General features: G+C 60.7%; 51 protein-coding genes and 1 pseudogene (2 of these 52 running past the window's edge). 34 read left to right on the forward strand and 18 right to left on the reverse strand.

The annotated features are described in order from the left end of the window. The 5 genes from B3N48_RS00525 to B3N48_RS00545 all read right to left on the reverse strand — a co-directional run. Nucleotides 1–874 carry the 5' portion of an SIS domain-containing protein gene (locus B3N48_RS00525; RefSeq protein WP_296178323.1) on the reverse strand. The gene continues 149 nt to the left of window position 1, outside the view, so 874 of the gene's 1,023 nt are visible here — the first part of the coding sequence; its start codon is at nucleotides 872–874; the stop codon falls past the left edge of the window. Next, on the reverse strand, nucleotides 855–1,961 hold the full coding sequence (gene nagA / locus B3N48_RS00530) for an N-acetylglucosamine-6-phosphate deacetylase (RefSeq protein WP_296178326.1): 1,107 nt from the start codon (nucleotides 1,959–1,961) through the stop codon (nucleotides 855–857). The genes B3N48_RS00525 and nagA overlap by 20 nt, the downstream gene beginning before the upstream one ends. 33 nt (nucleotides 1,962–1,994) lie before the next feature. Beyond that, entirely contained in the window at nucleotides 1,995–2,726 is a 732-nt protein-coding gene (locus B3N48_RS00535) for a GntR family transcriptional regulator (protein ID WP_296178328.1), read from the reverse strand. A gap of 519 nt (nucleotides 2,727–3,245) precedes the next feature. Continuing rightward, entirely contained in the window at nucleotides 3,246–3,809 is a 564-nt protein-coding gene (locus tag B3N48_RS00540; RefSeq protein ID WP_296178331.1) for a L,D-transpeptidase family protein, read from the reverse strand. 50 nt (nucleotides 3,810–3,859) lie between these two features. Further along, complete coding sequence (locus B3N48_RS00545; protein ID WP_296178333.1) at nucleotides 3,860–4,411, reverse strand: NUDIX hydrolase; 552 nt, start codon at nucleotides 4,409–4,411, stop codon at nucleotides 3,860–3,862. Between the two features lie 159 nt (nucleotides 4,412–4,570). Between B3N48_RS00545 and B3N48_RS00550 the strand changes: the two genes are divergently transcribed. The 4 genes from B3N48_RS00550 (at nucleotide 4,571) to purT (ending at nucleotide 7,649) form a co-directional block, all read left to right on the forward strand. Further along, nucleotides 4,571–5,182, forward strand: coding sequence for a CoA pyrophosphatase (locus B3N48_RS00550; protein ID WP_296178336.1), 612 nt, complete (start codon nucleotides 4,571–4,573; stop codon nucleotides 5,180–5,182). Between the two features lie 72 nt (nucleotides 5,183–5,254). Continuing rightward, a complete protein-coding gene (locus B3N48_RS00555; RefSeq protein ID WP_296178338.1) occupies nucleotides 5,255–5,779 on the forward strand; it encodes a gamma carbonic anhydrase family protein in 525 nt (174 codons plus the stop codon). After that, the gene (locus tag B3N48_RS00560) at nucleotides 5,779–5,997 is read left to right on the forward strand and encodes a DUF1289 domain-containing protein (protein ID WP_296178339.1); all 219 of its coding nucleotides are present in this window, start codon (nucleotides 5,779–5,781) and stop codon (nucleotides 5,995–5,997) included. The genes B3N48_RS00555 and B3N48_RS00560 overlap by 1 nt, the downstream gene beginning before the upstream one ends. Nucleotides 5,998–6,467: 470 nt before the next feature. Then, nucleotides 6,468–7,649, forward strand: coding sequence for a formate-dependent phosphoribosylglycinamide formyltransferase (gene purT / locus B3N48_RS00565; protein ID WP_296178341.1), 1,182 nt, complete (start codon nucleotides 6,468–6,470; stop codon nucleotides 7,647–7,649). 206 nt (nucleotides 7,650–7,855) lie between these two features. On the opposite strand, the gene B3N48_RS00570 is transcribed toward purT, so the two are convergent. From B3N48_RS00570 to B3N48_RS00580, 3 genes are all read right to left on the reverse strand, one after another. Continuing rightward, entirely contained in the window at nucleotides 7,856–9,178 is a 1,323-nt protein-coding gene (locus B3N48_RS00570; protein WP_296178344.1) for an MFS transporter, read from the reverse strand. Nucleotides 9,179–9,475: 297 nt separating this feature from the next. After that, nucleotides 9,476–10,717, reverse strand: coding sequence for a CNNM domain-containing protein (locus B3N48_RS00575; protein ID WP_296178346.1), 1,242 nt, complete (start codon nucleotides 10,715–10,717; stop codon nucleotides 9,476–9,478). A gap of 12 nt (nucleotides 10,718–10,729) precedes the next feature. Beyond that, nucleotides 10,730–11,542, reverse strand: a complete 813-nt coding sequence (locus B3N48_RS00580; RefSeq protein WP_296178348.1) for a cytochrome C assembly family protein — start codon at nucleotides 11,540–11,542, stop codon at nucleotides 10,730–10,732. A 249-nt stretch (nucleotides 11,543–11,791) separates the two neighbouring features. On the opposite strand from B3N48_RS00580, the gene ffh reads away from it, so the two are divergent. From ffh to B3N48_RS00635, 11 genes and pseudogenes are all read left to right on the forward strand, one after another. Beyond that, nucleotides 11,792–13,168, forward strand: coding sequence for a signal recognition particle protein (gene ffh / locus B3N48_RS00585; RefSeq protein WP_296178350.1), 1,377 nt, complete (start codon nucleotides 11,792–11,794; stop codon nucleotides 13,166–13,168). A 247-nt stretch (nucleotides 13,169–13,415) separates the two neighbouring features. After that, nucleotides 13,416–13,667: a 30S ribosomal protein S16 gene (gene rpsP, locus B3N48_RS00590; protein WP_110949946.1), complete on the forward strand. Its 252-nt coding sequence runs from the start codon at nucleotides 13,416–13,418 to the stop codon at nucleotides 13,665–13,667. Between the two features lie 5 nt (nucleotides 13,668–13,672). After that, nucleotides 13,673–14,209, forward strand: a complete 537-nt coding sequence (rimM, locus tag B3N48_RS00595) for a ribosome maturation factor RimM (protein ID WP_296178357.1) — start codon at nucleotides 13,673–13,675, stop codon at nucleotides 14,207–14,209. A 3-nt stretch (nucleotides 14,210–14,212) separates the two neighbouring features. Beyond that, the gene (gene trmD, locus B3N48_RS00600; RefSeq protein ID WP_296178360.1) at nucleotides 14,213–14,965 is read left to right on the forward strand and encodes a tRNA (guanosine(37)-N1)-methyltransferase TrmD; all 753 of its coding nucleotides are present in this window, start codon (nucleotides 14,213–14,215) and stop codon (nucleotides 14,963–14,965) included. Between the two features lie 43 nt (nucleotides 14,966–15,008). After that, the gene (gene rplS / locus B3N48_RS00605; RefSeq protein ID WP_008018567.1) at nucleotides 15,009–15,359 is read left to right on the forward strand and encodes a 50S ribosomal protein L19; all 351 of its coding nucleotides are present in this window, start codon (nucleotides 15,009–15,011) and stop codon (nucleotides 15,357–15,359) included. Nucleotides 15,360–15,614: 255 nt separating this feature from the next. Then, complete coding sequence (gene xerD, locus B3N48_RS00610) at nucleotides 15,615–16,511, forward strand: site-specific tyrosine recombinase XerD (RefSeq protein WP_296178368.1); 897 nt, start codon at nucleotides 15,615–15,617, stop codon at nucleotides 16,509–16,511. 168 nt (nucleotides 16,512–16,679) lie between these two features. Further along, entirely contained in the window at nucleotides 16,680–17,423 is a 744-nt protein-coding gene (gene dsbC, locus B3N48_RS00615) for a bifunctional protein-disulfide isomerase/oxidoreductase DsbC (RefSeq protein WP_296178371.1), read from the forward strand. 87 nt (nucleotides 17,424–17,510) lie between these two features. Continuing rightward, a complete protein-coding gene (locus B3N48_RS00620) occupies nucleotides 17,511–18,815 on the forward strand; it encodes a homoserine dehydrogenase (protein ID WP_296178374.1) in 1,305 nt (434 codons plus the stop codon). Between the two features lie 151 nt (nucleotides 18,816–18,966). Further along, on the forward strand, nucleotides 18,967–20,376 hold the full coding sequence (thrC, locus tag B3N48_RS00625) for a threonine synthase (RefSeq protein ID WP_296178377.1): 1,410 nt from the start codon (nucleotides 18,967–18,969) through the stop codon (nucleotides 20,374–20,376). Nucleotides 20,377–20,556: 180 nt separating this feature from the next. Beyond that, a pseudogene (locus B3N48_RS00630) lies at nucleotides 20,557–22,794 on the forward strand (transporter substrate-binding domain-containing protein); the annotation flags it as partial. 368 nt (nucleotides 22,795–23,162) lie between these two features. Next, nucleotides 23,163–23,459 (forward strand): DUF3509 domain-containing protein, encoded by a 297-nt coding sequence (locus tag B3N48_RS00635; RefSeq protein ID WP_296178378.1) that lies wholly within the window; start codon nucleotides 23,163–23,165, stop codon nucleotides 23,457–23,459. Between the two features lie 162 nt (nucleotides 23,460–23,621). Here B3N48_RS00635 and B3N48_RS00640 read toward each other — a convergent pair whose 3' ends face one another. Beyond that, nucleotides 23,622–24,470 (reverse strand): TIGR02285 family protein, encoded by an 849-nt coding sequence (locus B3N48_RS00640; RefSeq protein ID WP_296178380.1) that lies wholly within the window; start codon nucleotides 24,468–24,470, stop codon nucleotides 23,622–23,624. Between the two features lie 341 nt (nucleotides 24,471–24,811). Between B3N48_RS00640 and B3N48_RS00645 the strand changes: the two genes are divergently transcribed. From B3N48_RS00645 to B3N48_RS00655, 3 genes are all read left to right on the forward strand, one after another. Beyond that, the gene (locus B3N48_RS00645) at nucleotides 24,812–25,354 is read left to right on the forward strand and encodes a YaeQ family protein (protein ID WP_296178382.1); all 543 of its coding nucleotides are present in this window, start codon (nucleotides 24,812–24,814) and stop codon (nucleotides 25,352–25,354) included. A 60-nt stretch (nucleotides 25,355–25,414) separates the two neighbouring features. Then, nucleotides 25,415–27,130, forward strand: a complete 1,716-nt coding sequence (gene recJ, locus B3N48_RS00650; RefSeq protein ID WP_296178384.1) for a single-stranded-DNA-specific exonuclease RecJ — start codon at nucleotides 25,415–25,417, stop codon at nucleotides 27,128–27,130. Between the two features lie 99 nt (nucleotides 27,131–27,229). Continuing rightward, a complete protein-coding gene (locus tag B3N48_RS00655) occupies nucleotides 27,230–28,336 on the forward strand; it encodes an NADH:flavin oxidoreductase/NADH oxidase (RefSeq protein ID WP_296178386.1) in 1,107 nt (368 codons plus the stop codon). Nucleotides 28,337–28,953: 617 nt separating this feature from the next. Here the strand turns inward: B3N48_RS00655 and B3N48_RS00660 are convergent. The 6 genes from B3N48_RS00660 to ydcS form a co-directional block, all read right to left on the reverse strand. After that, the gene (locus tag B3N48_RS00660; protein ID WP_296178813.1) at nucleotides 28,954–30,960 is read right to left on the reverse strand and encodes a hybrid sensor histidine kinase/response regulator; all 2,007 of its coding nucleotides are present in this window, start codon (nucleotides 30,958–30,960) and stop codon (nucleotides 28,954–28,956) included. A 370-nt stretch (nucleotides 30,961–31,330) separates the two neighbouring features. Next, nucleotides 31,331–32,755: a gamma-aminobutyraldehyde dehydrogenase gene (locus B3N48_RS00665; protein WP_296178388.1), complete on the reverse strand. Its 1,425-nt coding sequence runs from the start codon at nucleotides 32,753–32,755 to the stop codon at nucleotides 31,331–31,333. Nucleotides 32,756–32,952: 197 nt separating this feature from the next. Then, nucleotides 32,953–33,783, reverse strand: coding sequence for an ABC transporter permease (locus tag B3N48_RS00670; protein ID WP_296178391.1), 831 nt, complete (start codon nucleotides 33,781–33,783; stop codon nucleotides 32,953–32,955). Next, the gene (locus B3N48_RS00675; RefSeq protein WP_296178396.1) at nucleotides 33,773–34,723 is read right to left on the reverse strand and encodes an ABC transporter permease; all 951 of its coding nucleotides are present in this window, start codon (nucleotides 34,721–34,723) and stop codon (nucleotides 33,773–33,775) included. The genes B3N48_RS00670 and B3N48_RS00675 overlap by 11 nt, the downstream gene beginning before the upstream one ends. Nucleotide 34,724: 1 nt before the next feature. Next, a complete protein-coding gene (locus B3N48_RS00680; RefSeq protein WP_296178399.1) occupies nucleotides 34,725–35,774 on the reverse strand; it encodes an ABC transporter ATP-binding protein in 1,050 nt (349 codons plus the stop codon). A gap of 109 nt (nucleotides 35,775–35,883) precedes the next feature. Further along, nucleotides 35,884–37,035 carry a putative ABC transporter substrate-binding protein YdcS gene (gene ydcS / locus B3N48_RS00685; protein ID WP_296178401.1) on the reverse strand — a complete coding sequence of 384 codons (1,152 nt, stop codon included), beginning with the start codon at nucleotides 37,033–37,035 and terminating at the stop codon, nucleotides 35,884–35,886. Nucleotides 37,036–37,479: 444 nt separating this feature from the next. Here ydcS and B3N48_RS00690 point away from each other — a divergent pair, with 444 nt between their 5' ends. The 15 genes from B3N48_RS00690 to B3N48_RS00760 all read left to right on the forward strand — a co-directional run bounded on the left by B3N48_RS00690 (nucleotide 37,480) and on the right by B3N48_RS00760 (nucleotide 54,890). After that, complete coding sequence (locus B3N48_RS00690) at nucleotides 37,480–38,214, forward strand: tellurite resistance TerB family protein (protein WP_296178403.1); 735 nt, start codon at nucleotides 37,480–37,482, stop codon at nucleotides 38,212–38,214. A gap of 885 nt (nucleotides 38,215–39,099) precedes the next feature. Beyond that, nucleotides 39,100–40,722, forward strand: a complete 1,623-nt coding sequence (locus B3N48_RS00695) for a methyl-accepting chemotaxis protein (RefSeq protein ID WP_296178406.1) — start codon at nucleotides 39,100–39,102, stop codon at nucleotides 40,720–40,722. A 9-nt stretch (nucleotides 40,723–40,731) separates the two neighbouring features. Next, entirely contained in the window at nucleotides 40,732–41,268 is a 537-nt protein-coding gene (locus B3N48_RS00700) for a chemotaxis protein CheW (protein ID WP_296178408.1), read from the forward strand. Then, a complete protein-coding gene (locus tag B3N48_RS00705) occupies nucleotides 41,265–42,572 on the forward strand; it encodes a CheR family methyltransferase (protein ID WP_296178411.1) in 1,308 nt (435 codons plus the stop codon). The genes B3N48_RS00700 and B3N48_RS00705 overlap by 4 nt, the downstream gene beginning before the upstream one ends. Next, nucleotides 42,569–43,252 carry a chemotaxis protein CheW gene (locus B3N48_RS00710; RefSeq protein WP_296178413.1) on the forward strand — a complete coding sequence of 228 codons (684 nt, stop codon included), beginning with the start codon at nucleotides 42,569–42,571 and terminating at the stop codon, nucleotides 43,250–43,252. The genes B3N48_RS00705 and B3N48_RS00710 overlap by 4 nt, the downstream gene beginning before the upstream one ends. Continuing rightward, on the forward strand, nucleotides 43,249–45,642 hold the full coding sequence (locus B3N48_RS00715) for a hybrid sensor histidine kinase/response regulator (RefSeq protein ID WP_296178415.1): 2,394 nt from the start codon (nucleotides 43,249–43,251) through the stop codon (nucleotides 45,640–45,642). The genes B3N48_RS00710 and B3N48_RS00715 overlap by 4 nt, the downstream gene beginning before the upstream one ends. Continuing rightward, nucleotides 45,639–46,649: a chemotaxis response regulator protein-glutamate methylesterase gene (locus tag B3N48_RS00720; RefSeq protein ID WP_296178417.1), complete on the forward strand. Its 1,011-nt coding sequence runs from the start codon at nucleotides 45,639–45,641 to the stop codon at nucleotides 46,647–46,649. The genes B3N48_RS00715 and B3N48_RS00720 overlap by 4 nt, the downstream gene beginning before the upstream one ends. Before the next feature lie 45 nt (nucleotides 46,650–46,694). Next, nucleotides 46,695–47,699: a response regulator gene (locus B3N48_RS00725; RefSeq protein ID WP_296178418.1), complete on the forward strand. Its 1,005-nt coding sequence runs from the start codon at nucleotides 46,695–46,697 to the stop codon at nucleotides 47,697–47,699. Between the two features lie 224 nt (nucleotides 47,700–47,923). Then, nucleotides 47,924–49,019, forward strand: a protein-coding gene (gene prfB, locus B3N48_RS00730) for a peptide chain release factor 2 (protein WP_296178420.1) whose coding sequence is annotated in 2 segments (ribosomal slippage) — nucleotides 47,924–47,995 and nucleotides 47,997–49,019 — 1,095 coding nt in all. Because the reading frame shifts where the segments join, the coding sequence is not laid out codon by codon here. Nucleotides 49,020–49,124: 105 nt separating this feature from the next. Beyond that, on the forward strand, nucleotides 49,125–50,627 hold the full coding sequence (lysS, locus tag B3N48_RS00735) for a lysine--tRNA ligase (protein ID WP_296178422.1): 1,503 nt from the start codon (nucleotides 49,125–49,127) through the stop codon (nucleotides 50,625–50,627). A gap of 242 nt (nucleotides 50,628–50,869) precedes the next feature. Next, nucleotides 50,870–51,601, forward strand: coding sequence for a TetR/AcrR family transcriptional regulator (locus B3N48_RS00740; protein WP_296178424.1), 732 nt, complete (start codon nucleotides 50,870–50,872; stop codon nucleotides 51,599–51,601). A 23-nt stretch (nucleotides 51,602–51,624) separates the two neighbouring features. After that, entirely contained in the window at nucleotides 51,625–52,182 is a 558-nt protein-coding gene (locus B3N48_RS00745) for a hypothetical protein (RefSeq protein WP_296178426.1), read from the forward strand. 28 nt (nucleotides 52,183–52,210) lie between these two features. Next, nucleotides 52,211–53,488, forward strand: coding sequence for a flavohemoglobin expression-modulating QEGLA motif protein (locus B3N48_RS00750; RefSeq protein WP_296178429.1), 1,278 nt, complete (start codon nucleotides 52,211–52,213; stop codon nucleotides 53,486–53,488). A gap of 128 nt (nucleotides 53,489–53,616) precedes the next feature. Further along, complete coding sequence (locus B3N48_RS00755; RefSeq protein WP_296178431.1) at nucleotides 53,617–54,567, forward strand: alpha/beta hydrolase; 951 nt, start codon at nucleotides 53,617–53,619, stop codon at nucleotides 54,565–54,567. Continuing rightward, entirely contained in the window at nucleotides 54,564–54,890 is a 327-nt protein-coding gene (locus tag B3N48_RS00760; protein ID WP_296178434.1) for a hypothetical protein, read from the forward strand. The genes B3N48_RS00755 and B3N48_RS00760 overlap by 4 nt, the downstream gene beginning before the upstream one ends. 422 nt (nucleotides 54,891–55,312) lie before the next feature. On the opposite strand, the gene B3N48_RS00765 is transcribed toward B3N48_RS00760, so the two are convergent. The 3 genes from B3N48_RS00765 to B3N48_RS00775 form a co-directional block, all read right to left on the reverse strand. Then, the gene (locus B3N48_RS00765; RefSeq protein WP_296178436.1) at nucleotides 55,313–56,095 is read right to left on the reverse strand and encodes an OmpA family protein; all 783 of its coding nucleotides are present in this window, start codon (nucleotides 56,093–56,095) and stop codon (nucleotides 55,313–55,315) included. Nucleotides 56,096–56,143: 48 nt separating this feature from the next. Then, nucleotides 56,144–56,569 carry a DUF4398 domain-containing protein gene (locus tag B3N48_RS00770; protein ID WP_296178439.1) on the reverse strand — a complete coding sequence of 142 codons (426 nt, stop codon included), beginning with the start codon at nucleotides 56,567–56,569 and terminating at the stop codon, nucleotides 56,144–56,146. Nucleotides 56,570–56,848: 279 nt separating this feature from the next. Continuing rightward, entirely contained in the window at nucleotides 56,849–57,193 is a 345-nt protein-coding gene (locus B3N48_RS00775; protein ID WP_296178442.1) for a pilin assembly protein, read from the reverse strand. A gap of 245 nt (nucleotides 57,194–57,438) precedes the next feature. Here B3N48_RS00775 and ppc point away from each other — a divergent pair, with 245 nt between their 5' ends. Continuing rightward, nucleotides 57,439–57,671, forward strand: partial view of a phosphoenolpyruvate carboxylase gene (ppc, locus tag B3N48_RS00780; protein ID WP_296178444.1) — the 5' portion only. 2,404 nt of this gene lie beyond the right edge of the window; the window shows 233 of its 2,637 coding nt (coding positions 1–233); its start codon is at nucleotides 57,439–57,441; its stop codon lies beyond the right edge, outside the window.

Below are 57,671 nucleotides of genomic sequence, written 5' to 3' on the forward strand. Positions count from 1 at the left end.
CGCGTTCGGGAACGTCGTCGGGGGCTGCCAGCAACACCTTCGCACCGCGTTCGCGCATGTCGGTGGCGAGGGCGAGCAGGCTGGCCTGTTCGGCGCCTCGGGTGGCAAAGATCAGCAGCGGATAGTGATCGCCCACCAGCGCCATCGGGCCATGGCGCACTTCCGCGCTGCTGAACGCTTCGGCCTGAATGCCCGACGTCTCTTTAAACTTGAGCGCCGCTTCCTGAGCGATGGCGAAACCGGTGCCGCGACCGATCACCATCAGCCGCTCACAGTCGCGCAGCGCATCGATGGCCACGGACCAGTCCTGGCGCGCGGCGTCATGTAAGCGTTCAGGGAGGGTTTCGCCGGCCAGTAGCAGTGCGGAATCATGCTGCCAGTGCGCGATCAGTCGGGCGCTGGCGCTGAGGGTGGCGATGAAGCTTTTGGTCGCTGCAACGCTCAGTTCAGGCCCCGCGCTCAGCGGCAGCACGTACTCACAGGCCTGTTCGAGAGGCGAGCCCGCGGCGTTGACCATGGCAATGGTCAAGGCGCCGCGTTCACGCAGTGTGCGCAGGCTGTCCACCAGATCCGGACTTTGGCCGGACTGCGAGAAGCCGATGGCAGGCTGGTTCTCAACACGCAAGGGCGAATCGTGCAGGGTCACCACCGACATCGGCAGCGACGCCACAGGGACGCCCACGTGCTGCATGGTCAGATAGGCAAAGTAGCTGGCGGCGTGATCGGAACTGCCCCGGGCCACGGAGAGCACGACGTGAGGCGCGGTCTGACGCAGACGCTGCGCAAGGTCGATCAGGCGCGGTTCGAGCACGGTCAACTGATGCCGCACGACGTCCGCTGAGGCGAGGGCCTCTTCAAGCATTTTCGAGTTCAAGGGTCTCTCCTTCGACCATCACGGCGGTGAGTGTCAGGTCGCGGTCCAGGTACACGGCGTCCGCCCAACTGCCGGGTTGCAGGCGGCCCCGATCTTCGATGCCCAGGTAGTCCGCAGGAAATTGCGACAGTCGCTGTGAGGCTTCCGCCAAGGGCAGGCCGATCTTCACCAGATTACGCAGCGCTTGATCCATGGTCAGCGTGCTGCCCGCGAGCGTGCCGTCGGGCAGGCGCACGCCGCCCAGGCATTTGGTGACGGTGTGGCTGCCTAGCTTGTATTCGCCGTCCGGCATGCCGGTGGCGGCGGTGGAATCGGTGACGCAATACAGGCAGGGGATCGAGCGCAGCGCGACGCGAATTGCGCCAGGGTGCACGTGCAGTAAATCGGGAATCAGCTCGGCGTAGCGCGCATGGGCCAGAGCGGCGCCGACGATGCCGGGCTCGCGATGGTGCAGCGGGCTCATGGCGTTATAGAGGTGGGTGAAGCTGGTCGCACCGGCGTCAAGGGCTTTGACGCCTTCCTCGTAGCTGCCCAGGGTGTGGCCGATTTGCAGGCGCACCCCTTGGGAGGCCAGCGCCTTGATCAGCTCGACATGCCCGGCGATTTCCGGGGCAATGGTGATGACCTTGATCGGCGCCAGGCTCAGATAATGTTCGACTTCGCTCAACAGCGCCGCGTGGGCGTGGTTGGGTTGTGCGCCGAGTTTTCCGGGATTGATGTAGGGGCCTTCCAGATGCACGCCTAACACTCGGGCTGTTTCTGACGCTCGGTGCTGACAATACCCGCCCAGTTGCTCCAGAATCTGACCGATCTCGGCGGCAGGGGCGGTCATGGTTGTGGCCAGCATCGACGTGGTGCCGAAGCGCAGGTGCGTGCGGGCGATGGTCGAGAACCCCTCGGTGCCTTCCATCACGTCGTTCCCGCCGCCACCGTGGACGTGCAGGTCGATGAAGCCCGGCAAGATGTAGGGCAGGTCGTTGTCCTGAGGGTTGCAGGGCGTGCCCTGAATGCTCGTCACCCGACCGTCGCGGTGCTGCAACTGGCCGCGAACCCAGCCGTCGGCGGTGAGGATGTTGAAGTCGGACATGCAGGCTCCGTTTGGGTGTATCTGCGCGGCGCGTTACCGGCGCAGTTCGGCGACGAAGTCGTAGTAATCGTCGCGGCAGTAGGTGTCGGTCAGTTCGATGGGGGTGTTGTCGGCGAGATAGCCGATCCGGGTCATCAGCAGCATGGCGGTGCCGGTTTCGATCCCGACCAGCGCAGCCATGTCTGCCGACGCGTTGATCGCGCGGATGTGTTGCAGGGCTCGAACCACCGGACGGCCAATGGACTCCAGGTGTGCATACAGCGAATCACCGATGGCCTCCGGTTCTGGCAGCAGGGCGGCGGGCAGGGCGCTGAGTTCAACCGCCATGACGATGCCATCGGCCTTGCGCAGACGCTTGAGCCGGGCGACTTTTTCGCTTGGCGACAGGCTCAGGCGGATCAGTTCTTCATGGGTCGGCAGGGTGATGTCGCGTTCCAGCCACTGCGAGCTGGGGGTAAAGCCTTTGAGCCGTAGCATCTCGCTGAAGCTGGAAAGGCGAGAAAGCGGCTGTTCGAGGCGCGGCGTGATGAACGTCCCCGAACCCTGACTGCGACGAATCAGCCCTTGCTCCAGCAGAACTTCCAGCGCTTTACGCGCCGTGACGCGGGAGATGCTTAAGGTTTCGCTGAGGCTGCGTTCAGACGGCAACGCCTGTTCGGCTTTCCACTGCCCCGCATGAATGGCCGCTTCCAGGTTGCGGGCCAATTGCAGGTACAGCGGCGTCGGCTGACGATCGTCGGGACGCAGGGAGAGAATCGAAATCATGAAGAAACGCCGACGTGATTGAAATTATGTCCGGAGATTGCGCCCGAAAGTAATACCACTTGCATACCACGTCAACGGGATTGGTATTCGAGGGTGAGGGTTTTTGGTCACAGAGTGGTGACGTTTGGTTGGGGGATGGGGGAGAGTCAGGCAAGCCAAGGTCGCCGGGTTTGCTGCCGCTGTGCGACAGATCGCTGCCGTCGTGCCTCCGGCGTCTCCCACGGCCTTCGGCCAGAGGCGGTGCGGTGCGTGCCTGACAACACGCAAGCTGCTTTTGATTCTGGCCGAAGGCCGTAGGAGCAAGCTTGCTCGCGATCTGGCGCGAAGCGGCAGCAAAACCTCTGCAACGCGGTACATCTGATACAACCGAGGCGTCCGGTTTTGCTGCCGCTTCGGTCGAGCGCGACCCTGGGCCGATCGTCGGCAACGTGGAGCGCCACCCCGGCGACTCCTACGCCCTCCGGGCAGAAGCCGTACGCGGCGAGAATGGCAGGGGGCGACAACTGGTATCCAAGTGGCCTATGGCCGGATCTCGATCATCGTGCCGTCTTTTACCAAGTCCCACACTTCGCGAATGTCGCTGTTTTTCATGGCGATGCAGCCGTTGGTCCAGTCCAGCGTGTGGAAGTACCACTCCGGGTATTCTTCGTTGATTGGCGTGCCATGAATCATGATCATGCTGCCCGGTTTGACGCCTTCACGGCGGGCGCGGGCGGCATCGGCGATGTTGGGGTAGGAAATGTGCATCGAGAGATTGAAGGCGTCGCTGGTCTTGCGCCAGTCGAGCCAGTAGAAACCTTCTGGCGTGCGTTGGTCACCCTCTTGCAGCTTCGGGCCTTTTGGCGCTTTGCCCAGCGAGATGCGGTAGGTTTTCAGCGCCTCGCCCTGGCTCATCAACTGCAACTGATGCGCCGACTTGAGGACCAGCACTTTATCGATGGTGCGGTGGCTGATGTCTTGCGTGTCCACCACCTTACCGTCGACGAATTTCTGCTCGCTGCCCTTGGGCACGATGGTTTGAGTGAACGCGGCCTGGGCAAGTGGAACGACCGACAGGCATAGAACAGCGAGCAACCAACGCATTTTCAACGGTAATCCCTGTACCCGGCGCCGCCATGGCGCGGGCCTTCTGGTCAAGTAGTTTTGAGAGGGGGCACGACAGTAAGACAATCGGTATGCACCGGGAATTCTTGATGCCGCCGGTCCGCAAAAAAGCATTCCAGGGTCCGTCGGACGGTGTTGAACGCCAGCTCCGACCACGGGATATCGGCCTCGTCGAACAGCTTCACCTCAAGGCTTTCGACCCCGGCTGCGAAGTCCGCGCTGGCCATGTTGGCCCGGTAGAAAACGTGCACCTGACTGATGTGTGGCACGTCGATCATGGCGTACAAGTGCAAGTCTTCCAGAGCCGCGCAAGCCTCTTCCACGGTCTCCCGCCGCGCCGCCTGCTCGACGCTTTCGCCGTTCTCCATGAAACCGGCCGGCAGCGTCCAGTACCCCAGCCGCGGCTCGATGGCGCGTCGGCACAGCAGCACCTTGCCCTCCCAGATCGGCAGCACCCCGGCAACGATGTTCGGGTTCTGATAATGAATGGTGTGGCAGTGGTCGCAGACGTAACGCAGGCGGGTATCGCCTTCGGGGATACGTTGGGTGACCTGTTCGCCGCAGTGGCTGCAGAATTTCATGATCGAATCGGGTTCCTGAAGTCAGCGGCTATCTTGGCGTGTGGCGCGGGTGGTCGGCAAGCGGTGTCTCGTTTCTGGCGCGCGGGTTGTCGCCCATGGGGTTGGGCGTGTCGGCGGTTTGGTGCATGATGCGGGTCAGGCCACCGACCGAGAATTTCCATGCTGGACGAGCTTGTTCGCCGTATGAGCAGTCACACGCCGCAGTCGCTGGAGACCAATGCCCGCTTCTCCGAGGCCGCGGTGCTCATGCCCATCACCCGCAGCGACGAGCCGGAACTGGTGTTGACCCTGCGCGCCAGCGGTCTCTCGACCCATGGCGGCGAGGTGGCGTTTCCCGGTGGGCGAAGGGACCCCGAAGACCCTGATCTGGTGTTCACCGCCCTGCGCGAAGCCGAGGAGGAGATCGGCTTGCCGCCGGGGCTCGTTGAAGTCGTCGGACCGCTGAGCCCGCTGATTTCGAAGCACGGGCTCAAAGTGACGCCTTATGTTGGAATCATCCCCGATTACGTCGAATACAAGCCCAATGATGGCGAGATCGCGGCCGTTTTCAGTGTGCCGCTGGAGTTTTTCCGCCAAGACGCCCGCGAACACACGCACCGCATCGATTATCAAGGCCGTAGTTGGTACGTGCCGAGCTATCGATTCGGCGAGTACAAGATTTGGGGCTTGAGCGCGATCATGATCGTGGAGCTGATGAATGTGCTGTTCGACAGCCAGATCAGCCTGCACCATCCGCCTCAGCGTTCGTCGAGGTTACCGCTGAAATCCTGAGTCACCCGTTTCGCCCACTGTGAGCCGCGCGCTCGACCCACGGCCGCAGAGCCGAGTCATGAGGAAGACACCATGAAATACCGCCTGGGCGATGCCCGCGTCGAAGCCCACCCGCAGAGCTGGATTGCGCCGACCGCTACCTTGATCGGCAACGTCCGTTTGCAGGCCAATGCCAGCGTCTGGTTCGGTGCGGTGCTGCGGGGCGACAACGAGTTGATCGACATCGGCGAGAACAGCAACGTACAGGATGGCACCGTGATGCACACCGACATGGGCTCGCCGCTGACCATCGGCAAAAACGTGACCATCGGCCATAACGTCATGCTCCACGGCTGCACGGTGGACGACAACACGCTGATCGGCATCAATTCGGTCATCCTCAACGGTGCGAAGATTGGCAAGCACTGCATCATCGGCGCCAATTCGTTGATCGGCGAAGGCAAGGTGATCCCCGACGGCTCGCTGGTCATGGGCTCTCCGGGCCGGGTCGTGCGGGAACTGACCGAGGCGCAGAAGAAAATGCTCGAAGCCAGCGCCGCGCACTACGTTCACAACGCCCAGCGTTACGCCCGTGACCTGGCGCCGCAGGAAGACTGATGAGCGCCGATCTGCCCCCTCATGAAAAACCGGTTCGCTCGCCATGTGTAAGCATCTGTGCGCTTGATGATGCAGATATCTGCGTCGGCTGCCAGCGCACGGTCCAGGAAATCACTGGCTGGAGCCGAATGAGCAACGACGAACGACGTGCCGTATTGGTGCTGTGCGACGAACGCGCGCGGGCGGGTGGGGCGATGTTTTCGGTAGGCCAGGCTTAGCATGTTCTTTTGTGAGAGCCGACTTGCTGGCGAATGCGATGGGTCACATATGAATAAGTCGTCTGACACCATGCCTTCGCCAGCAAGCCGGCTCCCACGGATACAACGTCGGTGCAGATTTTATGACCTAGGCATGACCCTTGTGAGAGCGGACTTGCTGGCGAATGCGATGGGTCAGATATGGAAGAAGTCGTCTTACACCATGCGTTCGCCAGCAAGCCGGCTCCCACGGATACAACGTCGGGGCAGATTTTATGACCTAGGCATGACCCTTGTGGGAGCCGGCTTGCTGGCGAATGCGGTTTGCCAGCGAGCATAGAATCTCCCACAACGATCATCTTCACCCTTGCATCATCCGTCACCCGCCGCACCCCATCCCCCGGCCTTCATGGTAAATTGCGCGCCTTTCTCCCCTGCGGTTGCTCGCACATGGCGGGCTGCCCTCGATATCTGCTCCACGAGGACCTGAGATGACTCAAATCGGAACTCCACTGTCGCCGACCGCGACCCGCGTTTTGCTCTGCGGTTGCGGCGAGCTTGGCAAGGAAGTGGTGATCGAACTGCAACGCTTGGGCGTTGAAGTGATTGCCGTCGACCGTTACGCCAACGCTCCGGCCATGCAGGTCGCGCACCGCAGCCATGTGATCAACATGCTCGACGGCGCCGCACTGCGGGCTGTGATCGAAGCGGAGAAACCGCATTACATCGTCCCGGAAATCGAGGCCATTGCGACCGCCACGCTGGTCGAGCTGGAAGCCGAAGGCTTCACCGTGATCCCCACCGCACGCGCCACGCAACTGACCATGAACCGCGAAGGCATCCGCCGTCTGGCTGCTGAAGAACTTGACCTGCCGACCTCGCCGTATCACTTTGCCGACACCTTCGAAGACTACAAAAAGGCTGTCGAAGACCTGGGCTTCCCGTGTGTCGTCAAGCCGGTCATGAGTTCGTCGGGCAAAGGCCAGAGCCTGCTGAAAACCGAGGCTGACGTGCAGAAGGCCTGGGACTACGCCCAGGAGGGCGGTCGCGCAGGCAAGGGTCGGGTGATCATCGAAGGCTTCATCGACTTCGATTACGAAATCACCCTGCTGACCGTGCGTCACGTTGGCGGCACCACCTTCTGTGCGCCGGTCGGCCATCGTCAGGAGAAGGGCGACTATCAGGAATCCTGGCAGCCCCAGGCCATGAGCCCGGCGGCATTGGCAGAGTCCGAGCGCGTGGCCAAGGCCGTGACAGAGGCGCTGGGCGGCCGCGGGCTGTTTGGCGTCGAGCTGTTCATCAAGGGCGATCAGGTGTGGTTCAGCGAAGTTTCCCCGCGCCCCCATGACACCGGTCTGGTCACGCTGATTTCTCAGGACCTGTCGCAATTCGCGCTGCACGCCCGCGCCATCCTCGGCCTGCCGATCCCGTTGATTCGTCAGTTCGGCCCTTCGGCCTCGGCCGTGATTCTGGTGGAAGGCCAATCGACCCAGACCGCATTCGCCAATCTGGAACAGGCACTGAGCGAGCCAGACACCGCGCTGCGCCTGTTCGGCAAGCCGGAAGTCAACGGCCAGCGCCGCATGGGCGTGGCGTTGGCACGTGACGAGTCCATCGAAGCCGCACGCCGCAAGGCGACCCGCGCGTCGATGGCAGTGAAGGTACAGCTGTAACATCCCCACAACCAAAAACGGCGCCCTCAGAGGCGCCGTTTTTGTTTGTGCTGCAACTGATTCAGGCCTACTGCGCACTCTTGTAGGAGTGAGCTTGCTCGCGATAGCGGCGTGTCTGAGAGGATGGAGATGTCTTAGCCAACGCCATCGCGAGCAAGCTCACCCCTACAGAGGGGTCGTGACCCGGCAGGGATACGCCCCAGGCACTACCTGACCGTATCCAGATCCGCATGCCGGGTTTCTTTCAAACACAACACCGCAATCAGACTCAACAGCGCCGCCGCCGACACATACCCGCCGACCCAACTCAGGCCGCCCATTTCCACCAATTGTTGCGCGAAGAACGGCGCCACCGAGGCGCCGACGATGCCGCCAATGTTGTAGGCCGCCGACGCGCCGGTGTAACGCACCCGTGTGGGAAAGAGCTCAGGCAGCATTGCCCCCATCGGGGCGAAGGTCACGCCCATCAGGAACAGCTCGATGGAGAGGAACAGCGTCACTGCCCACGTGGTGCCGTGGGTCAGCAACGGCTGCATCAGAAAGCCTGAGAGAATCGCCAGCACGCCGCCGATGATCAACACCGGTTTGCGCCCGAAACGGTCGCTGGCCCAGGCGGACAGCGGCGTGGCCAACGCCATGAACAGCACTGCGAAACACAGCATGGCCAGGAACGATTCGCGGCTGTAGCCCAAGGATTTGACCCCGTAGCTCAGCGAGAACACCGTCGAGATGTAGAACAGCGCGTAGCACACCACCATCGACGCCGCGCCCAGCAGCATCGGTGCCCAATATTGCGCGAACAGCTCGGCAATCGGCATTTTCAGGCGTTCGTGACGCGCAATGGCCTTGGCGAAAATCGGTGTTTCTTCAAGCTTCAAGCGCACATAGAGGCCGATCACCACCAGCACAGCGCTGAGCAGGAACGGGATGCGCCAGCCCCAGGAGCGGAATTGCTCGTCGTCCAAGGTCACGGCCAGCGTCAGAAACAGCCCGTTGGCGGCGAGGAAGCCAATTGAAGGCCCAAGTTGCGGGAACATGCCGAACCACGCCCGCTTGCCTTTCGGCGCATTCTCGGTGGCCAGCAACGCCGCGCCGCCCCATTCGCCACCCAGCCCAAGCCCCTGACCGAAGCGCAACACGCACAACAGAATCGGCGCCCATGAACCGATGGCCGCGTAACCCGGCAACACGCCGATCAGCGTGGTGCAGATGCCCATCAGCAGCAGCGAAGCGACCAGTGTGGACTTGCGACCGATGCGGTCGCCAAAGTGACCAAACAGTAGCGAACCCAACGGACGCGCGAGAAAGGCGATGCCGAAGGTCAGAAAGGCCGACAGCATCTGTGCGGTGCTGGACGTCTGCGGGAAGAACACCGGGCCGATCACCAGCGCAGCGGCGGTGGCGTACACGTAGAAATCGTAGAACTCGATGGCAGTGCCGATGAAGCTGGCCGTGGCCACGCGGGCCGCGGAATTGGCCGGAGGTGCGGCGGTTTCGTCGCTCGGCGGGTAAGTGGAGGTGCTGGTCATTGGGGTGTCCCTGGCAGTCATGTCACCTCTCAGCGGGGGACGAAGCGTCCTGCGCGCGCTGGGGCAAACGTTAATTGTTGTGGGTGCAGCGCTGAACAGACTAGCCCGGATCCGGGCAAGGGCGTTGACTCAGGGTGAGAGCGGGCGCCAGGGAGGTGCGTGATGAGGTCAGGCTGAGTGACTGGCCGACTCACGCATCGTGCGGGTAGCACGCGGGTCGGCGGGGCTGGGTAAGCGGCTCGATTATAGGAAGGGGTTCAGCGCGGAAACAAGTGTTTCAGAGATGCCGCGTGCGCTTCAAATGACGTCCTTGGTCCGGCTGTTCTGCCACATCAGCACGCGGGTGACGCGGTTGTCCTCGGTTTCGAGGGTTTCCAGTCGATACGGGCCGATCTTCAAACACACCGAGCTGTCGGGAATGCTTTCCAGTGCTTCGGTGATCAGGCCATTGAGGGTCTTGGGACCGTCAGCGGGCAGGTGCCAGCCAAGGGTCTTGTTCAGGTCGCGAATCGACGCCGCGCCTTCCACCACCAGGCGGCCGTCCGGCTGCGGGTGAATGTGTGGATTGTCGAGGGACTGCTCGCTTTCGAACTCGCCCACAATTTCTTCGAGGATGTCTTCCAGGCTGACGATGCCCTGAACTTCGCCGTATTCATCCACCACCACGCCCATGCGGCGCTGCTGCTTGTGAAAATTCAGCAATTGCAGTTGAAGCGGCGTGCTTTCGGGGACGAAGTAAGGCTCGTAGCACGCGGCTTTCAGCGCTTCTTTGGTCAACTGACCCCGTGGCAGCAGGTGGCTGATCATTCGGGTATTGAGCACGCCTTCGACCTGATTGATGTCGTTGTGGTAGACCGGCAGGCGCGTGTGTCGCGAGATGATCAGCTTGTCGGTGATCTCTTCAAGGGTGTCGTCCAGATTGATGCCATCCACTTCGCTGCGCGGGACCAGAATGTCGTTCACCGTCATGCTGTCCAGCGCATGAATCCCGGAGGCGACCCGCGAGCGCCCGTACTGGCTTTCGTTGTCCTGATAGATCGCAGGGCCCATCTCGTCGTCGTCATCGGTCGCGCTGTCCGGGCGGCGCTTGGACAGAAAAGGGCGCAACAGCACTTTGGCGATGTTCTTGTACAGCCAGGTCAAGGGTCGCAGAAGCCGCATCGGAATACGCAGCACGTTGTTACCCAGCAACAGAATGGCTTCGGGGCGACGCGCAGCGAGTTTGCGCGGGATGAATTCAGTGACGATCACCAGCACGCTGGCGACCCCCAGCCAAGCGATCACCGGGCCATGGTAGTACCACTCACCGATTGCAAGCAGCGTGGCCAGTACCGTGATCAGCACCTTGATCAGCGTGTTGCCCAGAATCAGGCTGTTCAGGTTGAACGCCAATACCGGCTTGGGCGGTTCGGTCGAGCGCGGGTTGATCTGCACCGCCCGTAGGTTGTAGTGCGCCGCTTCCACGGCAGTGAACAGGGCGGACCACAGCGTGAGCAGGACGAGAAGCGCGAGCATCGTGCCGTTGGGCAGGTTTTCCATGGTCGGCGCCTGTCAGATGTGCAGGATGTATTCGCGTACGAGCTTGCTGCCGAAGTAGGCCAGCATCAACAGCAGGAATCCGCCCAACGTCCAGCGAATCGCCTTGTGTCCGCGCCAGCCGAGGCGCGTACGGCCCCAGAGCAGCACGCTGAACACAATCCACGCCAGGATCGACAGCAGGGTCTTGTGCACCAGATGCTGAGCGAAAAGGTTCTCGACAAACAGCCAGCCGGAAACCAGCGACATCGACAGCAGCGTCCAGCCCGCCCAGAGGAAACCAAACAGCAGGCTTTCCATGGTTTGCAGCGGCGGAAAATTCTTGATCAGCCCCGCAGGGTGTTTGTTCTTGAGCTGACGGTTCTGCAACAGCAGCAACAGTGCCTGGAACGCGGCGATGGTGAACATGCCGTAGGCGAGGATGGACAGCAGAATATGGCCAATCAGACCCTGTTCGCCGAGGATGGGTTGGAGGGTACCGCTGGGGGCGAATTGCGCCATCAGGCTCGTCAACAGGCCAAGCGGGAACAGCAGGATCAGCAGGATTTCCACGGGGATGCGTATGCACGCCAGCATGGTCACGATGATCACCGCCACCGCGATCAGGCTGGCCGCACTGAAGAAGTCCAGCCCAAGGCCGATCGGGCGCACCAATTGACCAAATAGCGCACTGGCCTGACAGGCGACGGCAAGGGTGCCGATCAGGCACAGCAGCCATTTGTCGGCCTTCTTGCCTTGGCGCAGGCGGATACCTTGATAGAGGGTCGCAGCGGCGTACAGCACGGCGGCGACGAGGCTGAATAGCAAACTCGGTGACAAGGGGAACATAGATCCTGATGGGCGAGCCCGAAAGCCGCTGAGTTTGGCATAGAACCCACCACACACGAAAGACCACAGAAGCAGACGCCGTGGTGTCCGTGAGGCAGACTCTTCGCTATAATCCGCGACCTGCTCAAGCCACAGGCTCGCCGAGCGCCGTTCCCTCTATATATGTGTCGCGTTCGCGCGCCATATTCAGGAGTCATCACGGCGCGGCGCCGCATCAACTGGGGTTCGCACGAACTCAAAGGATCACGCATGTTTGAAAATCTGACAGATCGTCTCTCACAGACGCTGCGCCAGGTCACCGGCAAGGCCAAGCTGACCGAGGACAACATCAAGGACACTCTGCGTGAAGTGCGTATGGCGCTGCTCGAAGCCGACGTCGCCTTGCCGGTGGTCAAGGATTTCGTCAATCGCATCAAGGAGCGTGCGGTCGGCACCGAGGTGTCGCGCAGCCTGACACCGGGCCAGGCGTTCGTGAAGATCGTCCAGGCCGAGCTGGAAGAGATGATGGGGGCTGCCAATGAAGAGCTCACCCTCAACGTCGCGCCGCCAGCGGTGATCCTGATGGCGGGTCTGCAGGGCGCGGGTAAAACTACCACTGCGGGCAAGCTGGCCAAATTCCTCAAAGAACGCAAGAAGAAAACCGTGATGGTGGTCTCAGCCGACGTCTACCGTCCTGCGGCGATCAAACAGCTGGAAACCCTGGCTAACGACATTGGCGTGACGTTCTTCCCGTCTGACATCAGCCAGAAGCCAGTGGCTATCGCTGAAGCGGCTATTAAAGAAGCCAGGCTGAAATTCATCGACGTGGTGATCCTTGACACCGCCGGCCGTCTGCACATCGACGCCGAGATGATGGGTGAGATCCAGGCGCTGCACGCGGCAGTCAAACCGGCTGAAACCCTGTTCGTGGTCGACGCCATGACCGGTCAGGACGCCGCCAACACGGCCAAGGCCTTCGGCGACGCGCTGCCCCTGACCGGTGTGATCCTGACCAAGGTCGATGGCGACGCACGGGGTGGCGCCGCGCTGTCGGTGCGGGCGATCACCGGCAAGCCGATCAAATTCATCGGTATGGGCGAGAAAAGCGAGGCGCTGGAGCCGTTCCACCCCGATCGTATCGCCTCGCGCATTCTCGGCATGGGTGACGTGCTCAGCCTGATCGAACAGGCCGAACAGACCCTCGACAAGGAAAAGGCCGACAAACTGGCCAAGAAGCTGAAGAAGGGCAAGGGCTTCGACCTCGAAGACTTCCGCGATCAGCTGCAACAGATGAAAAACATGGGCGGCCTTGGCGGCCTCATGGACAAGTTGCCGAGCATTGGCGGCATGAACCTGTCGCAGATGGGCAATGCCCAGAATGTCGCCGAGAAGCAGTTCAAGCAGATGGAAGCCATCATCAACTCGATGACCCCGGCCGAGCGCCGCGACCCCGAGCTGATCAGCGGTTCGCGCAAGCGCCGTATCGCCATGGGGTCCGGTACTCAGGTGCAGGACATCGGGCGTCTGATCAAGCAGCACAAGCAGATGCAGAAGATGATGAAGAAGTTCTCGACCAAAGGCGGCATGGCCAAAATGATGCGCGGCATGGGCGGTATGCTCCCCGGCGGCGGCATGCCCAAGATGTGATTCGCACCGCGCGGGGCCTGATCCCGCGTGTCCTACTTTGGGAAAACCTTCCCATTGGCCTGCTTCGGCAGGCGCTTAATGGCCGTCGATGCTGACGGCTCCCTGGCAGATCTTGATGGCCTTGCGGTTCGCGCCGGAAAAAGTCATTTGCAAAAGTCCGGATATTCCTTAGAATATGCGGCCTTTCGGGCACCCATGCCCGCTGTGCATCTTAGATTTGCAGCACCGACTACAGGAATTTTGTTCAATGCTAACAATCCGTCTTGCCCTTGGCGGCTCCAAAAAGCGCCCGTTCTACCACCTGACTGTGACCGACAGCCGTAACCCACGCGACGGTTCGCACAAGGAACAAATCGGTTTCTTCAACCCGGTCGCCCGTGGTCAGGAAATCCGTCTGTCCGTGAACCAAGAGCGCGTTGCCTACTGGCTGAGCGTTGGTGCACAACCTTCTGAGCGTGTTGCTCAGTTGTTGAAGGAATCTGCCAAGGCTGCGGCCTGAGCAATATGAACGCGACGCCAGCTTCTGCCGACGATTTGATCGTCATCGGCAAGATTTATTCGGTACATGGCGTTCGTGGCGAAGTGAAGGTGTATTCCTTTACTGATCCGACTGAAAACCTGTTGCAGTACAAAACCTGGACGCTCAAGCGCGAAGGGAGTGTGAAGCAGGTTGAGCTGGTCAGCGGGCGCGGGAGCGACAAGTTCCTGGTCGCGAAGCTCAAGGGTCTCGATGACCGCGAAGAAGCTCGGCTTCTGGCGGGTTACGAGATCTGCGTGCAACGCAGCATGCTGCCTGATCTGACCGACGGCGAGTACTACTGGTACCAGCTCGTAGGTTTGAAGGTCATCGACCACCTTGGGCAATTGCTCGGGAAAATCGATCATCTTCTGGAAACCGGCTCGAACGATGTAATGGTGGTCAAGCCCTGCGCAGGCAGTCTGGATGATCGCGAGCGCTTGTTGCCCTACACAGAGCAATGCGTGTTGGCCGTCGATCTGGTTGCAGGCGAGATGAAGGTGGATTGGGACGCGGATTTCTAAGCAATGGCTAGCCTGCGCATAGAAGTCATCAGTTTGTTTCCCGAGATGTTCTCCGCCATCAGTGAATACGGCATTACCAGCCGTGCGGTGAAACAGGGGCTGTTGCAGCTCACCTGTTGGAATCCGCGGGACTACACCACGGATCGGCATCACACCGTGGACGATCGCCCGTTTGGCGGTGGACCTGGCATGGTGATGAAGATCAAGCCCCTGGAAGATGCTCTGGTTCAGGCCAGGCAAGCAGCGGGGGATGCGGCGAAGGTGATTTACCTGTCGCCACAAGGCCGCAAGCTGGATCAGTCTGCGGTACGCGAGTTGGCGCAGGAAGAAGTACTCATCCTGATTGCTGGTCGTTATGAAGGCATTGACGAGCGCTTTATTGAGGCTCATGTCGATGAAGAGTGGTCGATTGGAGACTATGTGTTGTCTGGCGGTGAGTTGCCGGCCATGGTCCTGATAGATGCGGTTACGCGACTGCTGCCTGGAGCTTTAGGGCATGTGGATTCCGCGGAGGAAGACTCCTTCACGGATGGTCTGCTGGATTGCCCGCACTACACCCGACCGGAGGTGTATGCGGATCAGCGTGTTCCCGACGTGTTGCTAAGTGGCAATCACGCACACATCCGGCGTTGGCGTTTACAGCAGTCCCTTGGGCGGACCTATGAACGACGCGCCGATCTTCTGGAAAGCCGCTCGCTTTCTGGAGAAGAGAAGAAGCTGCTGGCGGAATACCTCCGTGAGCGGGACGATAGTTAACGTATCGATGGTAGATCCGACTGATTTACCTTAGGAGCACAGCATGACTAACAAAATCATTCTTGCACTCGAAGCAGAGCAGATGACTAAAGAGATCCCTCCCTTTGCCCCGGGCGACACCATTGTCGTTCAGGTGAAAGTGAAGGAAGGCGACCGTTCGCGTCTGCAAGCGTTCGAAGGCGTTGTTATCGCCAAGCGTAACCGTGGTGTGAACAGTGCTTTCACTGTTCGTAAAATCTCCAACGGTGTTGGCGTTGAGCGTACTTTCCAGACCTACAGCCCGCAAATCGACAGCATGGCTGTGAAACGTCGCGGTGACGTTCGCAAGGCCAAGCTGTACTACCTGCGTGACCTGTCCGGTAAAGCAGCTCGCATCAAGGAAAAACTGGTTTAATCCCAGTCTTTCGATGCCAAAAGAAGCAGCCTACGGGCTGCTTTTTTTATGCCTGTTGAACATGTTCAGGCCGCACTCAATCTGTGGGAATGAGCTTGCTCACGAATGCGGTATCAGCTGCAAAAAACTGTCGGCTGGATAGCCCTTATCATCAGCAAGCGCACTCCCACAGATCATGTCTGTGCGGACGATTTTGTATCGTACTGACGGATATGAAAGACTCCCACCGTTCTCCCTTCGCTCAAGTCTGACTCCATGCCCGCTTTAGACCATCCCATGATCGACCGCTTCCTCGACGCCCTGTGGCTGGAGAGAGGGTTGTCTGACAATACCCGTGATGCGTATCGCAGCGATCTCGCGCTGTTCAACGGCTGGTTGCAGGAGCGAAGCATTGACCTGATGGGCGTAGGGCGCGGAGTGATTTTTGATCATCTCGCCTGGCGAGTGGACAACGGTTACAAAGCACGCTCTTCTGCACGATTCCTTTCCGGTGTGCGAGGGTTTTATCGTTATTTGCTGCGGGAAAAGCTGATTGCCGTCGATCCCACGCTGCAGGTCGACATGCCGCAGCTGGGCAGGCCTTTGCCTAAATCGTTGTCCGAAGCGGACGTCGAAGCCCTGCTGGGCGCACCTGACCTGAGTGAAGCCATCGGCCAGCGCGACCGCGCGATGCTGGAAGTGCTGTATGCCTGTGGGCTGCGGGTCACGGAACTGGTGAGCCTGACCCTTGAGCAGGTCAACTTGCGTCAGGGTGTATTGCGCATCATGGGCAAAGGCAGCAAAGAGCGTCTGGTGCCGATGGGGGAGGAGGCCATTGTCTGGGTCGAGCGCTATCTGCGCGACGGTCGACAGGAGTTGCTCAATGGCCGCCCCAGTGATGTTCTGTTTCCCAGCTTGCGCGGCGAACAGATGACTCGGCAGACGTTCTGGCATCGCATCAAACTCCAGGCCAAGGTCGCAGGCATTGGCAAATCCCTGTCGCCGCATACCTTGCGCCACGCCTTCGCCACGCATCTGCTCAACCATGGGGCTGATCTTCGCGTGGTTCAAATGCTGCTGGGGCACAGTGATTTGTCCACCACGCAGATCTACACCCACATCGCTCGCGCCCGCCTACAAGAGCTGCATGCAAAACACCACCCTCGCGGGTAATTTTGCTGCCGGAATTTACGACGAGTCTTACATCAGTCGGCGTCGGCCTCGCGGGCCTTATGTGATAGGCTTTGCCGGTTTCGCAGATTGGGGTTTGAAAACCTCCCCGACACGCCCGCGTTCGTCGTTTTCAATCCCATCCGTCTGCCCACCGCTCGAGGAGTTTTCATGCGCGTGACTCGTTTTATCGGTGCAGCCGCCGTAGCGCTCGCCAGTACGTTCAGCCTGTTCGCCCACGCCGATGACGCGTCCGACAAGGCCATTCGCAAGACCCTGGAATCACTGAACCTGGAAATCCCGGTCGAGAGCATCTCCAGCAGCCCGCTCAATGGTCTGTACGAGGTCAATCTCAAAGGCGGTCGCGTACTCTATGCCAGTGCTGACGGGCAGTTCGTGATGCAGGGCAACCTGTACCAGATTCAGGGCGGCAAGCCAGTCAATCTGACCGAGAAGGTCGAGCGTCAGGCGATCTCCAAGACTATCAACGGTATTCCGACCGGGGAGATGGTGGTCTACCCGGCGGTTGGTGAGACCAAGTCGCATATCACGGTCTTTACCGACACCACTTGCCCGTATTGCCACAAACTGCACGGTGAAGTGCCGGAGCTGAACAAGCGTGGTATCGAAGTCCGTTACGTCGCCTTCCCGCGTCAGGGCCTGGGTTCGCCGGGTGATGAACAACTGCAAGCCGTGTGGTGCTCCAAGGACCGCCGTGATGCCATGGACCGCATGGTCGATGGCAAGAACATCAAGGCGCCCAAGTGCGATAACCCGGTCACCAAGCAGTTCGAGATCGGCCAGGCGATCGGTGTGAACGGCACGCCGGCCATCGTGCTGGCAGACGGTCAAGTGATTCCGGGTTACCAGCCTGCGCCACAAGTGGCAAAATTGGCGTTGAGCGCCGCCAAGTAATCCATAAACCAGTTCAACAGCGAGCCGCCCTGTATGGCGGCTGTTTTCACGGTCGGCCCGCGCCGGTCGTTTTACGGGGAGTTCATAGTGAAACCGGTCAAAGTAGGCATCTGTGGGCTGGGTACTGTCGGTGGCGGTACCTTCAATGTGCTAAAGCGTAACGCCGAGGAAATTGCCCGCCGTGCCGGGCGTGGAATCGAAGTGGCGCAAATCGCCATGCGTTCGCCAAACCCCGATTGCCAGATTACCGGTACCCCGATCACGACCGACGTTTTCGACGTCGCCAGCAACCCCGACATCGACATCGTGATCGAGCTGATCGGCGGCTACACCGTGGCCCGCGAGCTGGTCCTCAAGGCCATCGAGAATGGCAAGCATGTGGTCACCGCCAACAAGGCGCTGATCGCTGTTCACGGCAACGAAATCTTCGCCAAGGCCCGTGAAAAAGGCGTCATTGTGGCCTTCGAAGCTGCGGTGGCTGGCGGCATCCCTGTGATCAAGGCCATCCGTGAAGGCCTTTCTGCCAACCGTATCAACTGGGTGGCGGGCATTATCAACGGCACCGGTAACTTCATCCTCACCGAAATGCGCGAGAAGGGCCGTACCTTTCCGGACGTGCTGGCTGAAGCCCAGGCATTAGGGTATGCCGAAGCCGACCCGACGTTCGACGTCGAGGGCATCGACGCCGCGCACAAGTTGACTATCCTGGCGTCCATCGCCTTCGGGATCCCGCTGCAATTCGATAAGGCCTACACCGAAGGCATCACCAAACTGACCACGGCGGATGTGAATTACGCCGAAGCGTTGGGTTACCGCATCAAGCACCTGGGCGTGGCCCGCAGCACGTCGGCCGGTATCGAGTTGCGCGTGCACCCGACGTTGATCCCGGCGGATCGCCTGATCGCCAACGTCAACGGCGTGATGAACGCGGTGATGGTCAACGGCGACGCCGCGGGTTCGACGCTGTTCTACGGTGCAGGCGCTGGCATGGAACCGACCGCTTCGTCCGTGGTTGCAGACCTTGTGGATGTGGTGCGTGCCCTGACCACCGACCCTGAAAATCGCGTACCGCACCTCGCCTTCCAGCCGGATTCGCTGTCTGCGCACCCGATCCTGCCGATCCAGGACTGTGAGAGCGCCTATTACCTGCGCATTCAGGCCAAGGACCATCCGGGCGTGCTGGCCCAGGTCGCCAGCATCCTGTCCGAGCGGGGCATCAATATCGAATCGATCATGCAGAAAGAGGCCGAGGAACAAGATGGCCTGGTGCCGATGATTCTGCTGACCCATCGCGTGGTCGAGCAGCGCATCAACGATGCCATTCAGGCGCTGGAGGCGCTGGAAGGCGTGGCCGGCCCGGTCGTTCGTATTCGCGTCGAACACCTAAATTAAAAGCAGCTGCGAGCTTTGAGCTGCAAGATTCAAGCAAGATCAAAATCACATTGCGGTGAGCTTCCTGACGCAGGCTGAAAGTGAAAACGGATTCGCTTTTACTTGTAGCTTGCAGCTCGAAGCTCGCCGCTCAAACCAAAGGTTTGCCCCAATGCGCTATATCAGTACTCGCGGCCAGGCGCCGGCCCTGAACTTTGAAGATGTGCTGCTCGCCGGTCTCGCCACCGATGGCGGTCTGTACGTTCCGGAAAACCTGCCACGCTTCACTCAGGAAGAAATCGCGTCGTGGGCCGGTCTGCCTTATCACGAACTGGCGTTCCGCGTGATGCGGCCGTTCGTCACCGGCAGCATTCCGGACGCCGACTTCAAGAAAATTCTCGAAGAAACCTACGGCGTTTTTGCTCACAGCTCCGTAGCCCCGCTGCGTCAATTGAACGGCAACGAATGGGTCATGGAGCTGTTCCACGGCCCGACGCTGGCGTTCAAGGACTTTGCCTTGCAGCTGCTGGGTCGCCTGCTGGATTACGTGTTGGAGAAACGCGGCGAGCGCGTGGTGATCATTGGCGCAACGTCCGGTGATACGGGGTCTGCCGCCATCGAAGGCTGCCGCCGTTGCGAAAACGTCGACATCTTTATCCTGCACCCGAACAAGCGTGTGTCGGACGTCCAGCGCCGCCAGATGACCACCATCTTTGGCGAAAACATCCACAACATCGCCATCGAAGGCAACTTCGACGACTGCCAGGAAATGGTGAAGAACAGTTTTGCCGACCAGGGCTTCCTGAAAGGCACGCGACTGGTGGCGGTGAACTCGATCAACTGGGCGCGGATCATGGCGCAGATCGTTTATTACTTCCATGCCGCGCTGCAACTGGGCGGGCCGGCGCGATCGGTGGCGTTCTCGGTGCCGACCGGCAACTTTGGTGACATCTTCGCCGGCTACCTGGCGCGCAACATGGGTCTGCCCATCAGTCAGTTGATCGTCGCGACCAACCGCAACGACATTCTGCACCGCTTCATGAGCGGCAATCAGTACGTCAAGGAAACCCTGCACGCCACGTTATCGCCTTCCATGGACATCATGGTGTCGTCGAACTTCGAACGTCTGTTGTTCGACATGCACGGCCGTAACGGCGCTGCGATTGCCGAGCTGATGTCGAGCTTCAAGCAGGGTGGCGGTTTCAGCGTCGCGGAAGATCGCTGGACCGAAACACGCAAGCTGTTCGACTCCCTGGCGGTCAGCGACGAGCAAACCTGCGAAACCATCGCAGAAGTCTTCGCCAGCACCGGCGAGGTGCTGGATCCGCACACCGCCATCGGCGTCAAGGCAGCCCGCGATTGCCGCCGCAGCCTCGACACCCCGATGGTGATCCTGGGCACTGCGCACCCGGTCAAGTTTCCGGAAGCCGTCCAAAAGGCAGGTGTAGGAAAAGCGCTCGAGCTGCCTGCACATTTGTCTGATTTGTTCGAGCGGGATGAGCGGTGCACCGTGCTGCCGAACGACCTGAAAGCCATGCAGGCGTTTGTCAGCCTGCACGGCAATCGCGGCAAACCGCTCTGACGGTATCGCCGTGTAACAACTAAGGCCCGCCCCTCGGCGGGCCTTCTTGTTCATGCGTGCCACACTTGCGCGAGATTTCTGATTTTTCGCGATCAACAAGTGGCGGTAGACAACATGAACATGGACACACAGGGAGTGCCCGTCCAGACCCCAATTCTTCGATATCTGCTGTGCGCAATGATGCTGCTGGCGGGTATCTGGAGCCGAGCAGGGCAGGGCGCCGAAAGCCTGCCCTTCGTAGTGGGCGCTCCATTCCTCGCACAACAGCCCATGGCGCTCGAAGCCTTCGAACGCAAGTGGCTGCAACAACACAAAACACTTCGCGTCGGCATCTCGATCGACGACTACGAACCTGTCGACATCACCAGCGACCGCAATCGCTATCAGGGCGTCAGTGCCGATTATCTGAGCCTGATCAGTGCCAAACTGGGCGTTCCTGTGCTCGTGACGGGGTTTGCCAAGCGGGACCAGGCTGTCGCGGCGCTGCTGGCCGGAAAGGTCGACGTCTTGACCAGCGCCAGCGGCTATGAGCGGGCGGTGGGTGGGTTGGCGTTCACCCAGGATTACTTGCCCGACCGGACGGTGGTGGTAGGGCGCCATAACGACCCTTCGCTGACGACTTCGCTGAGCGGCAAGCGCGTTGCGCTACTGGAGGGGTATGCCGATGCCAAACGCGTAGACCGACTGTACCCAGACAGCGAAATCATTTTGGCGCCTTCCATGTTCAGCGCGATGGAAGCGCTGGCCCAGGGCGACGTCGACGCGTTCATTGGAAATGAAGTGATCGCGCGTGCCTACACTGCCCTGCGGCCTTACCTGGGATTGAGCATCAAGTCTGAAAGCTTGCTGCCCGTGGGCGGCTTTGCGTTTGCGACTCGCAAAGATCGCGACACGTTATTAGCGTTGCTGAATCGGGCGCTGGGGGATCTGGATGAGTCGGTGACCCGGGAAATCCAGAGCCGCTGGATCGTAGGCCTTGGTGCCGATGTGGAAAAGCAGCGCATCCACCTCAGCGCCGCCGAGCGGCAATGGGTTCGCAAGCATCCCCAGGTCATGGTGGGGTCTACCCTGCATCCGCCGTATATCTATCAAGATGCCAACGGTCAGTGGGTCGGGCTGAACATCGACATTCTCAATCGCATTTCGCGCATGACGGGGCTCAATTTCGTTCATGAGGCGATGCCTTCCACCCAAACTGCACTGGATGCATTGGCATCGGGATCGGTCGACATGAATACGACCCTGGCTGAAACCTCCGAGCGGAGGATGTATCTGAATTTCAGCTATGCCTACGGCGGCAACAGTTGGGTTTACGTGGTCCGTGCGGATAACGACCGACCCGTGAGCCTGGCCGAGATGTCCGGAAAAGTCCTGGCGATGCCAGCCCGTCACGCACTGCTGGAGTTCATTCGCACCCGCTACCCCGACGTCCAATTGGCCTTGGTGCCGACCTACGCAGAAGCCCGGCGATGGGTGGAGACCGGGCAGGCTGAGGCGACGATTCAAAACGAGGCGGGGGCGTGGACGGGACTCTCCAGTCAGCTGAAAGTGGGTCGGAGCGTGGAGGGCTTATGGTCACCGGACCGTTTTGCCGTGATCAAGACCGAGCCCGAACTGTTGAGCATCCTGAACAAGGCGCTGGATGAGTTTCCAGTGGCCGAGATGCGGGCCATCCGAATGAAGTGGTTGGGCACAATCACGTCCCAGCCGACGCTTCCGGAGCGCGTACCGTACTGGGTGTATTGGCTGCTCGCGCTGGCCATGCTGCTGGGACTGGTGTCGCTGCTCTGGAGCAGCCGGTTGAAATTGCAGGTGCATCATCGATTGATGGCCGAAATGCACCTCAATGACCAATTGGCCTTCAAGCGCGCATTGTTCGATGGCATCCCGAACCCTATCTACGTGCGAGACCTTCAAGGACGATTGATCTCCTGTAACCGCAGCTACGAAGAAAGCTTCGGTATCAGTTATGAACAGATGAATGGTCGGCGTCTGATCGACGTCGATCTCATTCCGCAGGAGACGGCAGAGCAGATGCATGCCGACTACATGAATCTGTTGCAGACACAGCAACCGGTGTTCACGGAGCGCCGCATGCTGCTCTCAGGCCGCGTCATCGAGGCCTGGCAATGGACGGTTCCGTTCTATGACGCCGACGGACAGTTGCAAGGGCTGCTGGGAGGGTGGCTCGACATTAGCGAATGTAAACGGCTTGAACGCGACCTGCGCCAAGCGGAGCAGAGGAGCTGTGCGACGCGGGCGTCGTTGGCCAGCATTCGCCAGGACATTCGTGAGCCACTGGCAACCCTCTTGGGATTGCTTGAGGTCGAACGTGAGTACGCGTCGGGTCGCGATCAGGCGTCGTCTGCGCGGTTGGAGGCAGCCCAGCGTTCTGCGCATGAGGTGGCGACACTGGTAGATACCCTTCCGGCTCAGTGCGCTGGCGGGCCGTCAAAAGACTGAATTCTGTCTGTCACATTCGCTAGGCATGCTCCAGTGACAAGGGAGGGCGGAGTGGCCCGCCCCAAGGCAGTTCAAACCGCATCGCGAGCAAGCTCACGCCTACAGTCGACCGCGTTTCACCAGACAAAAGCCGGTTCATCTGTAGCAGTGCAGCTTGCCCCGCGATCTGCCGGGCACTGGCAGGAAGTCCGGCGAATGCCGTCTATCGGGTGCGATGCGCTTTCCAAGTTCACGACTGCTTTGCAGAGGCAAAAGAACTTTCCGCTTCTGCCGATGGTCATTGATAAGCACCTTTGCATTCAAACTGTTGAGTGGTGATCCAGATGGAAAATATCAGCTTATTGCTAAGCGAAGCACTGGCACCTTATCAGGCGAGCCTGGGGGCTGCCGGGGTTCAGGGCGAGCGTCTGGTGACGCTGAAAAATGCAGCCGGTGCGACCGTGATCGAGCGTGTCTATTCCGCTGCACAGCTGTGTGACAAGCGCCAATTGACCGATGTGGTCGATGGTCTGCACCGTGATTTGATGGTGGCTGAAGGCCGTATCGAGCCTTGCGTCATCGCCGCGATGCGAAATGCGACACAGGTCAACAATTTCGCAGCGCGTCAGGGTTTTGTCTGACGCCCGGGGAACCTTATCGATTACATAGGCTCCTATCCATTACGGCAGGCGCAGGCATTGTGCTCCGGTGTTTATGTTGCCTGCCGTACGGGTCCAAGATGGACCACGGTTGACCCCGAGCAGTCTCCCCGCTGCTCGGGGTTTCTTTTTGCCTGGGGTTTTTCAATGCTCCGCCTCATCGAAGAAGGTCTTGGCGTCCCGAAGGTACTGCTGCTTGTCGACCATCCATTCGGAATAGAACGAGACCAGTTCAGTAGTGCGCAGTGTGCGCATTTCGCGGTTGATGATCTCGATTGCCGCACGGCCTTTGTCGGTCTTCGAACAACCAAAGTGGGCGAACTGGTATTTGGGTGCACCCCTGACCGGGAAAAACTCCAGTTCCTCTAGCGGAATGCCCTGTTGCTGAGCGTGATACCGGGCTTCGGGCCAATAGCTGATCAGCGCCTGGAAACGGTCCAGTCGCTCCATTTGCAACATGCTGCCCACCGCCGCATTGCCGTAGTGCAGGATCAGATTGTCGGGTAATGAAGTGCTTCGCAGGATCTTGTCGATGGTCGGGCCGTAGCTGCGCTCTGCGACGATACCGGTCTTGACTGTGTCGCTCTCCAACAGTGCTGCCAGGTCAAGGTACCCTTCGTTGTCCACAAACGGCGCGAACCTAGCGTGATGCCTGCGCTCGATCGTCACGCCGTTGCCGGGCGTTGCGTAGGTGGGGATTGAGAACAGAATCGTTTTGGCCCGTTCCGGCGTCCAAAGCAGCGTCGGATCGCAGGCGAATACGTCCGGATCTTGCAGCATTTGCGTTCCCCGCGCGCAGTTCACGTGCATGATCTGATGGTTGTACTCCGGCATGCGTGCGATCAATTCAGGCATCAACCTGTCGATCGCCCCCTGACCGGTTTGCGGGCCGGTGAAGATGGTCAGGGGCGGGAAGTCGCGCAGCAGCCAAATGAGCGTGTCCTTGGCGTGTGCGGTGCGAGGGCTCGCACTCAACACAGACGCAATGAGCATGACGAGAATGCCGAGTCTGTGGGCGCGGCCGCAACGTTTGACCATCCGTCGATGTAGATCCCGAAAATACTGACTGAGGTTCAAGCCGCGGCCCTCCACACCATCCGGTCTGACTTCGCAACGGCCTACTCTGTGAACATCACGATAGTGGGTCTTGCCCCAACGTATCGGCGGTGTGGTTCATTTGTTTAACACCCGTGACCCACGATTGAGTAAAGCAGCCTGTCAGCGGTGCGCACGGCGATTTTGTCCGGCCGGGCGATCAATCGGTGAGTTCGGTCGTTCAACAGGGCGTGCATCGGTTAGACTTGGCGCCTTTCCTGTCCTTCAGAAGCCCGTTCATGGCCCAGCCGTCCACGACCTACAAATTCGAACTGAACCTCACCGACCTCGACCGCGGGGTTTACGAAAACGTCAAACAGACCATCGCCCGTCACCCTTCCGAAACCGAAGAGCGCATGACCGTGCGCCTGCTGGCCTACGCCTTCTGGTACAGCGAGCAGCTGTCGTTTGGCCGCGGTCTGTCCGATGTCGATGAACCTGCCTTGTGGGAAAAAAGTCTGGATGATCGCGTGCTGCACTGGATCGAAGTCGGTCAACCCGACGCCGACCGTCTGACGTGGTGCTCCCGGCGTACCGAGCGCACCAGCCTGCTGGCATACGGCAGCCTGCGCGTGTGGGAAGGCAAGATCGTCCCAGCGGTCAAGACCCTGAAAAACGTCAACATAGCCGCCGTGCCCCAGGAAGTGCTGGAAACGTTGGCCAAAGACATGCCCCGCGTCATCAAGTGGGACGTGATGATCAGCGAAGGCACGATTTTCGTGACCGACGATCGTGGTCAGCACGAAGTGCAACTGCAATGGCTGGCCGGCGAGCGCGGCTGATCGCCAGCCTCGCCACTCCCGACCGACTCAGCTCCAACCGAACATATCAGCGGAACCCGCATGCGCATCGAATCACGCCAGTTGCCCGACACCTTGCCCTTTCTCGGTGACCTGCCGCCCTTGTTGACCCGTCTGTATGCCGCGCGCGGCGTGCTGTCGCAGGATGAACTGGACAAGGGATTGGCCAGGCTGATTCCGTACCAGCAGCTCAAGGGCATCGATGCTGCCGTGGACTTGCTGGTGACTGCGCTGCAACGACGTCAGCGCATTCTGATCGTCGGTGACTTTGATGCCGATGGCGCAACGGCCAGCACGGTCGGGGTGTTGGGACTGCGGCTGCTGGGCGCGGCTCACGTCGATTATCTGGTGCCGAACCGCTTCGAATACGGCTATGGGTTAACCCCGGAAATCGTCAAGGTCGCCCTTGAGCGCCGGCCCGAGCTGTTGATGACCGTAGACAATGGCATCTCCAGCGTCGAGGGCGTGGCGGCCGCCAAAGCGGCGGGTCTGCAGGTGCTGGTGACTGACCACCATTTACCGGGACATGAACTGCCGGCTGCCGATGCCATCGTCAACCCGAATCAGCCTGGATGCACCTTCCCGAGTAAAGCCCTGGCGGGCGTTGGCGTCATCTTTTACGTGCTGATGGCCCTGCGCGCACGTTTGCGTGAATTGGGATGGTTCGAGGCCAACGGTCGCACTCAGCCGAACCTTGGCGAGCTGCTGGATCTGGTGGCGCTAGGCAGTGTGGCCGACGTGGTTCCACTGGACGCCAATAACCGCATCCTGGTGCATCAGGGGCTCATGCGAATCCGCGCCGGTCGTGCGCGCCCAGGGTTGCGCGCGATTCTGGAAGTCGCTCGCCGCGATCCGTCGCGCATCACCTCCACAGACCTTGGCTTCATTCTCGGACCGCGTTTGAACGCGGCAGGTCGCCTGGACGACATGAGCCTGGGCATCGAATGCCTGCTGTGCGAGGACGAAACCCTGGCGCGGGAAATGGCCGTGCAACTGGACGAGCTGAATCAGGACCGCAAGTCCATCGAACAGGGCATGCAGCGCGAAGCGCTGGCGCAGTTGAAGGACTTGCCTGTCGAGTCCATGCCGTTCGGGCTGTGTTTGTACGAAGCCGAGTGGCATCAGGGCGTGATCGGGATTCTCGCGTCGCGCCTTAAAGAACGCTATCACCGGCCCACCATAGCCTTCGCCAGTGCGGGGGAGGGTGTGTTGAAAGGCTCGGCGCGCTCAGTGCCGGGGTTTCACATTCGCGATGCGCTGGATGCCGTTGCCGCGAAGCATCCTGAGTTGATCAGCAAGTTTGGCGGTCATGCGATGGCGGCGGGTCTGTCGCTGCCGGCTGAAAATTTTCCGGCGTTTGCGGACGCGTTCGATGCTGAGGTGCGCCGTCAATTGACGGAAGAGGACCTAACGGGGCGGTTACTGTCTGATGGCACGCTGGCCGTCGAAGAGTTTCACCTCGAGCTGGCGCGCGCGCTGCGCAACGCCGGGCCTTGGGGCCAGCATTTTCCGGAGCCGTTGTTCCATGGCGTGTTTCAGTTGGTTGAGCAGCGGGTGGTGGGCGAGCGACACCTGAAAATGGTGCTCAAGACCGAATGCGGCAGCGTGAAGCTCGAGGGTATTGCGTTCAGTGTCGATCGTGATGTGTGGCCCAATCCGACCGTGCGTTGGGTCGAACTCGCCTACAAGCTGGACCTCAACGAGTTTCGGGGCAACGAAACAGTGCAGCTCATGGTGGCGCACATCTCGCCGCGATGATTTCACGCGAAACAGCTGGAACCCCCGCTTCTTTCAGCTTGTCGACTAGGCTCTAGGTTCAGAACGACGGACCTTCCCATGCGACTTCGAGAGGTGCCCATGAGCCTGCTGCTTGAACCTTTTACCCTGCGTCAACTGACCTTGCGCAACCGCATCGTGGTGTCGCCAATGTGTCAGTACTCCTGCAAAGACGGTCTGGCCAATGACTGGCACCTGGTCCACCTCGGCAGCCGAGCGGTGGGCGGTGCAGGGCTGATCTTCACTGAAGCCGCCGCCGTGACTGAGGACGGCCGTATCACCCCGGAAGACCTCGGGCTGTGGAACGACGAGCAGATCGAACCGCTGCAGCGCATTACCCGTTTCATTAACGCGCAGGGCGCCGTGGCCGGTATTCAGTTGGCCCACGCCGGACGCAAAGCCAGTACCTGGCGTCCTTGGCTGGGCAAGCAAGGCAGCATTCCGGTTGATCAAGGCGGTTGGACGCCTTGGGGACCGTCGAAGGTGGCATTCGATCCTAAACACACGCTGCCCACGCCGCTGGATGCCCAGCAGATCAAAGAGGTCATTGAAGCCTTCGTGGCAGCCGCTAAACGTGCATTGACGGCAGGTTTCAAAGTGGCAGAAATCCATGCCGCCCATGGTTATCTGCTGCACCAGTTTTTGTCGCCAGTGAGTAACCAGCGGCAGGACGAATACGGCGGTTCGTTCGAGAATCGCATTCGTCTGACACTGGAAGTCACCGAGGCTGTCCGCGCAGTCTGGCCGCAGGAACTGCCGTTATTCGTTCGCGTGTCGGCCACCGATTGGGTGGAAGATGGCTGGAACCCGGATGAGACGGTCGAGTTGGCCAAGCGCTTGAAGACATTGGGTGTCGATCTGGTGGACGTGTCGTCGGGCGGGACCGCGGCGAATGCCGAGATTCCAGTGGGGCCTGGTTATCAAACGGCGTTCGCGGGCCGAGTGCGCGAGGAGTCGGGCATTGCCACAGGGACGGTCGGCATGATCACCGAGCCCTATCAAGCGGATACGATTCTGCGCACGGGGCAGGCCGATTTGATCCTGTTGGCCCGTGAGTTGTTGCGTGATCCTTATTGGCCGTTGCACGCCGATGATGATCTGGGCGGCCGCCAAGCGGTCTGGCCTGCGCAGTACCAGCGCGCGACGCATCGGGATCAGCCGATTCACGAGTCGGATTTGCGGGATTGATCGCGGCCTTAAGGTAAAGCGTTCTGCATCAAGACCAGATGGCAGTGATGACAGTAGGTCAGACAGTTCAACTGTGTATGACTTACCGCCTCGCTGCCGTCGTCCCTCCGGCGTCTCCTACGGGTTCGGCGTTGTACGTGGGGTTTCTGGCTGGCGTGAGTTTCTACTCGGGCGTTGGCAGGGTTGGGTCAACGATGCACCTGATCATCGCATCCAAGTACGCCGCAAAATCTTGTAGGAGCAGCCGGAGGAACGACGGCAGCGATCACAGTGGGTCAGGCAGCTCAACTGTGTATGACCTACCGCCTCGCTGCCGTCGTCCCTCCGGCGTCTCCTACGGGTTCGGCGTTGTACGTGGGGTTTCTGGCTGGCGTGGGTTTCTACGTGGGCGTTGGCAGGGTTGGGACAACGATGCACCGGTGATCATCGCATCCAAGTACGCCGCAAAATCTTGTAGGAGCAGCCGGAGGAACGACGGCCGCGATGACGGTGGTTCAGGCAGCTCAAATGACCTACCGCTTCGCTGCGGTCGTCCCTGCGGCGTCTCCTACGGGTGCTGCGTTGTACGTGGGGTTTCTGGCTGGCGTGGGTTTCTACTCGGCGTTGGCAGGGTCGGGTCAATAATCGAGCAGCTCCTTTACCCTTTCGCTAAGCGCAGGAATCGAAAACGGTTTGGTGAGGACGTGCATCCCTGGTTCCAGTCGTCCATGTCCGAGTGCAGCGGTTTCGGCGTAACCGGTCACGAACAGGACTTTCAGGCCTGGGCGAAGGGCGCGGGCGGCGTCCGCCAGTTGGCGGCCGTTCATGCCGCCGGGGAGGCCGACGTCTGAGATGAGGAGGTCGATGGTCTGCGGTGACTGGAGGATTGCCAGCGCAGCGGCGCCCATGTCGGCTTCCAGCACGCGGTAGCCAAGGTCGGTCAACACCTCCGCCATGAAGGTTCTGACCGAATGCTCATCGTCTACCACCAGCACGGTTTCGCCGCCCGCCGAGGGGCCGAGGGGTTGCTCCGGCAGGGCCGCCTCGGGCTCGAACGCGAGGGTGTTGTCCTGAACCGGCAAGTAAATGCACACCTGTGTGCCTTTCCCAATGATGGATGTGATCTGCACACCGCCCCCCGACTGGCGGGCGAAGCCGTAAATCATCGAGAGTCCCAGGCCGGTACCCATGCCGATGGGCTTGGTGGTGAAGAACGGATCGAAGGCGCGCTCCAACACTTCAGCGGTCATCCCGGTGCCGTTGTCGCTGACGCACAGGGTCACGTAGCGGCCTTCCAGCAGTTCCAGGTCAGCGGCTTCGGCGGCGCCAAGGGTTGTGTTGCCAGTCTCGATCAACAATTGGCCGCCATCAGGCATCGCATCCCGGGCGTTAAGGCACAGGTTGAGCAGAGCGTTTTCCAGCTGATGAGCGTCTACCAACGTGGCCCACAAACCCGGCGTTCCCATGACGTCCATGGCGATGGCGGGGCCGACCGTGCGTCGAATCAGCTCAGCCAGCCCTTCGACCAGACGATCGACGTCAGTGGGTTTGGGGTCGAGGGTCTGTCGCCGGGAGAACGCCAGCAACCGATGGGTGAGCGCTGCCGCTCGACGGGTCCCTTCCAGCGCGGCATTGATGTGGCGCTCCAGGTTGTCGATGCGGCCTTTGGCGACGCGGTCTTTCAACAGCTCGATATTGCCGCTGACGCCCATCAGCAGATTATTGAAGTCGTGGGCCAAGCCGCCGGTCAGTTGGCCCACCGCCTCCATTTTCTGGGATTGACGCAGGGCGTCCTCCGCCACGCGCAACGCCTCGGCCTGCTGTTTTTCAGCGGTGATGTTCCGCGCGCTGCAATACAGTTTGCCGCCTTCCGGGACCGCCACCCACGACAGCCAGCGGTAGCCGCCATCCTTGCGTCGGTAACGGTTTTCCAGGTTCAGCACCGGGTGGTTGCGCCCGAGCGCATTGAACGCTTCTTGGCTGCGCAACGCATCTTCGGGATGAATCAGGTCGGCGAAGGCGAAACGCGACAGCTCGTCGTCAGTCCAGCCCAGCACCAGTCGCCAGGCCGGGTTGGTGGTCTCGAAGTGCAGATCAGCAGTCATGACCGACAACAGGTCAGGGCTCACTTGCCAGGTCAGGCCGCGCTCATGGGCGCGTTCTACCACCCTGCGTTCGAGGTCGGCAATCAGGTCGAGTCGACGCTGCTCGCTGGCACGCAACGCGCGTTGGTCCAGCACGCGGCGGGTGGTCTCGTTAGTCACGCAGAAGAGACCCACCACCTGGTTGTATTCATCGATCAGTGGCGAGAACGAAAACGACCACCAGGTGCGCTCGATCGTGCCGAAACGGGCCATGGTCAGTGGCAAGTCTTCACAATGGTACGGCTGGCCGGCCATGGCCTGTTCCGCATAGGGTTCGACCTGATCCCACACGTCCGACCACAGCTCGGACACGCGCGCACCTAGGGCCGTATCCAGGCGCGGGCCAAGGATCGGGGCGTAGGCGTCGTTATGAAAGAACAGCAGATCCGCGCCCCAAAGCAGGTACATCGACTCGGGGCAGTTGAGGATCAGATTGAGATGAATCTTCAGCGCCGCTGGCCATTGCTCGATCGGGCCAAGAGACGTCGCGGCCCAGTCCATGCCAGCGATCTTGCGGCCTGCCTCACTGTCGCCTGCGGGAAAGCGGGGATATCGGGTCAATGAGGCAAGCTCCAGTCAGGTGAAATCAGGGCACGTAGCCGGACTGGAAGTCCATACCCTTCCTATCCGAGTGAAGGGTGTTTGAGTGAGAAAGGGAGATTTTCGATATTTGAACGAATATCCGTCAGCGCCCCTGTCGACTCAAAGCAACGTCTAGGGTGTTGACCTTCCGCGCGCGCAGGGGTTGCGTGTTTCTGCCGCATTTCAACCAGCTTGAAATGGCCCGGCACAGCAACCCGGCTCACCGGTGACGTCGTTGCGATTATCACCGCTGGTGAGCCGGGCGGTTGTCACTGTCTGCCCGAACGCCTCAGTGCTTGAACATGACATGTCGCACAGTGGTGTAGTCCTCCAGCCCATACATCGACAGGTCTTTCCCATAGCCGGAAAGTTTCTGGCCACCGTGGGGCATTTCGCTGATGAGCATGAAATGGGTGTTGACCCACGTGCAGCCATATTGCAGACGTGCCGAAAGGCGGTGGGCGCGGCCAACGTCCTGGGTCCAGACCGAAGACGCCAGGCCGTAATCCGAGTCGTTGGCCCAGGCCAGCACTTGGGCTTCGTCGTCGAACGACGTCACGGACACCACCGGCCCGAACACTTCGCGACGGACGATTTCGTCATCTTGCTGGGCGTCGGCGATGACGGTGGGTTGGAAGAAGAAGCCGTTGCCTTCGATGGCTTTGCCGCCGGTAACCAGCCGCGTGTGGGACTGGGCGACTGCACGTTCGACAAAGCCGGTCACCCGGTCGCGGTGCTGGGCGGTGATCAGCGGGCCGAGTTCGGTGTCCGGGTCATTCTGCTGACCGACCTTGAGGGTGCTGACCGCTTCGCCCAGCTTCTGAACGAATGTTTCGTAGATGCCTTTCTGTGCGTAGATGCGGCATGCGGCGGTGCAGTCCTGCCCGGCATTGTAGAAGCCGAACGTGCGAATGCCCTCGACCGCCGCGTCGATGTCGGCGTCGTCGAAGATGATCACCGGCGCTTTGCCGCCCAGTTCCATGTGGGTGCGTTTGACGCTGTCGGCGGTGCTGGAAATGATGTGCGAACCCGTGGCCACTGAGCCGGTCAGCGAGACCATGCGCACCTTCGGATGGCTGACCAGCGGATTGCCGACGGTCTGGCCGCGGCCAAATACCAGGTTCAGTACGCCGGCCGGGAAGATGTCGTTGGCGAGTTCGACCAGGCGCAGCGCGGTCAGCGGCGTTTGCTCGGACGGTTTCAGCACTACGGTATTGCCTGCGGCGAGGGCGGGGGCGATTTTCCAGGCGACCATCATCAGCGGGTAGTTCCACGGCGCGATGGAGGCGACGACGCCCACCGGGTCGCGACGGATCATCGAGGTGTGGCCCGGGAGGTATTCCCCCGCTGCCGAACCGCTCATGCAGCGGCTGGCGCCGGCAAAGAAACGGAACACGTCGGCGATCGCTGGCAACTCATCGTTCAGCGCCGCGTGATACGGCTTGCCGCAGTTGTCCGATTCGAGCCTGGCCAGTTCTTCAGCGTGGGCGTCGATGGCGTCCGCCAGTTTCAACAGCAGCAGCGAACGGTCCTTCGGCGCGGTCTGGGACCAACTCTCAAACGCGGCGTCGGCGGCGCGCACGGCGGTGTCGACCTGGCCTTCGGACGCTTCGTTGATCTCCACCAGCACGCGACCCAACGCGGGGTTGAAAACAGGCTGCGCGGGACCTTCACCGGCGACCAGATGGCCATTGATCAGCAGTTTGGTTTGCATGGTTTTCTCCTGAATGACTCAGTCTGTGTAGGAGCGTGGCTTGTCCCGCGATCTGCCGGGAACCGGCAGCAAATCGGTCAATGTGGTGTGTCAGACGGATCTGATCATTCCGATTTACGACTGCTGCGCAGCCGATCGCGGGACAAGCCACGCTCCTACAGGGGGTCTGTATTTCAGGCCGGTTCGGCCACTCGATCCTATTTCCCACCACTCCCCGCCACGCTTTCACCACCCCGGGTCAGGTAATACGCCCCAAGGATCGGCAGCATCGTGACCATCATCACCAGCATCGCGACGACGTTGGTCACCGGCACGTCGCGGGGGCGGCTGAGCTGGTTGAGCAGCCAGATCGGCAACGTGCGTTCATGACCTGCGGTAAAGGTGGTGACGATGATTTCGTCGAACGACAATGCAAACGCCAGCATTCCGCCCGCCAGCAACGCCGAGCCAAGGTTCGGCAGGATGATGTAGCGAAAGGTCTGCCACCCGTCGGCGCCCAGGTCCATCGACGCTTCGATCAGGCTCTGGGACGTGCGGCGCAGGCGGGCAATGACGTTGTTGTAGACGATCACCACGCAGAAGGTCGCGTGGCCGACGATGATCGTGAACATCCCCGGCTCGATCCCCAGCGATTTGAACGCCGAGAGCAAGGCCAGGCCGGTGATAATGCCGGGCAGGGCAATGGGCAGAATGAGCATCAGCGAAATGCCGTCCTTGCCGAAGAAGTCCCGCCGATACAACGCTGCCGCGGCCAGCGTGCCCAACACCAGAGCGATCAGCGTCGCAACGCAGGCGATCTGCAACGACAGCTTGATCGATTCCAACACATCAGGCCGCGAGAACGCCACGCTGAACCACTTCAGGGTGAAGCCCTGAGGCGGAAAACTGAACGCGGCGTCCTGGGTGTTAAACGCGTAGACAACGATGATCAGGATCGGAAAGTGCAGAAACACCAGCCCGCCCCAGGCCGCAATCTTCAGACCCCAAGAGGCGTGATCCCCGTGTGTGATGACAGGCTCAGAGCGCATCGAAGGCCCCCAGTCGTTTGACGATGGACAGGTAAAGGGCGATCAACACGATGGGCACCAGCGTGAACGCGGCGGCCATGGGCATGTTGCCGATGGCCCCTTGCTGGGCGTAGACCATGCTGCCGATGAAGTAGCCAGGCGGGCCGATCAGCTGCGGCACGATGAAGTCGCCCAGTGTCAGCGAAAAGGTAAAGATCGAACCCGCCGCGATGCCCGGCACCGACAGCGGCAGAATCACCTGGAAGAAGGTCTGCCGAGGCGTGGCGCCCAAGTCGGCCGAAGCCTGCAGCAGCGAAGGCGGCAAGCGTTCGAGGGAGGCTTGAATCGGCAGGATCATGAACGGTAGCCAGATGTACACGAACACCAGAAAACGCCCCAGATGAGACGTCGACAAAGTGCTGCCACCGACGCCGGGAATGCCCAGGATCGCCTGCAACAGCGGCGCCAGCCCCAGGTGCTGGACGAACCACTGCGCCACACCGCCTTTGGCCAGCAGCAGCGTCCACGCATAGGCCTTGACGATGTAGCTGGCCCACATCGGCATCATCACGGCGATGTAGAAAAACGCTTTGGTCTTGCCCGAGGTATAACGCGCCATGTAATAAGCGATGGGAAAGGCGACCACCGCGCTGGCGATGGACACCGCGATGGCCATGGTCAGGGTGCGCTGGATCACGTCAAAGTTGGCGGGGTTGGATAGCGCTGCAAAGTTGGTCAGCGTCAGGTCCGGCGTGACCGACATGCTGAAGTCATCGAAGGTGTAGAACCCTTGCCACAGCAGCCCCAGCAGCGAGCCGAGGTAAATCGCGCCGAACCACAGCAGCGGCGGGATCAACAGCAGCGACAGGTACAGGTTCGGCCGCCGATAGAGCAGATTGGACAAGCGCCGCGAGAGCGACTGCCCCGGTATCGGCGCGGATTGGGCGAGCGTCTGGCTCATTTCAATGGGCCTCTGCCGTGCGCTCGGTGGCCGGGTCGTGCAACGGCACCATCGCCTCCCGAGCCCAGCGCGCCGTGATGCGCTGACCGGGCTGATGCTGCGCGCCGGTGTCCCGCCATTGCGTGTTGGCCTGGCTGACGCTGAGGGTCTGGCCGTTGTCCAGTTTCAGCTCATAACGCGTAGCGCTGCCTTGGTACTGAACGTCATGCAGCAACCCGCTGACTTCGATTTCGTGACTGGCGACTGGGCCATCGGCGAAACGGATGTGCTCGGGACGGATCGAAAACGCATTCGGATGCCCGCTCAGTTGTTGCGCCAACTCACCTCGCAGCACATTGGAGGTGCCGACGAATTCGGCGACGAAGGGGGTTGCCGGTTTCATGTACAGGTTGCGCGGGGTGTCCACTTGTTCGATGCGGCCCTGATTGAACACCGCGACGCGATCGGACATTGACAGCGCTTCGGTCTGGTCGTGGGTCACGAAGATGAAGGTGATGCCCAGTTGACGTTGCAGCTTTTTAAGCTCGCTTTGCATCTGTTCGCGCAGCTTCAAGTCCAGGGCGCCGAGGGGTTCGTCGAGCAGCAGGACGCGAGGCCGATTGACCAGTGCGCGAGCCAGCGCCACACGCTGACGCTGGCCACCCGACAACTGCACCGGTTTGCGATCGCCGTAGCCGCCGAGCGCAACCATGTTCAGCGCTTCTTCAGCACGGGTCAGGCGTTCGCTTTTGCCAACGCCCTTGACCTTGAGGCCATAGGCGACGTTGTCGCGCACGTTCATGTGCGGGAACAGGGCGTAGTCCTGAAACACCGTGTTGACGTCGCGCTGGTAAGGCGGCAACCCTGCGGCCTCTTCGCCATGAATGCGGATCGAACCCGCGCTGGGTTGCTCGAAGCCGGCGATCAGGCGCAGGCAGGTGGTCTTGCCCGAGCCGGAGGGGCCGAGCATGGAAAAGAACTCGCCGTCCTTGATATCGATGGAAACCCGGTCGACGGCCTTCACTTCGCCGAAGTGTCGGGAAACCTGGGTGAACTGGACTGCAAGGGTCATGATTGAAAACTCTGGTGAAAGCGGGGATCTGGAATCTTGCGCGGTCGCCTTTGTGGGAGCCAGCAAGCCGGCTCCCACAGGAATTGCGTCTGGCGTGCGGGTTAAGGAACTACCGCCCACCCATGATCGCAATGTAATCCTGGGTCCAGCGGCTGTACGGCACGTATTTGCCGCCTTCCGCCTGTGGGGTTTTCCAGAAGGCGATCTTGTCGAACAGGTCGAACCCGTTGGTCGAGCAGCCCTCGGCGCCGAGCAAATCGCTGGCCTTGCACGCGGCGGGTACCACCGGCAGTGATCCGAACCAGGCCGCCACGTCACCCTGAACCTTCGGTTGCAGCGACCAGTTCATCCATTTGTAGGCGCAATTCGGGTGCTTGGCGTCGGCATGCAGCATGGTGGTGTCAGCCCAGCCTGTGGCGCCTTCCTGCGGAATGGTCGAGGCCACCGGCTGTTTGTCGGCGACCAAGCCGTTGACCATGTAACCCCATGAACTCGACGCCGCGACCCCTTCGTTTTTCACGTCGCTCATCTGCACAGTCGCGTCATGCCAGTAGCGGTGCACCAGCGGGTGTTGCGCGCGCAGCAGGTCGAGCACGGCCTTGTACTGGGTTTCTGTCAACTGATAGGGGTCTTCGATCTTCAGATCCGGCTTGGCGGTCTTCAGGTACAGCGCGGCGTCGGCGATGTAGATCGGGCCGTCATAGGCCTGCACGCGGCCTTTGTTCGGCTTGCCGTCGGGCAAATCCTGCGCCTCGAACACCACGCTCCAACTCACCGGCGGGGTCTTGAACACTTGGGTGTTGTACATCAACACGTTCGGGCCCCACTGATAGGGCGTGCCATACGTCTGCTTGTTGACGGTGTACCACGGGCCGTCTTTCAGGCGCGGGTCGAGGGTTTTCCAGTTAGGGATCAGGTCGGTGTTGATCGGCTGCACCCGTTTGCCCGCCACCAGACGCAGCGACGCGTCGCCCGATGCCGTCACCAGGTCATAACCGCCCTTGGTCATCAGGCTGACCATTTCGTCCGACGTCGCCGCGGTCTTGACGCTGACCTTGCACCCGGTTTCCTGCTCGAACCCGGTCACCCAGTCATACGCCTTATCGCTCTCGCCCCGTTCGATGTAGCCGGGCCACGCCACGATATCCAGCTGGCCCTCGCCGTCGCCCACAGCCTTGAGCGTTTCCGCCGCCTGCACGGCGCCGCTCGCCAACACAGCGCCAACGATAGCGCCGAATAACATGGTCTTTTGCGCTGACATACGGTTCCCCTCGTTTATTGGTTTTTTGGCAGAGATCAGTGGTGGAGAGACAGCGACGCGGCGCAAGCCTCAAGCTGCAAGGGGTCATCGCGCCCACTTCTATTATTTCTAGCCTGGAAAGACAGACGCTCCCCCGAATTGGCGTCCATGCGAGCACCCTATGAAGCATTCCGTACCGGCATCCTGAAGCGGGCGCGTTCCAAGCCTTTGAGCCTAGTGCCACATCCAGTGCTCGACAAATGCTAAATGCGGAAAGCGGCGTTCGATTGAATCGACGCCCTGAGGGCCGGATGCGGTGACTCCCGCGCGTCGCGCCGCAGGGACGGACCCGCCGAAGAAAGCAAGATGCGCTTGCAACATCTGGAAGCACACCGGCCACCGGGCTTTAGCGACTTCGACATACCCTGCGAGTCGAACCGTCTATCCCGTTTCAGGAGGTTTCTCATGAACACCCGTGGCTTGCTCGATCAACTGTTGAAATCCGGACAAGACCTGTTGCAGAACAAGGCAGGCGGCATGGTCAATCCCGGCGCCCAGCATAAAGGTGCCCAAGGCGGGCTTAATGATCTGCTCGGCAAAGTGAGCGGTGGCAACTTGGGTGGATTGTTGTCAGGGGCCAGCGGGGGGGCGCTGGCAGCAGGCGCGATGGGCTTGTTGCTGGGCAACAAAAGCGCGCGCAAACTCGGCGGCAAAGCCCTTACCTACGGTGGCCTCGCGGCGTTGGGGGTGCTGGCGTACAAAGCGTATGGCAATTGGCAGGCCAACCAGCCTGGTGTTGCGCCCAGCCAGCCCCAGACGGTCGACCGCGTGCCCCCGGCGCAGGTAGAGCAACACAGCGAAGCCATCCTTCGGGCGCTGGTTGCAGCGGCCAAGGCCGATGGCCATGTCGACGATAATGAACGCCAGTTGATCGAAGGCGAGTTCACCCGCCTGACCGGCGATCAAGCACTGCAGCACTGGTTACACGCCGAATTGAACAAGCCTCTTGACCCGGCTGACGTCGCCCGCGCGGCCCACACGCCTGAAATCGCCGCTGAAATGTACCTCGCCAGCGTCATGATGGTGGACGAAGAACACTTCATGGAGCGCGCTTATCTCGATGAGTTGGCCAAGCAATTGAAGCTTGAACCGGGGTTGAAAGCGGAGTTGGAGAGTCAGGTGCGACAGGCGCAGCCGTAGTCCACACCGCAGAGGATCTTCGAAATAACGCCAGTCGCAAAAACGCGGCTCAGTCTTAGGAAAGATGGTGGAGGCCCGACGGCAGCGACGGCGGCGTGTCAGGCCCTTGGTTGGTGACTGACACACCGCTTCGCTGCCTTCGTGCCTCCGGCGGCTCCTACGAGATTTGCGAAGGGGCGCGGGCTTTGTGGCTATGAGGAAAATCGCAGGTTTCTACCGAACCACCGCTTCGTTAGCAGGGCAGAGCGCTACCTCAGCGCTTTTAGCAAGTTTGTCGTGGGCACGAAACCTGAGGCCGCAGCAGAACATGTAGGAGACGCCGGAGGCCCGACGGCAGCGATGGTGGCGTGTCAAAGCCTTGTTGGGTAAATGACACACCGCTTCGCTGCCGTCGTGCCTCCGACGGCTCCTACGAGATTGGCGAGGGGGCGCGGGTTTTGTGGCTCTGAGGAAATTTGCAGGCTTCTACCGAACCACCGCTTCGTTAGTAGGGCAGAGCGCTACCTCAGCGCTTTTAGCAAGTTTGTCGTGGGCACGAAACCTGAGGCCGCAGCAGAACATGTAGGAGACGCCGGAGGCACGACGGCAGCGATGGCGGCGTGACGAGTGCTTGCGTTCGTCGCTTCCCCGCGTTTGCCCGCAGGGCGAAGGAGGCGTCTGTGATCGGGCAGACCTTTGCACATCCCCCGCCTCATCAAGCATTCCTTCCTCCCGCCGATAACCTGTCAGATATTTCCGGTATATCTGTGCGTTATCGCTATATCTGTGTCGGAAACAGCCCGGTTAATTCGTGAGGCACTGGGCTATACTCCGCTCGCGTTGGGCCGTCTTTCGGTCCGCTTCTTGAACCCGGCTTTGTCGGCGTTGAACTCTTGAGGGCTGACTGTGAAGAATTGGACCTTGCGCCAACGTATCTTGGCGAGCTTCGCCGTAATCATCGCCATCATGCTGCTGATGGTGCTGGTGTCTTACACCCGGCTTCTGTCGATCCAGCAAAGCGAAGAAGCGGTCAGTAATGACGCGCTGCCAGGCGTCTATTTCAGCACGTTAGTGCGCAGTGCCTGGGGCGAGAGCTACATCCGGACTCTTGAATTGATTGCCGAGGGCAAAGCCCGTGAGCTCAATCGCAGCGAGCAGGACCAGTACATCGAGTTCGAGAATCGCCTGCAAAGCCAGATCGATGGCTACAAAAAGACCATTTTCGACGAGACCGACCACGCCAACTTCAACGTCTTCGAGAAGCAGCGAGAGGTCTACGGACGCCTGCTGAATGAAGTGCTCAAAGCCTATCAGAACGGCGACTACACCACGGCGCGCACTGAATTTTACAGCCAGGTCAATCCGGTCTGGCTGCAAGGCCGCAAGCAACTCAATGAACTGATCGTCGCCAACAAAGCAGTCGCGGATCAGGCCGCCGCCAACATTTCCTCGGCCGTGACCACCGCGAAAATCAGCATGGGCATTTCCCTTATCGTCGCCATTCTCGCCGCCGGTGCCTGCGGCTTCCTGCTGATGCGTTCGATTCTGGCGCCGATGAATCGCATCGTGCGGATCCTTGAAACCATGCGCACGGGCGATTTGAGCAGCCGCCTGACCCTCGACCGCAATGACGAATTCGGCTCGGTGCAGACGGGTTTCAATGACATGGTCACCGAGCTGGCGGCACTCGTTTCTCAGGCGCAGCGCTCGTCAGTGCAGGTCACCACATCGGTCACCGAGATTGCCGCCACGTCGAAACAGCAGCAGGCGACGGCCACCGAGACTGCCGCCACCACCACCGAAATTGGCGCCACCTCCCGCGAAATTGCCGCGACCTCGCGCGACCTGGTGCGCACCATGACCGAAGTCACGTCCGCTGCGGATCAGGCGTCCATTCTCGCCGGTTCCGGCCAGCAAGGCCTTGCACGCATGGAAGAAACCATGCACTCGGTAATGGGCGCGGCGGATCTGGTGAACAGCAAGTTGGCCATCCTCAACGAGAAAGCCGGCAACATCAACCAAGTGGTCGTGACCATCGTCAAGGTCGCTGACCAGACCAACCTGCTGTCGCTGAACGCGGCCATCGAGGCGGAAAAAGCCGGTGAATATGGCCGTGGGTTTGCCGTGGTCGCGACCGAAGTGCGGCGCCTCGCGGATCAGACTGCCGTGGCCACCTACGACATCGAACAGATGGTTCGCGAGATTCAGTCCGCCGTGTCCGCAGGCGTGATGGGCATGGACAAATTCTCCGAAGAAGTACGTCGCGGCATGTTCGAAGTCACCCAAGTGGGCGAGCAGCTTTCGCAGATCATTCATCAGGTCCAGGCGCTGGCGCCACGGGTGTTGATGGTCAACGAGGGCATGCAGGCCCAGGCCACGGGCGCTGAGCAGATCAATCAGGCGCTGGTGCAGTTGGGCGATGCCAGCAGCCAGACCGTGGAGTCCCTGCGCCAGGCCAGCTTTGCCATCGACGAGTTGAGCCAGGTGGCGGTAGGGCTGCGCAGCGGCGTCTCGCGTTTCAAGGTCTGAGTCAGGCCCATGATCGAGCATTCAGCCAAACGCGGCGCCGTGGTGGTGCCGAGAAACAAACTCTTCCTGCTGTTTCGCATCGGGTCGGAGCGCTATGCGCTGGAAGCGAATGAAGTGGCCGAAGTGTTGCCCCGACTGCTGCTCAAACCCATCGCGCAAACGCCCCATTGGGTCGCGGGCGTTTTTGCCCATCGCGGCGTGATGGTGCCGGTCATCGACATGAGCGCACTGACCTTCGGCGAGCCGGCGCCGCAGCGCACCAGCACGCGTCTGGTGCTGGTGCATTACCGACCCGACGCCGACCGTGAGCCGCAGTGGCTGGGGCTGGTGCTGGAGCAGGCCACTGACACCCTGCGCTGCGCCCCCGAAGAGTTCAAGGCATACGGGCTCGATAACCGCCAGGCGCCGTACTTGGGGCCGGTGCGCGAGGATGAGTTGGGCTTGCTGCAGTGGATTCGCGTGCAAGACCTGCTCGACGCGCCGGTGCGGGCCTTGCTGTTCCCGGCACAACCCTTCACCCTTGACCCGTTCGAGGCCGCGCCATGACCGAAGACGCGCGCTTCTTTGCCTTTCTCAAGGACCGCATCGGCCTTGATGTCACGTCGGTGGGCGAGGCGATCATCGAGCGCGCCTTGCGTCAGCGCCGAATGACCGTCAAAGCGGAAGATCAGGATGCGTACTGGCAGCTGCTGCAAGGTTCGGCAGACGAACAACAGGCCTTGATCGAAGCGGTCATCGTCCCCGAAACCTGGTTTTTTCGTTATCCCGAATCTTTCGTCACCCTCGGCAAGCTGGCGGCGGCGCGCCTGACGCAACTCAACGGCGCGCGGCCGCTGCGCATTCTCAGCCTGCCGTGTTCGACCGGCGAGGAACCCTATTCGATTGCCATGGCGCTGTTCGATGCGGGCCTGCAGGCGCAGCAGTTCAAGATCGAAGCTGTGGACATCAGCCCCTTGTCGTTGCAACGGGCGCGCCGGGGTGTGTATGGCAAGAATTCGTTTCGCGGCGATCAGCTGAGCTTTCGCGAACGCTATTTCACGCCGGTCGCGGACGGCTACCGCGTTGAAGACCGGGTGCGTGAGCGCGTCGGTTTTCAGGCCGGGAATCTGCTGGACCCAACGCTGCCGGTGGCGCAGTCGGCCTACGACTTCGTGTTCTGCCGCAATTTGCTGATCTATTTCGACGTCGAGACCCAGCGCCGAGGGTTCGACGCACTTAAGGGCATGACCCACAACGACGGCGTGCTGTTCATCGGTCCGGCCGAGGGCAGTCTGTTGGGACGGATGGGCATGACCTCTATCGGCATCCCTCAGTCGTTCGCCTTTCGCCATAAGGCCGAAGGGGTCGACGAGTCTGCGACCGTGATCGCGGCACCTCCCGCTGCTGCGCCGCTGCCGGTCGAGCCGATGCCGGCCACCAAAAAACCAACGCCGCCTCCGCGCGTCAGCAATAGCATGGGTTTTCTCGCGCCGGTCCCGTTCTCCTCGCGCCCGGCGCCACCGCCATCGCCATCGCCTGCGCTGGGGGAGGCGGCAGCGTTGCTGGACAGCATCAAAAAGCTGGCCGACGAAGGTAAGACCGCCGAGGCTCGACACGCATGCGAGCTGTATCTGGCACGGTTCGAGCCGGTGGCGCGGGTGTTCTATTGGCTCGGTTTGCTGAGTGAAGTGGGTGGCGACGTGACCGGTGCTCAAGGTTTTTACCGCAAGGCGTTGTACCTGGAACCTCAGCATGCAGAAGCCTTGGCGCAGTTGGCGGCCATTCTTGCCGCCCGAGGCGACGCAGCCGGGGCCCGCCGTTTGCAGGAACGCGCTGCCCGTGGCGTGAATAAAGAAGGACGTAATCGATGACCGGCCTACACAGTGAACTGGTCAGTAACGATGCCCAGGCCATCGACGATTGCTGGAACCGGATCGGTATTCATGGCGACCGCTCCTGCCCGTTGCTGGTCGACCACATCCATTGCCGCAACTGCTCGGTGTACTCGGCGGCGGCTACGCGATTGCTCGACCGTTATTCGCTGGCGCAAGAGCAGCGCGTGTCGATCCACAGTGAAGAACTCGCGAGCGAAGTGCAGACCCGCTCCCTCATGGTGTTTCGTCTGGGCGAGGAATGGCTGGGCCTGCCGACGCGCTGCCTGGTCGAAGTGTCGCCGGTCCAGACGATTCATTCACTGCCGCACCAACGCTCCCGGGCATTGCTCGGCGTCGCCAATGTGCGCGGCGCGCTGGTGGCGTGCCTGTCGTTCGTCGAGCTGCTGGGCCTCGACAGCGCCGCTGCCCCGACAAGCGCTGCGCGGGTCATGCCACGCATGCTGATCCTCGCCGCCGAAGGCGGGCCTGTGGTGGTGCCGGTCGATGAAGTCGACGGAATTCATGCCATCGAGGCGCGGTTGCTGGACACGGCCTCGGTGCCAGCGCAAAACACCCAAGCGCGCTATACCCGGGGCGTGGTGCAGTGGAAGGACCGCAGCTTGCGGTTGCTGGACGAAGAACACCTGTTGTCCGCCGTGAACCGGAGCCTGACATGACGCCCGATCAAATGCGCGACGCCTCGTTGTTCGAACTGTTCACCCTCGAAGCCGAAGCACAGACTCAGGTGCTGAGCGCGGGTTTGCTGGCACTGGAGCGCAATCCCACCCTGACCGACCAGCTCGAAGCCTGCATGCGCGCCGCTCACTCCCTCAAGGGCGCTGCGCGGATCGTCGGGGTCGACGCCGGGGTCAGCGTCTCTCACGTCATGGAAGACTGCCTCGTCGAAGCCCAGGAAGGCCGTCTGCATCTCAAGCCTGAGCACATCGACGCGCTGCTGATGGGCACCGACATGCTCATGCGCATCGCCACGCCGGGGCCAAACAGCGTGGCGCAGGCCGACGTGGACGGTTACGTCGCGCTGATGAACGACTTGATCAAACCAGGTGCCCGTCCCGCTGCTGCCGCGCCCAGCCTCGCGCCGTCGATGGACGACCTGTTGCTGGCCAACGCGCAATCGTTGGTCGAGTCGGTGCAATCGGCCCACGCGCCGCTGATCGAGCATCCAGTCGAGCCCTCCTTGCCGGAGCCGCCTGAGTTCATTGAACCCGCGATGCCTGCGCAACCCGCTCCGGTCGCAGACACCGAACCGCAAGCCGCGCCGAAAGCCGGCCGCCACTTCGAGCGTCGTGCCTCTGACAGTGGCGAGCGCGTGTTGCGGGTCACCGCCGAACGCCTGAATAACCTGCTGGATTTGTCGAGCAAGTCGCTGGTCGAGACGCAGCGCCTCAAGCCTTATCTAACAGCCATGCAACGGGTCAAACGTTCCCAGAGCGGCGCCAGTCGCGCCTTGGATAACCTCGAAGCGTTGCTCGACGCCAACGTTGACCCCGATGCGCAAAAGGCGCTGGAAGAAGCGCGACGTTTGTTGAGTGAAGCGCAGCACCTGTTGATTCAGCAAACGTCCGACCTGGACGAGTTCGGCTGGCAGGCGAGCCAGCGTGCGCAATTGCTCTACGACACCGCGTTGGCCTGCCGCATGCGTCCGTTCGCTGACGTGCTGGCGGGGCAGGCGCGGATGGTGCGCGACCTGGGCCGCTCGCTGGGCAAGCAGGTGCGACTGGAAATCGACGGCGAAAAAACCCAAGTCGACCGGGACGTGCTGGAAAAACTCGAAGCGCCGCTGACGCATTTGTTGCGTAACGCCGTCGACCACGGCATCGAATTTCCCGAACAACGCCTGGCCCTCGGCAAACCCGCCGAAGGGCTGATTCAGCTCAAGGCCTCCCATCAGGCGGGGCTGCTGGTGGTCGAGCTGATCGACGATGGCGGCGGCGTGGACCTGGAGCGTCTGCGTCGCAGCATCATCGACCGCAAACTGTCGCCGGAAGAAACGGCCATGCAGTTAAGCGAAGAGGAATTGCTGAGTTTTCTGTTCCTGCCGGGTTTCAGCCTGCGCGACAAGGTGACTGAGGTTTCCGGCCGTGGGGTCGGGCTGGATGCGGTGCAGCACATGGTCCGACAGCTTCACGGTGGGGTCGAGCTGGATCAGCGGGCGGGGCAGGGCAGCCGATTCCACATCGAGGTGCCGCTGACCCTGTCGGTGGTGCGCAGCCTGGTGGTGGAAGTGGGCGGAGAAGCCTATGCCTTCCCGCTGGCGCACATTGAGCGGATGCGTGACGTGCAGGTGGATGAAATCGTGCAACTGGAAGGGCGGCAGCATTTCTGGCACGAGGAGCGGCATGTCGGCCTGGTCGCGGCCAGCCAGCTGCTCAATCGTCCGCCCAGCCAGAGCAACGCTGACGTGCTCAAGGTGGTGGTGATCCGCGAACGCGATGCAGTGTACGGCGTCGCGGTCGAGCGGTTCATCGGTGAGCGTACGCTGGTGGTGCTGCCGCTGGACCCGCGCTTGGGCAAGGTGCAGGACATTTCCGCCGGGGCGCTGCTGGACGATGGCTCGGCGGTGCTGATCATCGACGTCGAAGACATGCTGCGCTCGGTGGAGAAGCTGCTCAACACTGGCCGCCTGGAACGCATCGACCGGCGCAACCTTCAGGTCGACACGCAGGTTCGCAAGCGCGTGCTGGTGGTGGATGACTCATTGACCGTGCGTGAGCTGGAGCGCAAATTGCTGCTGGGCCGCGGTTATGACGTGGCGGTGGCCGTCGACGGAATGGACGGCTGGAACGCACTGCGCGCCGAAGATTTCGACCTGCTGATCACCGACATCGACATGCCGCGCATGGATGGCATCGAACTGGTGACCCTGCTGCGACGCGACAGCCGCTTGCAGTCATTGCCGGTGATGGTGGTGTCGTATAAGGACCGCGAGGAAGATCGTCGCCGGGGATTGGACGCCGGGGCCGACTATTATCTGGCCAAGGCCAGTTTCCATGATGATGCGTTGCTCGACGCGGTGGTCGAGTTGATAGGAGATGCGCAAGGATGAAAATCGCCATCGTCAACGACATGCCTATGGCAGTCGAAGCACTGCGTCGTGCCCTGGCCTTCGAGCCTGCGCACCAAGTGGTGTGGGTGGCGAATAACGGCGCCGACGCGGTGCAGCGCTGTGCCGAGTTGACGCCGGATCTGATCCTGATGGACCTGATCATGCCGGTGATGGATGGGGTAGAGGCGACCCGACGGATCATGGCGGCCACCCCCTGTGCCATCGTGATTGTGACCGTTGACCGGGAACAGAACGTCCACCGAGTGTTCGAGGCCATGGGGCATGGCGCGCTGGACGTTGTCGACACCCCGGCCATCGGCGCAGGCAATCCGAAAGAGGCGGCAGCGCCTTTGCTGCGCAAGATTCTCAATATAGGCTGGCTGGTCGGCCAACGTGACAGCGGTGTAAGGCCTACGCCCGCGCCATCGGGCATGGCGGCGCAGCGCAAGGGATTGATCGCCATCGGTTCGTCCGCGGGCGGTCCGGCCGCGCTGGAAGTGCTGTTGAAAGGGCTGCCCAAAGGGTTTCCGGTGGCCATCGTGCTGGTTCAGCATGTGGATCAGGTCTTCGCGGCTGGCATGGCACAGTGGTTAAGCAGTTCGTCAGGGCTGGAGGTGCGATTGGCGCGCGAAGGAGAGCCACCGGAATGCGGGACAGTCCTGCTGGCGGGCACCAATCACCATATACGCTTGTTGAAAAATGGCACATTGGCATATACCGCCGAGCCGGTGAATGAGATATACAGGCCGTCTATCGACGTATTTTTCGAAAGTGTCGCCAGCTACTGGAACGGCGATGCAGTAGGCGTGCTGTTGACCGGAATGGGTCGCGATGGCGCGCAAGGACTAAAGCTGATGCGTCAACGGGGTTTCCTCACCATCGCCCAGGACCAGCGAAGCTGCGCGGTGTATGGCATGCCCAAAGCCGCGGCGGCCATCGATGCCGCCATGGAAATCCGGCCGCTGGACACCATTGCCCCTCGTTTGAAAGAGGCATTTCTAAAATGATTTTCCAGGTGATTTCACAGCCCGCCTGTGACCAGGAGACCTTGAATGCATGATTTGCAGCTGGACGACGTAAACGCCACGGATGAGAACGCTGCCATGGTGTTGCTGGTCGACGATCAGGCGATGATCGGCGAGGCAGTCCGGCGTGGGCTGGCGAATGAGGAAAACATCGATTTCCACTTCTGCGCCGACCCCCACCAGGCCATCGCTCAAGCGATCGAAATCAAGCCGACGGTGATCTTGCAGGATCTGGTCATGCCGGGCCTCGACGGTCTGACCCTGGTGCGCGAATACCGCAATAACCCAATGACCCGGGACATCCCGATCATCGTCCTGTCGACCAAGGAAGATCCGCTGATCAAAAGTGCGGCGTTCGCCGCAGGCGCCAACGATTACCTGGTCAAGCTGCCGGACAACATCGAGCTGGTCGCGCGCATCCGTTATCACTCCCGCTCTTACATGACCCTGCTGCAACGCGACGAAGCCTACCGTGCGCTGCGCGTCAGCCAGCAGCAGTTGCTGGACACCAACCTGGTGCTGCAGCGGCTGATGAACTCCGATGGCCTGACCGGTCTGTCGAACCGCCGCCACTTCGACGAATACCTCGAACTGGAATGGCGCCGCGCGATTCGCGAGCAGACTCAGCTGTCGCTGATGATGATCGACGTCGACTATTTCAAGGCCTACAACGACAACTTCGGGCACCTCGAGGGCGACGAAGCGCTGCGTCAGGTGGCCAAGGCCATCCGCTCCAGCTGCAGCCGACCTTCCGACCTGCCCGCACGTTACGGCGGCGAAGAATTCGCGCTGGTCCTGCCCAATACGTCGCCGGGCGGTGCACGCCTGCTGGCCGAAAAACTGCGCCTGAGCGTCGCCAACATGAACATCCCGCACATGGCGCCGAAAGAGGGCTCCAGCCTGACCGTCAGCATCGGCCTTGCCACCCAGGTCCCGGCCATTGGCAGCCACAGCCGTCAGTTGATCCAGAGCGCGGACCAGGGGTTGTATGCCGCCAAGCACAATGGGCGCAATCAGGTCGTGGTGGGCTGATCCGGCACCGAATCAACGGCTTGCACACCCTGTGGGAGCCGGCTTGCTGGCGAAAGCGTCGAGTCAGCGATGATAGGGCGACTGACACGCCCTATTCGCCAGCAAGTCGGCTCCACCATGAATCCTGCAGGCCTCTAACACCCTTGCCCAACGGACTGCCATCCCGGCGTCAGCTCGGGTATACTCGCGGGCTTTGCTAAATTCGCCTGCGAGTCCTGACGACCATGGAAATCAACCCGATCCTGAACACCATCAAGGACCTGACCGAACGCTCCGAATCCATTCGGGGGTATCTTTGACTACGATCAAAAGCATGATCGTCTGACCGAAGTCAACCGCGAGCTGGAAGACCCCAACGTCTGGAACAAGCCTGAGTATGCGCAAGCACTCGGCCGCGAACGTTCGACGCTGGCGCAGATCGTCGACACCCTCGACGAGATGAGTTCCGGCCTGACCGATGCCAAAGAGCTGCTGGAAATGGCCGTCGAAGAAGACGACGAGGGCGCTGTCGCCGACGTCGTCGAGCTGCTCGAAGGCCTCGAAGAGTCCCTCGCCAAACTCGAATTCCGTCGCATGTTCAGCGGTGAGATGGACCCCAACAACGCCTACCTCGACATCCAGGCCGGTTCTGGCGGAACCGAAGCGCAGGACTGGGCCAACATCCTGCTGCGCATGTACCTGCGCTGGGCCGACAAGCGCGGCTTCGACGCCACCATCATGGAACTGTCCGAAGGCGAAGTCGCCGGCATCAAAGGCGCCACCGTGCACATCAAGGGCGAATACGCCTTTGGCTGGCTGCGCACCGAAATCGGCGTGCACCGTCTGGTACGCAAAAGCCCGTTCGACTCCGGCGCACGTCGCCACACCTCGTTCTCGGCGGTGTTCGTTTCTCCTGAGATCGACGACCGCATCGAAATCGACATCAACCCGTCGGACCTTCGTATCGATACCTATCGTTCGTCCGGTGCCGGTGGTCAGCACGTTAACACCACCGACTCGGCGGTCCGTATCACCCACGTACCGACCAACACCGTGGTCAGCTGCCAGAACGAACGTTCCCAGCACGCCAACAAGGACACCGCTATGAAAATGCTGCGGGCCAAGTTGTACGAGCTGGAAATGCAGAAGCGCAACGCGGCGTCCCGGGCGCTGGAAGACACCAAGTCGGATATCGGCTGGGGTCACCAGATCCGTTCGTACGTCCTCGATGACTCGCGCATCAAGGATTTGCGTACCGGCGTCGAGCGCAGCGACTGCAACAAGGTGCTCGACGGTGACCTCGACGGTTACCTGGAGGCCAGCCTCAAGCAAGGGCTGTAATCGCGACCCCACGTGCAGCGGGCACGGTGCATGCGAAGCAGCGACCGGCCCGCGATCCCTTGCCGACGGCAAGAGCAACGAACCTGTGATGGAATATCTGAAGACATGAGCGACCAACAACTCGACCCGCAAGCCCAGCAACAGGAAGAAAACACCCTGATCGCCCTGCGCAAGGAAAAGCTTGCTGCCGAGCGCGCCAAGGGCAACGCCTTCCCGAACGACTTCCGCCGCGAAAACTACTGCAACGACCTGCAGAAGCAGTACGTGGACAAGACCAAGGAAGAACTGGCTGAGGCGGCGATTCCGGTCAAGGTTGCAGGTCGCATCATGCTCAACCGTGGCTCGTTCATGGTGATTCAGGACATGACCGGTCGCATTCAGGTCTACGTCAACCGCAAGACCCTGCCGGAAGAAACCCTGGCCTCGGTGAAGACCTGGGACATGGGCGACATCATCGCAGCCGAAGGCACTCTGGCCCGTTCCGGCAAGGGCGACCTGTACGTCGAAATGACCAGCGTCCGCCTGCTGACCAAATCCCTGCGCCCGTTGCCGGACAAGCATCACGGCCTGACCGACACCGAGCAGCGCTATCGCCAGCGTTACGTTGACCTGATCGTCAACGAAGACGTGCGCGAAACCTTCCGCGTCCGCTCGCAAGTCATCGCCCATATCCGCAGCTTCCTGATGAAACGCGACTTCCTCGAAGTCGAGACGCCGATGCTGCAGACCATTCCAGGCGGCGCGGCGGCCAAGCCGTTCGAGACACATCACAACGCGCTGGACATGGAAATGTTCCTGCGTATCGCGCCTGAGTTGTACCTCAAGCGTCTGGTGGTCGGCGGGTTCGAGAAGGTCTTCGAGATCAACCGCAACTTCCGCAACGAAGGCGTTTCGACCCGTCACAACCCTGAATTCACCATGTTGGAGTTCTATCAGGCCTATGCCGATTACGAAGACAACATGGACCTGACCGAAGAATTGTTCCGCGAACTGGCGCAGCTTGTGCTGGGCAGCACCGACGTCCCGTACGGCGACAAGGTGTTTCACTTCGGCGAGCCGTTCGCACGTCTGTCGGTGTTCGATTCGATCCTCAAGTACAACCCGGATATCACCGCCGATGATCTGAACGACATCGACAAGGCCCGTGCCATCGCCAAGAAAGCCGGGGCCAAAGTGCTGGGCTTCGAAGGTCTGGGCAAATTGCAGGTGATGATTTTCGAAGAGCTGGTCGAGCACAAGCTGGAACAGCCGCACTTCATCACCCAATACCCGTTCGAAGTGTCGCCACTGGCGCGCCGCAATGACCAAAACCCGAACGTCACCGACCGCTTCGAGCTGTTCATCGGTGGTCGTGAAATCGCCAACGCCTATTCCGAGTTGAACGACGCGGAAGATCAGGCCGAGCGTTTCATGGCGCAGGTGGCCGACAAGGACGCGGGCGACGACGAAGCCATGCATTACGACGCCGACTTCGTCCGCGCACTGGAATACGGCATGCCACCAACGGCAGGAGAGGGCATCGGCATCGACCGTCTGGTGATGCTGCTGACCAACTCTCCGTCGATCCGCGACGTCATCCTGTTCCCGCACATGCGGCCGCAAGCGTAAGCGTCACCTGAAAAGCCGCCTGAGCAAGGGCGGCTTTTTTTTGTCTATTACAGTCACGCAGGCCAACGGTAGGAGCGTGGCTTGTCCCGCGATCGGCGACGGAGTCGTCGCAAAACCGGCGAATGCGGTATATCAGGAAAACCGTGTGCTCAGGGTTTACGACGGATTCCCCGCCGATCGCGGGACAAGCCACGCTCCTACAGGCTCCGCGTCTGCCAGTCATTCAAAGAGGAAAACCTGTCGTGAACCGTACGATCGCTCAAAAGGGAGCCGCCGGCCTGGCCACTGCTGTGGCAGAGAGTGTTCAGTATCAGGGCCGCAAGGCCAGCCGACAGGGCAGCGAGCAGCGCCGCCAGCAGATTCTCGACGCTGCCATGCGCATCCTCATTCGCGACGGCGTGCGTGCCGTGCGACATCGCGCCGTGGCCGCCGAGGCGCAAGTGCCGCTGTCCGCGACCACCTACTACTTCAAGGACATCGATGACTTGCTCACCGATGCCTTTGCGCAATACGTCGAACGCAGCGCCGCCTACATGGCCAAGCTGTGGACCAACACCGAAGACCTGCTGCGCGAGATGGTCGCCCGTAACGACGGCAGCCCCGAGGCCCGCGGACGTCTGGCCGATGAAATCGCGCGCATGACCCTCGATTACGTTCGCCGTCAATTGCTGACGCGGCGCGACCAATTGATCGCTGAGCACGCGTTCTGCCTGGAGGCCTTGATCAACCCTCGGCTCGCCCCTCTGGTAGCGGCCCATCAGCAAATCCTTTTGCAAGGAAGCGCCCAGTTTCTGGAGGTGATGGGCTCGACGCAGCCGAACGTGGATGCGCAAGTGTTGACGGGGATTATCGGGCGGATGGAATATCAGGGGCTGCTCGAAGGCCCGCGCCCCGAGGCAGACGAAGAAATGCTCGCTATTCTTACGCGCCAGATGCATCTGGTGTTGGGGACTGCCACGCCGACGGCTGGCTGAGAACGCTGAATTCAGGAGAAACGATGAAAGTCTGGAGCGTCTTGCTCGCCTTGTCGTTCGCGTTGTTGAGCGGATGCCTGGTGACTTTCAAGGACCCGATTCCCACCCGCGACACCGCGCCGCCCAAGCTGCTCGGCACCTGGACCAGCAAAAACGCCTGGGGCGAGCCGCTGGAGCTGGAAATCAGCCGCGCTGGCGACAATCAATACAAGGCCGTGAGCTACCGAAAGGGCGACCGCAAAAACCGCGACGAATACACCTTTACCGTTTCCCGCCACGGCAGCCGTTGGTACGTCTCGGCGGCATTGCCCGAGAAGTACGGCGCCAATTACGTGATCGCCGGTTTCGACCTGATCGACAACGAAAGCGCTACCGACGAACTGGTCATTTATGACCTGGACCTGGAACGCATGCAGCAATTAGTCGATCAGAAGACCTTTGAAGGTCAATCCATCGAGACCGAAAAGGGCGATGGCGTGCTGATCACCACTGCCATGGACAAGGTGTTTGCGTACCTGGACGACACCGCCAATTCCGACGTCTTTCTCAAAACGGCTCAATATCAGCGCATGACCAAATAGCGCCACGGGTTAATCAAAGGGGTACCGGGTGGACGAATACCAGCAGACCATTCGCGCGCTGTCCGATCGCATCGTCTTCGCGCAAACACCGATTCGCGTGCTCGATGCGGTGAAGTGGGACGACAGCATTCGCAAGACATTCCTCGCCGCCAAAGGCAAGCAACTGCCCGAGGTCGATCGCGCTTACTACGAAAACCGCCCGCTGGGATTCGACTCCGGCGCCGTGAAGCTTGAGTTTCAGAACATCGAGCGCGACATCACCCGGCAATTGGGGCAGTTCAACCCGGTCGGGCAAATCATGCGCCGCATGTGCAAGGAATACCGCATGGTCGTGCGCATGCTCGAAGCCCGCGGCACCCCGGATTTTGGCTTGATTTCCCAAGAGCTGTACGGCGCTGCGTCCGATGCGTTCCATGCCGGAGATCCGACGCTGGCCGACCTCGGCATGATGCTGTCCGATTACCTGAACAACATTGCCGGGCGCGGCGACCTCAAGGACGAGCCGAAAACCCTGAACGCCAAAGATGCGGTGGCGATGCTGCAAAGCCGCCTGAATCGCACCTTCGGCGAGGCGGAAGAAACCATTCGCGTGTTCGAATCCGACGGCATCGTCGCCGACGCGGCGGCAGGCGCGGACTACATCAAGATCCGCAGCGACGCGATGTTCAACGAGCGTGACGTGCGTGCCTTGGAGGTCCACGAGGGCCTGGTGCATGTGGGCACGACGCTCAATGGTCAAAACCAGCCGATCTGCACCTTTCTTGCAAAAGGCCCACCCTCATCGACGGTGACTCAGGAAGGGCTGGCGATTCTGATGGAGGTGATCGGCTTCGCCTCATACCCTAGCCGTCTGCGCAAACTCACCAACCGCACCCGTGCGATCCACATGGCGGAGGAGGGGGCGGATTTTCTGCAGGTATTTGAGTTCTATCGCGAGCAAGGCTTCGGCATGCCGGAAAGCTATGGCAATGCCAGCCGCGTGTTCCGAGGCTCTGTGCCGAATGGTCTGCCGTTCACCAAGGATCTGTCCTACCTCAAGGGTTTCATCATGGTTTACAACTACATTCAGTTGGCCGTGAGGAAAGGCAAGCTGGAGCAGGTGCCGTTGCTGTTTTGTGGCAAGACTACCCTGGAAGACATGCGCACCTTGCGTCAGTTGGTCGACGAAGGGCTGGTGGTGCCGCCCAAATACCTGCCGGACCAGTTCCGCGACATGAATGCGCTGTCAGCATGGATGTGCTTCTCCAACTTCCTCAATCATTTGAGCCTGGACCGGATCGAGGCGGATTACTCGAATATCCTCTGAAGGTCTCTCAGGCCCTGTAGGAGCGCGCTTGCCCGCGATTGCGTTGTGTCAGTCACCCACGCTTCATGAGACTCACGCCATCGCGGGCAAGCGCGCTCCTACAGTTACCCGAACGACAAGGAGATCGCTTGAAGCCTTTTCTTACGCTGCTTTTGCTCATTTCCCTCACCGGTTGCAGCCAACTCCTGTTCTACCCAGAGCGCGACGTACCACTCACACCGGAAAAGGCCCACTTGGCGTGGCGCGATATCACCGTCACCACGGCGGACGGCATCCGGCTGAACGCGTGGTTCTTACCGGCGAAGCAGGGTGTGCCGGTCAAAGGCACAGTGCTGCACCTGCATGGCAATGGCGGCAACATGGCATGGCACCTGGGAGGGAGCGGGTGGTTGCCGGAGCAGGGCTATCAAGTGCTGCTGCTCGACTATCGCGGCTACGGCAAGTCGGAAGGCGAACCCAGTCTGCCGGCGATTTATCAAGACATCGACGCCGCATTCGATTGGCTGAACCAATCCCCCGACGTTCAGGGCAGACCGCTGGTGGTACTGGGGCAAAGCATCGGCGGTGCGCTGGCCGTGCATTATCTGGCCGAACATCCGCAACAGCGATCGCGCATCAAGGCACTGGTGCTTGACGGTGTGCCGGCCAGCTATCGCGAGGTCGCCCGTTACACCCTCGGCACCGCCTGGCTGACCTGGCCCTTCAAGCGGCCGCTGTCGTGGGTGATTCCGGACAGCGACAGCGCCATCAACGGCATCGCCCAACTGAAAGGTACGCCGATGTTGCTGTTCCAAAGCGTCGATGACACGCAAGTCCCGCTGCACAATGGCATCAGCCTGTACCAAAGCGCGCCGCCGCCTCGGGTGCTGCAATTGACCCGTGGCCCTCATGTCCAGACCTTCGCCGACCCGACGTGGCAGGAGGTGATGGTGCGCTATCTGGACGATCCGTCGCATTTCAGTGGTCTGCGTCGCCTGGCCGAAGTCCCCAACTACCCTGATCCCGAGCGCAGCCAAAAGACGCCTTCCGCGTCATCGGACAGCCCATCCGCACCGCCCCCACATGAGCATCCGCAATGACCGAAGAGCGTAACGTCATTCCCCAGATCCTCACCGGCATTGCCTGCATTTTCGGCACAGTGGGTGTGCTTTGGTACTACGGCTATCTGCACTTCGCCAGACCGGAAGACGCGCTGGAACTGAGCCAATTCACGATGCTCAAGACCGTGCCAGGGGAGGACTACAAAGTTGCCCTCGAACCTGCGCCGCAGGTCGCGCAGTGCATCGACGGCGTGATGGTGCTGTTCGACACCCAAGAGAAAGGCCTGACTGGCGTGCTGGTCAATGACCGCAAACAGGCCGTGCGCTGCATGGGGCAGGCAACGCCGCAGCAGGTGCAGTGACCGTTTCCGCTGTGTGATGTGATCGCCGAAACACCGCTGCAACCTGGCGCCTAGGAACGAAGGCGGCGAATGCGTCGGGTCAGTCCCAGAAGCGTTACCTGAAAACCGCCATCGCGGCCGTCGTGCCTCCGGCGGCTCCTGCCGTGGTCGCGTTTACACACCGGGTGTCTTAGGGTGCGATTTCAGTTGCAGGCCCTAACTGCCGACACGCCACGATCCTGTGGGAGACGCCGGAGGCATGACGGCAGCGAAGCGGTAGGTCAGGCGGCCGATATGTCACTGGTCGATCACGTTGGCCAGCAACCAGCTCTCCCAAGATCGGGTTCACGGGACCGGGCCGTATCGGCCGCCTTGATGAGCGCCCACAAAAAAGCCCCGCCTGCTCGTCAGCAGGCGGGGCTCTGGTTTATCGCTGCAATGATTTATTGCATCGACGAACGCGGCGCAACCGGTTGGTTGTCGTTGGAAATGGTCACTTCCACGCGGCGGTTCATGGCGCGACCGGAAGCGCTGGTGTTGTCAGCGACCGGATATTCCTTGCCATAACCCTGAGACACCACGCGATCCAGACTCACGCCCATTTTCACCAGCGCCATGCGCACGGAGTTGGCGCGACGCTCGGACAGCGATTGGTTGTAGCTGTCGGAACCGGTGCTGTCGGTGTAACCCTCGACAATCACTTTGCGATCAGGGTTTTCCTGAAGGAACTGGGCCAGCTTGTTGACGTTTACCAGACCGGCAGATTTCAGGTCAGATTTGTTCAGGTCGAACAGCACGTCGCCGAACGTCACCAGCGTACCTCGCTCGGTTTGCTTGGCGTTCAGGCTGTTTTGCAGGGCTTTGATCTGCGCATCGCGGGCATCCAGACGCGCTTGAGCGCGTTGGGCAGCGGCATTTTTCAGATCGTTTTCGGCGGTCTTCAGGTTAATGGTCTGCTTCGCCAGCTCGACACGCTGATTGGTCAGATAGGCCAGCTGATCGACCTTTTTCTGATCTTCATTATTGCGGTAGGCGGCGTCAGCCTTGTTCAGCCAATCGCTGGCGTCCTTGGTTTCAAGGGCAGCGAGTTCGGTAGATTTCGGGTTGCTTTGCAGTGCCGAGTAGTTGGTGCGAGCCTGTTCCAGGTTCACGTTCGGTTGCGAAGAGCAGGCGGCCAGGCCGACGCTCATGGCCAACAGGGCAGGGATCAGTACTTGTTTGCGCATAATATTTTCGTCCTTTAAATCCAGGGGCAATGCTTGAAGTGCGGGAGGTTATTGAGCGGTCGGCTGAGCCTGACGCAGACCTTCTTCACGCAGTTCGTTGACGCCTTGGCGAGCGTCCTGCACGGCTTTCTGTGCTTTCGCCGCTTGGGCTTTACGTTCGGCTACGCGAGCGTCCCATTCAGCTTGTTCGGCATATTTGCGAGCTTCGTCGTATTTCTTGTCCTGCATGGCGAGTTCGGCTTGCTTGAACTTGTCCTGCGCCGATTTCATCTCGACTGCGGCGTACTCGGTGCCGCCCGCGCTGACGGCAGCGTTCACGGCAGATTGCGTCACAGCGTATTGCTCGCTTGGAGGCTTGCCTGCGCAGCCGGCAAGCAGGAGGCTGGTGCCCACGACCAACGCGGCCAGTTTCAGCCCGCGCGGACCTTTGATGGTGTGAGTGGCAGTGCGGGTATTCATGGTGGTCAACTCCATTTTGGAACTCCTGAAAGCTAAATTTTCCATTTCAGCGCGGGCCTGGACGGGGATGACGCTGGGTCAATTCCGCTGCCACTTGTCGGCTTTTTCTGTAATGGCTAACTGCTCGGACCTGCGGGATTTTTGAATAGTTCAGACGTTTTCGCTCTTAATGCCCCCGCTTTTGTTACGCGCTGTAAAATTGGCGCTCGTAAATTGGCGCAAAAAAAATACGTGCCGCCCCCGGCTTTCGGGCGCAGCGCGTACATTTTGCAGAGGCTGAAAGCGACGTCGTAATCAGTGCTGAGGACTGTCCTGCTGTTCAGACATATCCTGCAGATAACGCCGCGACAACGCCAAAAAGCGCGGTGTCGGACCGACGTCCTCGTACAGGGGATCGCCTTCCTCATCAGTGGCAACCACGTGCTGGCCCTTGACGTACGGGAAGCTGGCTTCCAGTTCTTCCAGGGCAGCGCCGATCAACTCACCCAACAATTCTTCGGCAGAGCGCTTGGGGTACATTTCGGCGATGGCGGCCAGACGGGCCGCGGCTTCTACATCCAGGTGAACCGCGTAGCCGGTTTTGGTCAGGCGACCTTTCGCGGAATCTTCCCAGTGTTTTGCAAGCTCACGGATTTTCATAGAGACCTCTCCAACGACCCGCGCGATAACGGGTTCAGGCGAATTGTCGAGCCACTGTCCGGCGAGGGGCAGAGCCCGGTTTTGAGCGTAGCGTGCTCCCGGCAGATGTAAGGCAAAGGGTTGCGTACGTGCATGAATTTGTCGCTCTATACACATTGATAGAGGCAAAACTTAAGAGGGCGTTCAGTTTCGGCTGCCGGAACTGACTCAGGACAGAACAACAAAACGCTGAAGGGGAAGGCTGGATGGCTGATATCGATGCACGATTGCGTGAGGACGTTCACCTGCTGGGTGAGCTATTGGGCAATACCATTCGTGATCAGCACGGAGCTGATTTTCTCGAAAAGATCGAGCGTATACGCAAGAGCGCCAAGGCTGGGCGCCGCAGCGCGACCCAAAGTACCGAGCAATTGAGCTCGAACCTGGAAAGTCTGAGCGAGGACGAACTGCTGCCGGTAGCGCGGGCGTTCAACCAATT

Origin of the sequence: Pseudomonas sp. UBA1879, from assembly GCF_002338065.1 — a bacterium.
Lineage (GTDB): Bacteria > Pseudomonadota > Gammaproteobacteria > Pseudomonadales > Pseudomonadaceae > Aquipseudomonas.

Bases quoted from the DNA above. Each gene is read 5' to 3' on its own strand.
- B3N48_RS00760 (WP_296178434.1), top strand. From the start codon at position 54,564: ATGACCGAAGAGCGTAACGTCATTCCCCAGATCCTCACCGGCATTGCC.
- B3N48_RS00575 (WP_296178346.1), bottom strand. From the start codon at position 10,717: ATGGAAAACCTGCCCAACGGCACGATGCTCGCGCTTCTCGTCCTGCTC.
- B3N48_RS00710 (WP_296178413.1), top strand. From the start codon at position 42,569: ATGACCGGCCTACACAGTGAACTGGTCAGTAACGATGCCCAGGCCATC.
- B3N48_RS00560 (WP_296178339.1), top strand. From the start codon at position 5,779: ATGAGCGCCGATCTGCCCCCTCATGAAAAACCGGTTCGCTCGCCATGT.
- B3N48_RS00715 (WP_296178415.1), top strand. From the start codon at position 43,249: ATGACGCCCGATCAAATGCGCGACGCCTCGTTGTTCGAACTGTTCACC.
- rpsP (WP_110949946.1), top strand. From the start codon at position 13,416: ATGCTAACAATCCGTCTTGCCCTTGGCGGCTCCAAAAAGCGCCCGTTC.
- lysS (WP_296178422.1), top strand. From the start codon at position 49,125: ATGAGCGACCAACAACTCGACCCGCAAGCCCAGCAACAGGAAGAAAAC.
- B3N48_RS00670 (WP_296178391.1), bottom strand. From the start codon at position 33,783: ATGCGCTCTGAGCCTGTCATCACACACGGGGATCACGCCTCTTGGGGT.
- B3N48_RS00655 (WP_296178386.1), top strand. From the start codon at position 27,230: ATGAGCCTGCTGCTTGAACCTTTTACCCTGCGTCAACTGACCTTGCGC.
- B3N48_RS00720 (WP_296178417.1), top strand. From the start codon at position 45,639: ATGAAAATCGCCATCGTCAACGACATGCCTATGGCAGTCGAAGCACTG.
- B3N48_RS00550 (WP_296178336.1), top strand. From the start codon at position 4,571: ATGCTGGACGAGCTTGTTCGCCGTATGAGCAGTCACACGCCGCAGTCG.
- B3N48_RS00545 (WP_296178333.1), bottom strand. From the start codon at position 4,411: ATGAAATTCTGCAGCCACTGCGGCGAACAGGTCACCCAACGTATCCCC.
- B3N48_RS00640 (WP_296178380.1), bottom strand. From the start codon at position 24,470: ATGCTCATTGCGTCTGTGTTGAGTGCGAGCCCTCGCACCGCACACGCC.
- rimM (WP_296178357.1), top strand. From the start codon at position 13,673: ATGAACGCGACGCCAGCTTCTGCCGACGATTTGATCGTCATCGGCAAG.
- B3N48_RS00765 (WP_296178436.1), bottom strand. From the start codon at position 56,095: ATGCGCAAACAAGTACTGATCCCTGCCCTGTTGGCCATGAGCGTCGGC.
- B3N48_RS00635 (WP_296178378.1), top strand. From the start codon at position 23,163: ATGGAAAATATCAGCTTATTGCTAAGCGAAGCACTGGCACCTTATCAG.
- B3N48_RS00535 (WP_296178328.1), bottom strand. From the start codon at position 2,726: ATGATTTCGATTCTCTCCCTGCGTCCCGACGATCGTCAGCCGACGCCG.
- xerD (WP_296178368.1), top strand. From the start codon at position 15,615: ATGCCCGCTTTAGACCATCCCATGATCGACCGCTTCCTCGACGCCCTG.
- B3N48_RS00660 (WP_296178813.1), bottom strand. From the start codon at position 30,960: ATGGACTGGGCCGCGACGTCTCTTGGCCCGATCGAGCAATGGCCAGCG.
- B3N48_RS00580 (WP_296178348.1), bottom strand. From the start codon at position 11,542: ATGTTCCCCTTGTCACCGAGTTTGCTATTCAGCCTCGTCGCCGCCGTG.
- B3N48_RS00540 (WP_296178331.1), bottom strand. From the start codon at position 3,809: ATGCGTTGGTTGCTCGCTGTTCTATGCCTGTCGGTCGTTCCACTTGCC.
- B3N48_RS00645 (WP_296178382.1), top strand. From the start codon at position 24,812: ATGGCCCAGCCGTCCACGACCTACAAATTCGAACTGAACCTCACCGAC.
- rplS (WP_008018567.1), top strand. From the start codon at position 15,009: ATGACTAACAAAATCATTCTTGCACTCGAAGCAGAGCAGATGACTAAA.
- B3N48_RS00775 (WP_296178442.1), bottom strand. From the start codon at position 57,193: ATGAAAATCCGTGAGCTTGCAAAACACTGGGAAGATTCCGCGAAAGGT.
- B3N48_RS00725 (WP_296178418.1), top strand. From the start codon at position 46,695: ATGCATGATTTGCAGCTGGACGACGTAAACGCCACGGATGAGAACGCT.
- thrC (WP_296178377.1), top strand. From the start codon at position 18,967: ATGCGCTATATCAGTACTCGCGGCCAGGCGCCGGCCCTGAACTTTGAA.
- B3N48_RS00680 (WP_296178399.1), bottom strand. From the start codon at position 35,774: ATGACCCTTGCAGTCCAGTTCACCCAGGTTTCCCGACACTTCGGCGAA.
- recJ (WP_296178384.1), top strand. From the start codon at position 25,415: ATGCGCATCGAATCACGCCAGTTGCCCGACACCTTGCCCTTTCTCGGT.
- B3N48_RS00570 (WP_296178344.1), bottom strand. From the start codon at position 9,178: ATGACCAGCACCTCCACTTACCCGCCGAGCGACGAAACCGCCGCACCT.
- nagA (WP_296178326.1), bottom strand. From the start codon at position 1,961: ATGTCCGACTTCAACATCCTCACCGCCGACGGCTGGGTTCGCGGCCAG.
- B3N48_RS00675 (WP_296178396.1), bottom strand. From the start codon at position 34,723: ATGAGCCAGACGCTCGCCCAATCCGCGCCGATACCGGGGCAGTCGCTC.
- dsbC (WP_296178371.1), top strand. From the start codon at position 16,680: ATGCGCGTGACTCGTTTTATCGGTGCAGCCGCCGTAGCGCTCGCCAGT.
- trmD (WP_296178360.1), top strand. From the start codon at position 14,213: ATGGCTAGCCTGCGCATAGAAGTCATCAGTTTGTTTCCCGAGATGTTC.
- B3N48_RS00745 (WP_296178426.1), top strand. From the start codon at position 51,625: ATGAAAGTCTGGAGCGTCTTGCTCGCCTTGTCGTTCGCGTTGTTGAGC.
- purT (WP_296178341.1), top strand. From the start codon at position 6,468: ATGACTCAAATCGGAACTCCACTGTCGCCGACCGCGACCCGCGTTTTG.
- B3N48_RS00705 (WP_296178411.1), top strand. From the start codon at position 41,265: ATGACCGAAGACGCGCGCTTCTTTGCCTTTCTCAAGGACCGCATCGGC.
- B3N48_RS00700 (WP_296178408.1), top strand. From the start codon at position 40,732: ATGATCGAGCATTCAGCCAAACGCGGCGCCGTGGTGGTGCCGAGAAAC.
- B3N48_RS00665 (WP_296178388.1), bottom strand. From the start codon at position 32,755: ATGCAAACCAAACTGCTGATCAATGGCCATCTGGTCGCCGGTGAAGGT.
- B3N48_RS00555 (WP_296178338.1), top strand. From the start codon at position 5,255: ATGAAATACCGCCTGGGCGATGCCCGCGTCGAAGCCCACCCGCAGAGC.
- B3N48_RS00770 (WP_296178439.1), bottom strand. From the start codon at position 56,569: ATGGAGTTGACCACCATGAATACCCGCACTGCCACTCACACCATCAAA.
- ydcS (WP_296178401.1), bottom strand. From the start codon at position 37,035: ATGTCAGCGCAAAAGACCATGTTATTCGGCGCTATCGTTGGCGCTGTG.
- ffh (WP_296178350.1), top strand. From the start codon at position 11,792: ATGTTTGAAAATCTGACAGATCGTCTCTCACAGACGCTGCGCCAGGTC.
- B3N48_RS00690 (WP_296178403.1), top strand. From the start codon at position 37,480: ATGAACACCCGTGGCTTGCTCGATCAACTGTTGAAATCCGGACAAGAC.